This is a genomic window from Bacteroides sp. AM23-12 (assembly GCF_003434395.1).
Lineage (GTDB): Bacteria > Bacteroidota > Bacteroidia > Bacteroidales > Bacteroidaceae > Bacteroides > Bacteroides thetaiotaomicron.
This window is the reverse complement of record NZ_QTLF01000014.1, coordinates 57,672-115,342: the sequence shown is the minus strand read 5'-3', so window position 1 is coordinate 115,342 and position 57,671 is coordinate 57,672. Positions and strand designations below refer to the sequence as shown.

The window sequence follows — 57,671 nt, the reverse complement described above, 5'->3', positions numbered from 1 at the left end:
TACACAACTGGATCCCACAAAAAAAAGGAATCATTGAGACGCTAAAATTCAGGTTTCACACCGGTATTTGGAGCTATACAGCAGGGAATATAAATTATCAATATTAATTGCACTATCACTATTCTGCACTTAAGCATGGGAACCTATCAAGAAATATTAGACGAAGTTCTTCCTCTATACCGGCAGGATCCGGAACGCTTCATGCGTTTCTATCACGCCGTCAATAACATTCTTGCTACAATACCTGAAGGCAAGAGTATTCTTATAGCTGACCATTGTAAGCCTGCATCACGTGATCTATTCATTAAAATAGCCTGTATGTATATTATTGAAGAAACAACAAGGAAAGATGTCTTGGATGACTTTTTAGAGTTTTCTGACGATTATAGCAGCATTCGGCATGTGCCTAAATTAGTGCCGGCACATGTCCGGCCACACTTCTACTCGAATCGAAGATGAGTAGATTATCCCAATTTATTACTCTGTAAAGATACTAATTTTCACTGATATACGCAACATTATGACAATAAAAAAAGAGAATAAAATAATGGTAGTAATAGCCCAATCGAGCGATGACCGGGAACTATTCATTTCCCGCCTGGCCGTTCGGCTGGGTTTTGCCAAAGTCCCTTCGGACGCTAAAAAAATCATCCGCAAGGATATCTATTCCTTTGACCTGCCTACTGCCTACTTCATTCTCTGCAGTAACTACAACTTTCGCGGCTCTGTCATCACGACACAGCGGCTCTACGAGCTTGCCGCAAGGGGTATCTGTGTAGTCGTTGGCGTCAAGTCAGTACCGCGTGAGTACGAATTGATATCGCAAGTGTTTTATCCTGATGATTTGCGCTAACATAAGTCGAATCATTTATTGCCCGGTGATGCTTCTGTATTACCGGGCTTTCTTTTTCCGTTCCCCTCGCCTCCCCTTCATTCATCAAGAACGTTTTGAACAAATGTGCAGGGGGAGAGGCGCCAAGTGCAGACAGGGGGACATATATATTTTTTTTATTTTTCTTTCTTTCTTAAAAATACCCTACCTAAAAATAAGGGAAAATTTTGTGCTTTCGTGCAGACACCCTTTTTTCGGCATTTATTACATTATAAATCAGATATTTAAACACCGCACGATTTTCGTACAAAAACGTACGACTCGTACAAAAACGCACAAAAATGCATTTTGTACGGAGTACGAAGATTTTGTGCTAAAAAGTACACTATTTCGTACGCCCTTAACTATCTGATAAACAACACATAAATAGAAAGCATAGCTCATTTAGCACGATTGCACAAAAAAATAGTACGGTATCAGCAAGGGTTATATGTACAATACCTCGTTTTTTTATTGATAAAGGCAAGGATTACTCAGTTATATTTTGTACATTAGCTCCACACCTAAACCACTATGCTTTATATGATTACTACTAAGATTGAAGTTCCACAGCATCTTAAGGAGTATCTGATCGGAAAGTTCTGCAATTTGCAGGACTCTCCGATTCGCTTCCCGGATAAAACGGATATCTACCATTTTATCTACGATCTGTTAGAACGTCGTCCAGCCAACATCTTTAAGGATCATGGTAATCTCACCATCATCCTTCCTGAACGTACTACCGGGAAGGATCCTAAAACTTACAATTACCTGGGAATACGTTCACAGATAATTCTCATTCGCAAGATCGACCGCATGCTATGGGCAGAGGTGCATGATTACTTGGATGAACAAAAGCACACTTACGGAATCACCTATATCGACGGGATACACAACTTCATGACCTGCTATGGGATTGATTCTATCAGCGAAGATGCATTCAAGAAGAATTATTATCGATGGAGGGCTAATCTTCGACGAAAAGAGAAAAAAAGAGGCTATCACCGCACAAAAACATGACCGAGCAAGTGTAGTTAATTGTCCCTTTTTTGATCAAAAAATGTTCTAAAAATGCGTACTAATTGAAAATCAATAAGTTATGAATAATATCAATAATATGGGAGGCATATTATTTGCCGAAATCCTGAATACAGACGAAATAGCCCTGTTTGCAGTACATCAGAACCAGGCATGCATCAGAAGCAAGGAAGGACACGACTGGTATCCGCTTCCAACGCGAGGAGTCATTGAAGCTCCAACTGTCGCTTCCGATGATACTAAAGACGCAGGAATCACATATAAGCATTCAGCGACCATCCAGTTTCCCCGATCCGCATTAGAGGGGAATACAGCAAACGAGCTGCGCAATAAAGTTCAGACAGGCTGTGTTCTACGCTGTCAGGACACACAGGGACACAAGTATATCTATGGCACGAATGAATACCCACTCCTCGGAACCTTAAACCTGATTATAGGGAAAAAGGTAACCGACTTCACCGGATATGAGCTGAAACTTTCCGGGACTTCATTACATTCGATGCTTTCCTATATCGAAATTTAACCGTCCTTCTGCACCCTCACTAATAGGCGTATCATTGCACCAAAATCAGTGCAATGAGCCAAAAACGTATCATTCTTTCCGATTCATCACTTAATCGTTACGGTTACCGGGTCCTTACTTCCGGGATGCTCCTCGAAGCATTCAAGAAGAACCCGGTGATGCTGTATATGCATTTTCGTGATGAAGGATCTCCCATTTGGGGAGAAACTAAAGCTATCGGGCATTGGGAAGATATACAGCTTGAAGGCGATGTACTTTCTGCCATTCCTGTTTTCGACAAAGTTGATCAACTATCTAAAGACATTGCCGCAAAATACGAAGCAGGGACTTACAACGCCGCAAGTGTCGGTATCCGCATCATTGCTACATCAGCCAACAAAGACCTTCTGGTACCTGGTCAGACTCGTGAAACAGTCACAGAGTCAGAGCTGATGGAAGCATCCATCGTGGACATACCGGCAAATTCCAATGCCGTTCGCCTCTATGATCGTTCCACATCCGTTCTTCTGGCAGCGGGTATGGACACGAATTCCGTGCCAGCATTATCAACAACTTCATTCAAAAACAAAATGACTCTAAAAGAATCATGGTCAGCTTTTTTATCTTTTCTGAATATCAGTCAAGATAAGGCAGTAACGACCGAATTATCAGCAGAGAACCTCGACTCCCTGCATAATGAATTCACCCGTCTGAAATCGGATAACAGTTCTCTCGTACAAGCTAAACAGGAGATCGATCAGAAATTATCTGATGCGACTACTGAAATAGCGACTCTCAAGACAACAGTAAGTGAAAAAGATCAAGAGATCGCTAATCTGAAAACCGAGGCAAGCGGCAAGGATTCAGAGATCACTCAACTCAAAGAACAAGTAGCCAATCTAAAGAAAGCTCCGGCACCGGGTGAACCAGTTCCTGCCCCAAAGGGTGAACCTGCCGCAAACGGAGGAAAAGAGGAACTGGCTGCCTACTGCGAGGAAAATGCCGGCAATTATCAGGGAATCACAGAACGCCTGAAGGCTGACGGACTCCTTTAATTTACTAACCTACCTTAACTATTTAAAGAATATGTCTCAAAAATTAATTGACGTATCGAAACTGAACCAAACCTTAATCACATATGATAAGGCGCTTCGCGCTCTTCCATTTGCTACCCTGCAGGAAGTTGCCGCAAAATTGGGATTGAACGTGATGGATCTGCAAGGCAAACATGCCTTGATCAATGAACGCCGGCGTGCCGGTGGAACTCAGTCTTACAAGATTGGGAAAAATTTCCGCCTGGTTGATAAGCTGCTCGGCTATGAACCTTCCGTTATCGAACCGAAGGATGTTGTATGTATCACAAAGGAAAACTCTCAAAAATACGATGACGGTGAACTGTTGATCGTAGGAGGTCAGCCAGTCAGCAACATCAACAAGAAACATCCTCTTGAAACACGTGTTGCCTTCACATTGGTAAAATCTCATGTTGAAGATGTAGTATATACATTGTTTCATGCAGAACGTGATGAAGACTCAACTTCACCGTCAGGTGCATTTGATGGTCTGTTCACCAAAGCCGACATGCTGATTACAACAGGTGATGTCAATGCTGCTCGCGGCAACTTTGCCCCATCAGGTCTTTTTACTTTGCCTACAAAGGATACAGACTCCGCCGCTTATGAAAATTTGGTTGAATGGATTGGTGGTGCCAACACTTACCTGCGTTCCTCCAAGTCGGGAATTCCACAGTTACTTTGTGCCGAAACGGTCTTGATAGCTGCACGCTCTGCTCTCCGCAACAAACTGAGTATGCAGGAATATCCTTCCATGCAACGCATGATTGAACTTTTGCGTGAAGACGCAATGTGCCCTGCGCTTGAAATCCTCTCTCACGAAGCATTGGGACAGGGATCACGCCTGGTTCTTCAGAAGAAAGGGAATATGGATGTTGCCTTCAATACCCAAGCCGCAACCAAGTTCTGTCAGATCCGTGATATCTACGAAGATCCCAACGAATGGCAGTTCTGGCTGCAAACCGGTTATGACACCCGTATCCGCGACTGGCATGAAAAAGTATACCGCTGTAATGAGCAAAAGAATGAATCTCTTGACCTCGCAGGAGACTATTGCAAGACCGGAGGCGTACAAGTTAATATCACAGGAACGGAGAATGCCGCTTGGGCCATCAAAGGCAAAGTTGCTGAACGTAGCAATGGTCAATGCATCATTGGTCTGACACCCGGTAAGTACACTATTGAGTTTACTGCTGTAGACGGTAAGACTAAACCTGCCGATCAGGAAGTGACTGTAGTGGAAGGCGAGGTAACAACCGCAACTGGTGCTTATACCTAAACTGAGATAAAAAAATGAGCGGCCATTTTTGGTCGCTCTATCCTATTCACTCTTAACAATTACACTAATGAAAAAATATACTTACCTAATTCTCTGTTTGTTATTTGTGGCTTTGGTTATTGCAATCCCGGAGCTGCACCCTCAGACATGTCATCTTGATGGAAATACATTGACCATGTTGGCAGCTGGTCCGGCCTTCGCACCGCTGAAATGGAATGTCGGTCAAAATAATATGGGTGGATATAAAGGACGGTTACTGTTCGTCCCATTTGATGCACCCAATACAGTACCCACTGTTCCGGCTCCCGGCAAAGCAGCAGACAACGAGGCGTTAGTGACGGCAGCCGGTACATTTGCTTTTCCTGCAGAAGGGACGTATAAGCAACCTATTTATCTATATAGTACAGATGCAACAGTCGAATATAAAGCGGAGCAGCAGGGAGAAGCTGACGGGATCAGCTATAAACAGACGCTAAGTTTCTTCTTCCCTGGTAATACCCCTGAAATGCATGCGTTCAATGCATTGGTAAAAAACACAGCAGGCTATTACATCTTTGAGGATTCGGACGGTAAACAAATGATCATGGGACAACCGGGATTATACGCTTCTACCGCTCCTTCCTTCAATGGAGGTAAAGCAAGAGGTGACCGTCGCGGTACCACCTATACGGCTACCGCCGACTCCAATTACTCTGCGATCTTCCTTGAAACTCCCATAGATATGGAAGTGACAGGCGGATTTAAACCAGCTCCCGCGCCAGAATCATGATCAGACAAGAACAACTCAGCCAATGGTTAGGAGACCGTCAGCGCAAATATGCTGACGGCCTGGTTCTTTTCAATGCTCTCGCAAAGGAAGCTATGAAAAAGAAATTTGCTGCTTACCTGGCAGCAGCTCCGGAAGATCCCCACATCTTTGATCCGCATTTCACCCAACTCGTTAATTGCTTGTCCAAACTCGACAAGGAGATTAAATTCTCCCCTTCCTTATATCCTGCCGCAATGGAAGAAATTGTTGTAGTAAAGACCATGAGCGAGAATGATCGAAAAAAAACGATCGAATCCAAGCAAGCGAATATCGCCTCCTTGGAGGAGTTGGTCAATAACCTTCGATCACGAATTGATAGTTTGGAGGACGACAGTGAAAGTCACGCTGATGAACTTGTTTCCCTTCAGGAACAATTTGACGAGAAGATGTCAGAACTATCTACCTTACAGAACGAAGTGAACGCTCTGAACACACCAGGCGTCAAGATCATCACAGAAGAATCACTCAGCCCGTCTATTCGCAAGGCTTATGCCCGTATCAAAGAAATCGCACCTCTATATGCAAGCCTGCATAACGATGTAGCTAATTCGGAGATCCCGGCAGAAGAACGGCAGCCTATAGCCGAAGATCTCTGTAAACTCGATGACGAACGCCGCCGGCTTTGGAAACAGATCGACGCTTGGGCAGAAGGAAAAGGAGAACTGAACCTTAAAGAGAAACGACCGGTATACAGTGATAATGGCGTAGTACGCGGTATTGAGATCGCCCGTCAGATTAAACGTCTGAAACAAAACATTACTAACAGCCAATCTGCTGCTAACCGCGCCGAATCTCAAGGTAAAAAGACTGTTATGCAAAATGCCTTAGATCGTGTTGCCGGCTACCAAGAAGAACTGGCAGCACTGGAAAAGGAAATTGCGGTGCAACAGAGCGCAAGTAAGGAATAACATCAGAGGCATTGCCCCTGGATCTATGAACAGTTCATGCACAAGCGAGGGCCATACATCTAGTGTTGCCCTCGCTTTCGTTTGAATACAACAAACCACTATAGTTATGCCTAAGAAAGATCCTACATACGACCGGATAGAACGTGCCTTGTTCAAGGACAAAGAGGATGCATCAAGCATCCTGTCCCAACGGGAAATGGAAATCAAAAAACGAATGATGCTATGTGTCAGCAAAAAAATGGAAGATCCTCTGATCCAAGACACCGAACTTGTCAACTTCCTGATGAATGGATGCGGAGGTAACACAGATGCCGTATCACAATCACAAGCATACCGGGACATCGGCATGATCAACAGATTAGTTGGTAACATTCAACTGGCCGCAAAAGCCTGGTATCGGTATATGATTGTAGAAGGTGGGAAAAAAGCATTCAATATGGCCATAGACAAAGAAGATGCCAAGGGAGCAGCTGCAGCGTTGGACAAGATAGGTAAATACACTCGCTCGGACAAAGAAGATGAGAAATTCGACTACTCCCAGCTCGTTCCTCCATCATTTGAGCCTTCAGATGATGTTACCCTTCTGGAAGGTCTGGAACCTATTGAAGACCTTGAAGGAACCAGGTCAGAAATGCGAAGCAGATTCAAAGGTATGTTGAGCAAAAAAGCGGTGGACATTCGTCCCATCGAAGAGGAGGAAGAAGAATGAGTACCCACCTCTCTCCTATCTTATCTGCCCGTGAACGTCGCAGAAAGCAATATGAAGTCGTTGACAAATTCTTCAATAAGATGCAGCGCCAGGCGATGGCCATCAACGCACATGACGAGTATATAGTCGCATCACGTGGTACCGGAAAATCCGAAGGTATTGATGCCCGAATTATCCTTCGGAATGTATGGGAAATGCCGGGATCTTTGGGTGGTCTCATCTCTCCGTCATACGCTAAGGCATGGGGAAATACTCTCCCGGCAATCTGCAAGGCTTTGGCTGAATAGGGATACATTCAAGGCATTCACTATGTCGTTGGTCATAAAGCACCGGCAAGCATGGGATTCGCCAAACCTGTCCGTCCTGTCCTGGGTGAAGGCTGGAGCAATGCATTCCACTTTTGGAATGGTACGGTCATGGTGATCCTGTCATTCAACCAGGGAATGTCTGCCAACTCCATGTCGCTGGATTGGGTGATAGGCCCTGAAGCTAAGTTTCTCAACTATGAGAAGATTAAAAGTGAGGTGGATCCTGCCAACCGAGGCAACCGGCAATACTTCGGTGAATGCCCGCACCATCACAGCGTAAGCTATTCCACAGATATGCCGACCGCATCAATGGGAAAATGGATCCTGGACAAGATGGATGAAATGTCCCCACCTCACATCAACCTGATCAGAAACTTATATCTCAAACTGCAGGAGTACAAACGCAAGCCACTCACGGATCATGTGATGCGTCAGATCAAAGAATATCAATTTGACCTGGATCTAGCGAGGAAATATCAGCCTCCAATCAAACCGCAGCCGGGGAAAACTAAAGAATATACCGTTTTCTATGGTGAATACGACGTATTCGACAACCTTGAAGTGCTGGGAGAAGATTTCATCTGGCAGATGTATCGTAACTCACCACCGCTAATTTGGCGTACCGCTTTCATGAACGAACGCCTGTTCCGTGTACCAAACGGCTTCTATTCTGCGTTGGATGATAATATTCACTTCTATATCCCGAAAGACAATGGACGCCTCCGGAATCTTGGGTGCAACTGGGGAAAACTGACCTCCTGCGGCTGTTTGGGAGACGGAGATCTTGACTTCGATCAGGAACTGCACCTGGCATTCGACTCAAATGCATCCATCTCCACTGCTGTCGTAGGCCAACTGAATGAACACACGATGCGCATTCTCAAGTCATTTTATGTCAAAACACCAGGGAAGCTACAAGATCTTGTCAAGATGATAGCCGACTACTACCGTCCGAAACTTAATCACGATATAGTAGTCTACTATGATCATACGTTCACCTGGGAATCAGGATCCACTACAGAAACTTATGCCGACATCATTGAACGGGTATTCAAAGAGAATGGATACAACGTGACGATGGTCTATGTCGGTCAAGCCCCGAAACATGAGTGGAAGCATCTGAATATAGACTTGACTCTGAAAGGAGATCCGCAATTTCTGTGGATCCAAATAAACTTGCATCAAAATGAATTTCTGAAGGTCGCAATGGAACAGACTGGCATCAAGCAAGGAAAGAATGGATTTGAAAAGGATAAAACGCCTGAAGGGAGCGATGACACTCCTGATAATCCGGATGAATATAAGACGCACATAACTGATGCATTTGACACGCTGTGGTTAGGCATGAACTTCTATTTCACGGCACCTGGATCAAACTCTAGTGGCGTATTCTTCCTGAATAATAAATAAAAAAGGTGTGTTTTATTATTACTTTCTTTTGCTTTTCCCAAATATTATTCCAACCTTTGTTGCGCCCTAAATATTATTAACGACTCTTTTGGTTTTAATGTTATTCACAAAGCTGAATACTACAATAAGAAAATCATGGGCCTATTATTACTAAAAGAGTTATGTAAGGAGATCCTATTATGAAACAACATAAATTTGGTGATATAGACTTATCCGACCCCTTTTTTGATTCGCTTAAAGAAGATTATCCTGAATTCACTGAATGGTACACCAAAAAGACTAAAAGTGATACCAAAGCTTTTGTCCAAAAAGATCAAGATGGAAAACTTCAAGGCTTCCTATATATGAAGCATGAAACAGAGGAATTAAATGATATAAATCCTCCAATGCCTGCTGCGAGTAGATTAAAAGTAGGAACATTCAAGATAGATGCACATAATACAAAGTTAGGCGAGCATTTCATAAAAAAGATTGTTGCAGCAGCTCTATATATGGGAGTTACCGAAATATATGTGACTATCTTCGAAAAGCATCAAGGATTAATCAAAATTTTACGAAGATATGGTTTTACTGAATATGGAACAAAAGGAGAAGGGGATACTCCCGAGCTTGTTTTTATTAAATCTATGACAGATTTTACAGGAGATATGTTATTAGACTACCCCTTTATTCACACAAAGGATACACAAAAATTCATATTAGCTGTGAAGCCTGAATTTCATACTCCCCTATTCCCTGACTCTATATTAAATACCGAAGAAAGAAATAAAGAGTTTCTTGTTAGGGATGTTGCACATACAAATAGTATCCACAAAATATATTTATCCAGTATGAATGGACTGGATAAACTTAAAAAAGGAGATATATTAGTAATATACCGCACATCTGATGGCGCAGGTCCAGCAAAATACAGGAGTGTAGCTTCTTCAATATGCGTTGTTGAAGAAGTAAGAAAGGCAAAAGACTTCGCTACTCTTGAGGAATTTCTTCAATATGCTAACTTATATAGTATCTTTGACGAAGATAAGTTAAAGGAGTGGTATACTACATATAATATGGTTGTTATTAAAATGACTTATAATGCTGCATTTGATAGAAGAATTACCAGAAATGAACTGATTGAGCAAGTCGGATTAAGTGCTGACTATTGGGGGTTCTTCCAATTAACAGATGAGCAGTTTAACAATATAATATCAAGAGGTAAAATAAATGAAAGTATTATTATCGATTAAGCCCGAGTTTGTTCGCGAAATATTTGCAGGTAACAAAAAATTTGAATATAGAAAAACTATATTTACAAAGAATGTAGATAAAGTTGTAGTATATTCCACAAAGCCAGAAGGAATGATTGTGGGAGAGTTTACTGTTGAAAAAATCATAGAGCAAGAACCGAAAGAATTATGGGAACAAACCCAAAATGACTCTGGTATTACAAAAAAATTCTTCGATCAATATTTTGAAGGACGCAAAAAAGGATATGCATTGAAGATTTCATCTCCTAAGCTCTATGAAAACCCAATTAATCCTTTTGATTTATTTTCCTCTTTTGTAGCTCCGCAATCATTCAAATATTTAACAGCAGAAGATTTTGAGCCTACATTAAGTATATAATACTTTTAATAGAGTAAGATAAAAACTTCATCAATAGCTTTGCTATTACTTTGATAAGTTAGAAGGCTTCCACAAGTAGGAAGCCTTTTTTATATCCTACATTACACAATAAAAAGCGTAATAAATACAGTGACGCTATACCAGTCATATAGTGTCACTATATTCATAAGATAGAGTAAGTATACCAATAGCATAGTGACACCATTTTTAAAGCTTATTTTCAGACTAAAAACTCCACATTTATTTTGTCTATTCAAAAAGAATCACCATCTTTGCAGTGTCTTCCATTTGGTTCAGGCGAGTAGGCTCGCCATAATTGCTGCGGGCATTTTTTATGTCCATAGTATAAGATATAGTTCCGTCCCGTGTGGAGCGTTAATGCGCCCACTGCCTGAATCAGGTGGAAGACAACGGGGAGCGGAACTTTTTTTATTCCCTCTCTTTTAATTAATTAGCATATTGTTTCATTTTAAATTGTCTTCCAAAATGAAAAAGAAAAACCAAAGCGCCAGCGGACGCTACATATCCGTAGAAAAGCTTCAGAAAGCTCTCTCCAACATCTGCCTAGAAGTAGCAGAAGGTAATGAACAACTCCGAGTGAACAAATCACACAGGGGCATTGTAATCCATACCAATGGTGGCATAATCAATATTACATTCAATGAGAAAGGAGGTAAACCATGATAAAATACATAGAAAAGATCATACCATCTCAATGTCACGTTATTAATGATAAAACAGGTTACATCCACTTAGAAGGCGAAGCAATGATTCTCAAACCAGATGGCAGTTATGCCGGAACCGTAACCACGACTATCGGATCTATCAGAGAGAATCATATTGATACCGTTATTGAGATGCTTAGCAACTACAAAAAGAAGATAGCATCGTCCCAAAGAAGGCAAACTATTGGCAAAATAATCACGTTCGATTTTAGGAATAAGATCAAAAGTCGCTCATGAACTGTCGTCATCGTCGGGCTAAATGAGGTCGCATATAAGCCATATTGAACTTAGTATCTGTATATTAATATTTAGCCAATTCAAAGTCTAAAAGGATGAAAAATAACATGCAGCAACAAATCTTCAAAAACTAACCAATATTCTATTATCAGAATAAACATTAGTTCCATCAATAAAAAGCACAGGTAGCCATATACCTGTGCTTTTTATTATCTCAGTCAATTCTCATAGAAAAAAAGACAAAGAGCTGATAACCAATAAAAGGGGAGGAAAAAGAGGGAATATTTTCTCTTTTTTCTCCCAGCCGACCACGCACCGCCCTGAGAAAAAGTTTAGATCTAAAGTTTTTTTTCACCCCTTATATGCTGGGCTTCGTTGCTTGTAAACAAATTTCATCTTATCGTTTTTGGGCCTCTGCCATGTCCTTTACGACCTACTGCATACCCGATACCTTTGCTGAAAAACAAGACATGGACCCTATCCTTAAACAACAATTACTCGCATTCATACTTGGTGGTAGCTTCCTATCAACCATCACAGGATTCGTCACCCTCAAATACACTAAAAAGCAGGCAGAAGCTAAAGCCCTAAGCTCTGTACAGGACGTATATCAGGAACTCATAGCAGACCTGCGAGCTGATAAGGAAGCAATGAAAAAAGATAAAGTGGAAAGCGAAACGAGATGGACAATCCGCATTGAAAAGCTGGAAAGCAATCAGCAATCGCAGGATAAAAAGATAGCGGATAACGAAAAAGAAATAGCTGATCTCAAACGATTCAAATGTATAAACCTATCGTGTAACAATCGAAAACAATGAAACACTATGCACACATTCTTATTTGTACTGCCAGCCTTGCATGCGCTTGTTCTTTTTGTGGTTGCCGTGCTACTTATCAAAACGATAGTAGCACTCAAGAGCAAACCCGTCTTTCTATCTCAGACTCAGCTCTACGCATCAGAACTGAAGATGCCTGCTCCCGATTCAAACTTAATCAAGAAGAAGCGGGCAAAGGCTGGAAAGTCAAAGTTAACTTCGACACATCCAAGCCGGCAGATCCGGAGACCGGCTTATCCCCGATATCGAATATCGAGATTGAAGGGAACGAAAAGACAGTCAAGACCTTGCTACAGGAAGATGACACTATACACGTATCTGAGAGTCAAGAAACGAAGAATGATCTCACGCTTCAGCAAAGCAAACAGTCAGCCTCCCACAAAGATGCCGGCAGTTCTGTAGCTGCCGGAATAGACAACGGGATCCAGTATGGCCTGATCATCGGAATCCCTATTATTCTTATCATCTTAACATTAATCATCCATGCAAGATTCAAGCAAAAGGATCCATCAAAGTAAAATATGGAAGCTGATGGAACGATATGCGGATGGAAAGCCTATAGAGTTTTCCATCCAGTTCTGCAAGAAGAGTACCGGGGAACTAATCACTTATGAACGTGCTGTACTCACTTCATTTCATAGCAGCGGTAGTACAATCAATGTACTGCAAGCCGGTGAAGCCACACCACGCAAGATCCGACGCTGCCTTATCACCCAGTTTAATCATCTCAAAGTATATTTTTAATATGGAATCAAAGCAACAACCTAACCTAGTTATGAAAGGGTACGAAACCTATGCAGTCCTGAAAGGAGGTGAGAAAGTTATCCAATTCAGCGATAACAGCGACATTGTGACTGACAAGGAGGCATCAGCCGTTGAAGTCGTCCCTAAGGGAAAAAAGGATCCGATCAAGTTCATTCCACGCGGAAGGAATAACGACATGATGTACGACATTATGCGTAAAATCGGCACCAATGTCACCATTGGCAGTAATGTTGAATTTAAGAATAAAGTCGTGTTTGGGGACAGCATCCTCGTCTACAGGAAGAAACGCGACGGAAAAACCCGCAAAATCATCAAAGAGGAAGTGCTTCCGGAAGAAGAACCCGAAATCTTTGAGTTCCTTGAGAACAATAACTTCAACTTCATCCGTGTCGAACTCGCTAATGATCTTGTCATCTTCTACGATGCTTATTTAGAGTACATACTCAGCAATGATCCGAAATCGCCCAAACTCGTACAGATCAAAGCAAAAGAGGCAACCTGCTCACGTATTAGCGAGATTGACGAGAAGACCGGTAAAAGTGAATGGCATGGATATTCAGCGGAATGGAAGAAAGGTACCCCTGAAGATCTTGTCGCCACTCCCCTGCTCGATCGCCAGACTCCTTTGTTGGATCTTAAGAAGAGGATGGGACTTGCTCCTGATGATGAAGGAAACCTCGTCATCGGAAAAGATCGCAGATTCATTCACAATCTGCGTATTTCGACGCCAGGACGCTTTTATTATAGTCGCCCGTACTGGTGGAGCGTATTTGCTTCAGGATGGTATGACTTCTCCTGTGCTATTCCCATCTTCAAGAAATCTCTGATTAAAAATCAGATGGCTCTCAGGTATATCGTATATATCAAGGATACATTTTGGGAGAAGCTATTTGCAGACGAAAAGGTCGTCAAAGATGATGAAAAAACTGCCCGCAGGCAAAAGTTTCTTGATGACATGAACGATTTCCTTGCCGGCGAGGAAAATGCCGGAAAAGGCTTTGTTTCACATTTCAGGTATGACAGAGTAAAAGGCTTCGAGGATAAAGATATCATCATTACTCCTCTTGAATCGTTCTTCAAAGGTGGCGAATATATTGAGGATAGCGAGGAAGTAAGCAACATGATGTGTTATGGAATGGGAGTACATCCTTCCATCATCGGATCCGCACCCGGTAAAGGCAAAAGCATTAATGGAACTGAAGCACGCGAACTGTTCACCATCGAGCAAGCCCTCATGAAGATGTATCAGGACGCAACCCTTGAACCTCTGTACTTTGCCAAGGCAGTCAATCAATGGCCTTCGGACATCTATTTCTCTGTAACCAACTGCCAGCTCACCACCCTTGATCAGGGAACGGGAGCTACAAAAAACACAGGTCTAACTCCAGAAACTGAAGAAAAATGAACGCATTAATTCCCGATATTGAGACCTTAAAGAAGGTAGTCAAGATCAATTCGTCATTGCCTTATGAATCTATTGAACCGTATATTGAGGATGCTCTTGATATCTATGTTAAACCCTATGTAGGGCAATCCGTCATTAAACAAGCTCTGACAGACCAAGGATCTGAGATATATAGCAAATTATTGCGTGCGCTTGGCCCGCTGACCTTAATGCTTGCGACGAATGAACTCGGAGTCATGTTCGGGGATACCGGTATCACGGTCAGTAATGTACAAGGACAACGTTCTCCGGCCAGTGATTCAAAAATAGCGGCGGCAAAGGAGAACCTGTGCTTCCGGGGAATGCAAGCTCTTGACCGGCTTATAACCTACCTGGAAGAAAATAAGGAAGATTTTCCGGAGTACGTAACAGAACATATTTCCCCTTTCTGCTTTATCCGGAATGCACACGATTTTCAGGATCTTGGCATGGTAGACATCGGTTACTCCACCCTGTCTTATCGTATCATGTACCCCACAATCCGCCAGCTTCAGGAACGAAATATCCGTGAAATGATACCGGACAATGTATATGCGGATTTAAAGGAAGCATACTCTAAAGATACGCTGACGCCCAAGCAGCAGATTCTTGTTGATCATATCATTCGTTTCCTGGCAAATAAGACGGCAGAGCTCTATACCTCACAAAAGACAACCGAGCAACGTGTCGCCAGCAAAGCAATAGAATATTCACCTGCCATCCGCCCGATTTATCAGGATCCGGACGCAAACGGTAATTTCTTTGCTAGTCAGGCAACCTACTATGCCGGGAAAATACACACTTATCTGGTCGAAAATGCAGAAGAACTAGGCATTGAAACAAGATCCCAGGCTATTGACTTTAACTCCAAGAAAAAGAAGCTATTCACTTCAATATCATAATACTATGCATACGATACAAATCAATGACGATACATACACACTTCCTGGAAGCTGGGACGAACTCACCCCGAAGCAGCTCCTATACCTGGTTAAACTCACTAAATCGAATATACCGGTAGAACAAGTTAAGATCTACATGATGCTCTATTGCCTGAAAGCTCACGTATGCCGGCACAAGAAAATTTTCAAAGAATATGTCCGTATCAAAATTGGGCAGGAAAGTGAAACAGTCCGCTTCCGGATCCGCAGCCGTCGGTACCTCCTTCATCCCGAAGAAATCAGTCTGCTCTCTGATCTATTTCACTTCCTGATGCGTGAGGAAGAAAACCGTATCACTTCACAGAGGATATATCTCATTAATCCGGAACTGACAGTCAATCCTTACCCGACACTCCGCTTCCAGTGCCGGAAATTCATCGGGCCGGAAGATCAGCTGTTCGATATCACCTTTGAGCAATTCATGTATATGCAAACCTATTTGGATGCGATGCAGCTGGATCCTCAAAAGATCAACCATCTCCTAGCCTGCCTATGGCATCGTGGGAACGAATTTGATATCAATCGTCTGGACAAGGATGCAGCTATTCTGAAACGTCTTCCCGACGACAGGAAGATGATCATGTACTGGTACATTCTTGGAAGCCTCTCCTGCATGAGCGCAGCCTATCCACGAATATTTTCAGGAGAAGGAAAAAATAACGGGCGTATATTCGATGCCCAGCTGCGACTACTTGATTCCCTGGCACAGTCTGACATGACCAAGAAGCCGGAGATTCGGAAAGGTTTGTTGCTCGATGCGCTGTACTCGATGGATGAATCCATCAGGCGCAAGGAAGAAACAGAAGAGAACTTGAGGAATAGATAGAAAAGTTTGTTACTAGCAAACTTTTTATTCGATTTTGTTTGTTACTAACAAACTTTTATCTATCTTTGTAGAGTCATAAGAAACGCGGGTGACGTCCGCATAAGTTCTTTTATATTATGGAACAATTGTTCAAGGCTATCCAAGCGATAGCAGAAGCGAATCCCGATGGATTCACGGTTGACCTCACAACCTTAAAAAAGGTCACAAAAGGCATTTCAGTTGCCTATCTCGAAACCCAAGACAGTTTTGGAGAAGAAGGACTGAAAAGAGTTCTTAACCACGCTTTAATGCACGAAAAGAAAGTCGGTGGATGGTTCAACGAAGAAAACGGAATGTTCTACTTCGATTCCATCCGGATTTTCACTAATCTCGAAGAAGCCAAGCAATTCGGACGTGAAAATGGGCAGATCGCTATTTTCGACATTGGGCAAATGAGACTCATCAAATTGTGATCCGGAGGGGCGAAAGCCCCTCCATTACAAAGTATATTGCATTATTAAATACCCGATTATCAAAACGTAAATTGATGAATTATGAAGAATCTTGAATTACTACCTCTCCCTGCCGAGAGTAAAAAGCGGATCGACGAGTTCGCAAGGCAGTATCAGCGCATGGGGCACATCTCTATTGAGGTTGTATCCTATAATGAAGGTCGCTTAATTGTTCGCGCTGAACAAAAAGACCTAGTAAATGACAAGTTCCTCTCCAAAAAGGAACTGACTGAACGTATCCGTGACATGTTTAAGGGAGAGATCCCGGACGACTGGAAGCTCACTGTGTCAGCTGTGAACTTCGATCGCAAAGATATCGACGGAATCACCATTGACTGGATCAAAAGACGGATGGAACGCTTAGGATTAAAAAGCAAACATCTAAGCAACTATACAGGCATTGACAAATGCACTGTATCCTCACTCCTGTCCGGAGACAAAGAACTAACGAAATGGCACAAGGTAGCACTGTATTACTTCTTTAAATATTACGAAGTAGCCAACTTCTAACTTTCATTTGTAAGCGGAGCAAAAAACTCCGCTTACTTTTTGCCGAATCTGAAAAAGATTGTACTTTAGCACCTGCCCAATATCGTTATTAAAACATGAATCCCTTACCATAGTGTAATCAGACAGCTGATTCCGGCTAATAACACCGGTGGGCGCACTATAGTGAGGGATTCGCCATATTACTATGATATATACCAACTTCAATGTAGATTTGTCTTCAGAAGACAGTTCAAGTGATCCTTACTATGGTAGTGGAAGTAGTTCAGATGAATCCGCACCATTACCGGATATTACGAGTGACACTCCGATAGAAACCAATGGTTTGGATACAAGCGACTTAGTCAATAAATAGCAAATGCTATTAAAAAAGAAACGACAGCCATAAAAGAGCCGAATATCAGAAATGCAAGAGAGCGTTTAGTATGTTTGACTCTTTTTTTATTCATTTCTTCCTGCTTCGTTATTTTCTTTTGAAGTTCAACTAATTCATCGCTGACAACCTGCTTCTTTTGATCAGTATCTTTATCTTTCCCTTTAAAATAAGCTATATATTGCGGTATAGTGAATTTATCAGGTTCTTTCCCAGGCGCGAAAACAGTATGTGGCTTGATGACGTGATAAATGTAACCGATGGAAATAAGTGTAAAAACAACAATAGACAAACATCCGGAAGTCAAAGCAGCATCATCATTTACACTCAAATGCGTGAGAATATATCCTATTGCAGCTGTTAAAATGCCAAAATAGATAGCAAACAAAGTATATCCTCTTTCAGTTATAAGAGATTCTACACGGACAAGATCATTATGGCGAACCATAGCCTGTTCATAATACCATTCTATAAGCGATAAATCGATTACTTTTAATTGTTCTGCAGTGAGTCTTTCCATGATCTATATATTTTTTGAGCTAAAATACATTTTTCTTTTGGAGCAACAAAGAAACTTTTGTACTTTAGCCGTCGCCAAATAATTATATAAAAATATGAATCCCTTTTCATTGTGTAATCCGTAAAATCGGATTAAGGTCCTTATATAACCTTTTGGCGCGCGATGATAAGGGATTCGCCCGTTCAATATGGAACTTAAAGATTTTATCAAATCGACAATTACTCAAATAAAAGAATCGGTAGAAGAGCTGAATGAAGAGTTTGAAGAAGGAAAAGCCGTTGTCAATCCTTTATATGCAAAATCTCCCAATCGTAGTATGATTGGTCAAATCGGTGCCAACGTTACAGATATAGATTTTGATCTAAGTCTATCTGTCACGGAGACAGATGGCAAAGAAGGTAAAATAGGCATCATGTCAAGTATCATAGGGATGGGAGCTTCTTCTAAAAGTGATAATCAGAATATATCCACCAATCGGATACAGTTCACCATTCCCGTAATGCTTCCTCACAAGAGGCCTTATAATTGACTTTATCTGTGGCCATATACTCATAATAGCGCAATGCATATAGATACATGCCTTGGAGTCTCCTATTGTCTCTAAGGCATATTTCAGGCAGCGTTCGCGTGATTTCCGCTCCCTTTTACTTTTGAAGTATCTAAGAATACAGTTCATGGTACAATATTTTGAGCTAAAATACAACATTATTTTAGTACATTCAATTTTATTCCTCTTATCTTTGCACTTGTAACAAATTAAAAACACGTACTATGAACTGTAAACTTGAAAAATTAGAAATCCCGGCTGACCAACCTTTTTGGAATTGTAAATTGGATCGGGAGAAATATGCAGAAATACTTAAAACAATCATCACTACATATCAAAAAGGTTTCGTCTTGGCTATAAATGGTAGATGGGGAACAGGTAAAACTACATTTGTAGAAATGTGGAAAGCATATCTAGAATTAGATAATTTCCACACATTGTATTTTAATGCTTGGGAAAATGATTTCATCTCAGATCCACTCATTGGATTGCTTGGTGAACTTAAAAAAATGAGCAAACAACAAAAATCAAAAGATTTACTATCATCAATTATAAAGGCAGGAGGAAAAATTGTATTATACGGAGGACCAGCAATGGTCAAAGGAGTAATAAAGCACTATACTGGTGAAGATGTAACTAATGTTGTTGCAGACTTTGCGAAAGAGGGTTCTTCGATGTTAAAAAAAGCAATAGAGAACTACGAGAGTCAAAAATATAGCCTAAAGGAATTTCGTGAACTACTTGAAAAGTTTGTTGATGAAATCAGTGAAAAGAAACCATTGATATTCATTATAGATGAACTTGATCGATGTAATCCATATTATGCAGTAAAAGTCCTAGAAAGGATTAAGCATCTTTTCAACATACCTAATATCGTATTTGTCTTATCCATAGATAAAGAACAATTAAGTAATTCTATACGTGGATATTATGGAAGTGATTTAATAAAAGCCGATGAATATTTGAAAAGATTTATAGATATAGAATATACCTTACCCGACCCCGATGTGGATGTTTTTTGCAAATATTTATTTGATTATTACGATTTTAGACCTATTTTTTCTCATACACAAAACGAAACGTATTATCAAGATTCAAGTGCTATTGGTGATTTATTAATAACAGCTGCAACCATTTTCAAATATAAGAGATTAACCCTAAGACAAATTGAAAAGATTTTCACCAATCTCCGCTTATCCATAAATATGTTTAGTGACATACATAATATACATGCTGATTTATTATGCTTACTAACCTATCTCCGGATCTGTGAATCCGATTGCTATGAAAAGATTGCCCACAAAGAATATACAATACAGGAACTTATAAATCAAATTGAAATAATTTTCCCCCAACAAATATTCGACCTTAACACTATAGACCACATAACAAATGGGTCTTTTTATTTTACAACAGCACTACTATTAAGTGGTTATGCAAATAATTTAAGAAAAAAAGATGAAGAGCCTCTATTATCCAAGGATAATGAAAATACAAGACTCGTTTTCAAAGTTAATTTTATCAATGAGGAGAAATTAGTCGAAGTTATAAAATGGGCTGAATCAAAACAAATGACTCCTCCCTTAGAAGCCATGATCGCTAAGATTAATCTATTAGAAAATCTTCAAGTTTAAAGGTCATTCTCAAAACTAAAAGTTTATTTATCGGAGCTGGAGTTAGTTTTGCAACAGACCTCTGCCTTGAATTTGTAGCTCCCGACTACAAACTTAAAGCCGTAAAATCACTTAGGACATTCCTAAACGGACCGGAAGAAGATTAGCATATACCTTTTAATATAAATAAGCAGAGCAAAAAACTCTACTTTTGTTTGTAGATTCCCAAAAAGAATGTACTTTAGCAACTGCCAAAACAAACTAACTCGCGAATTCCTTATGTCGTGCACCCGTAAAATCGGGTGGCTGGGTGGTTCCAGTTGGCACACGACATAAGGAATTCGTTTTTATATATTTATGGAACCATTAGAAACCCATTTTAAAGGTATTATATTAAGTAACCTGTATCGTGATCCTCGCAAAAAACGCATCCAACATGACATCATGGATGAACTACAAACTAAATTATTTCCTGAGCAACTTATTAGCTACCGGAAACAATTAGTCATGGAAGGATTAATCACTGAAGAAGAACCGGACGAAGTACATTCATTAGTTGAAATCACCCCGAAAGGATATGAAGCCATCCAAACTTTTGGAAGTTATCAAGCATATATTGCAAACCAACAAAAAGCTATAAAGTTACAGCGCGAAAGTGAAATCATGAAATCCAGATATTTAAGGCTAAAGACGATCAGCATTGTAATAACAACACTATTAAGTATCTTATCTTTTATAACAGGAATCCTACTATCAGACCTAGTAAAAGGAATAATAAAATAAAGATTACTTTATAATAAAGAGACACGCGAAACTTATAATAGTCATACGAAAGATCTAATAGTTTACGCTTAAGATTATTTATTTCTTGCTCCTGATCCATATCTAACTCTATTTTTGAGCTAAAATACAACATTATTTTAGTACATTCAATTTTATTACCCTTATCTTTGTCCCCTGTAACAAATTAAAACCACACAAATGAAAAAACTTTTTTTATTATCAATGATGCTTTTGTCATTAGCAGCCTGTAAGAAATCTTCGACCGAAATTGCAAGTCTGAAAGACCAAGTATCTTCATTACAACATCAAAATGAACTTTTATCTTCCGAAAATGCAAATCTTAAAAAACAATTGAAGATACTTAAGTCGCCGAAAAACAATAGCGATATACAACAGATAGGAAGATGGTTAGATAATCGTCCTGGAAGTGATAAGCATATTATAACTATATTTAAAAACCTAAAAACCAAAAAGTATTTCATCAAAGATTCATTCGGGGATGGTTCTTCTGATATAGAAGAAGCTCGCCTATTAAACCATAAAGGGCTCAAAAGATATGAAGCTATTAATAACGAACATAATGAATATTGTATAGTGGAAAAAAATGGGGATTTGTCCATGTGGAGTCAAAATGGGAAATTTGCTACATTCTCCAATTACTAATCTTTAATATTAAAACCAATATTATACAATCATGGGAAATCTTATCTTTATTTACGCACTAGTGAACCTCATTTCACTGATTCCAGTAGCTCATGCAGCTGATAAACGAGTAGTAAGCACTGGATGGGCATCCTTAGTTGCTTTAATCTTTAGTCCTCTAATTGGCTTCTTATTTATTTTATGCCACCCAACAAAGACAGAAAAGGAATATCAAGATAGAATGATAAGGATGATGAATGACCTACCGGACAACATCAAGAAAAAACTAAACCCGGAGGAATGATTATTTTTTGAATTTCTTTTTGCACTCTCAAATATAATCCTCATATTTGCAGAGTCAAAACCCATCGTGAGGTATCACGAACGAAGAGCAACGGATAATGCTCAATATGAAATTGGGCTATTTTTATGCCCATAAGTTTGCTATTGGCACTATGCTATTAGTAAACTCACATACAAAATAGTCGAAGTTTATTTATAAACAAATACGGCTGCCTTTCCTATTACTTTAGTCTCAGTCTCTTCGGAGTGAACTACGGTGGGTTTTTGACGAAACGGGAAAGTGCAGCCGTTCTTGTACTTCCGCTAGTCGAGCGGATTCTCGACTAAAACGTCAAAAACCCATCGTATGAAACACAAAAAACAAAGCGACAACGGACGCTACATATCCGTAGAGAAGCTTCAAAGAGCTCTTTCCAATATCTGCTTAGAAGTAGCAGAAGGCAATGAACAACTCCGAGTGAACAAATCACACAGAGGTATTGTAATCTACGCCAATGGAGGTACAGTTAATATCACTTTTAACGGAAAAGGAGATCAGCCATGATAAAATACATAGAAAAAATCATACCATCTCAATGTCGTGTTATTAATAATGAGACAGGCTACATCCACTTAGAAGGCGAATCAATGATTCTCAGACCGGATGGCAGCTATGCCGGAACCGTAACCACGACTATCGGATCTATCAGAGAGAATCATATCGATACCGTTATTGAGATGCTTACCAACTACAAAAAGAAAATAGCATCACCTCAAAGAGAACAAACTATTGGCAAAATAATCACGTTCGATTTTAGGAATAAGTTCAAAAAAGGAGGTCGTCTATGAGCCGTCGCCATCGCCGAGCTAAGCGTGCCCGTATGCAAGCCATATTGAACTTAGTATCCGTATATTATGTTTTCAACCAATTCAAATTCCAGGTGTTATGAATAGACATGAAGCCTTGCAATTATCCGGATTAATCCGTACCTTGTTACCCAATAATAATAAAGACTTAGATCCATGATAGCATTTATCATCATAGTAACCGGAATAATAGCCTTGACTCTAGCATTCACTGCAGGACGCAAGAAAAATATTACGGTATATAATCGGGACTATAATGGTCATAAAAGTGCCTCAGATGAATTACCTGAACGATATCGAATGAGTAAAGGGCTTTTCATAGCCCTGTTATTACTACTTCTAGTCTATTTACTAGCAAAGTAACTGTCCTTTATAGCCCGCCCACAGCGGGCTATTTTTGTCTCCATAACCAAAACATTGCAAAGTTATGGAACAATATTCTCATTATGAATATGGCGAGCTTCTAGCCAATAAGCTCAAACCGATTTCCCACACCCCGGAACATCCTCACTTCTTCACCGCCTTTGGGTTTGAAGATTTATTCGGATTTGAGGATAAGCTCTCAAATGTGACAGGAATGGTCCTTATCGCTGTTGATGGTATGGAATCCGAATCATCCGACAACAATGGAGATGGATTGACTGACCGTAATGAATATTCATTCATCGTCGCACGCAACACAAATTCGTCACGTCCGGAAACAATCAATCAAGCCGCATTAGACTGTAAAGTCATTGCCAAGCAAATCCGTAACCGCCTCTTTCACGATCCAACTCTGAAATACTCCATTAGCCGAACGACACGTATCAACGGAATAGGACCTATAGGTGACAACTTCTATGGAGTGGTACTTACCTTCTCCCTGCGGGAACCTGAAGATTTTTTTATCAACTCTGATTTTTGGGAGGACTAATCTATGGGATTCTATAAAAATTATCGGGATATGCGTTCCGATGTCAGACGTTATAATGCCGCTGTTCGCCGCGCCAACAATCTGGCAGGCAAAGGCTCGTCACAGCTCATACACATAGAAACCGTATCCGAAATAGAACGATATACGATGGCTAAAGACGCTGACCGGCTAGTCGCATTCAATAAAGACGTACAGAAATGGATGAACTCTGTCGCTGCCCAACTACGTGCATCAATTTCATCTCACAGCATGCGTGTGGCCACCGATTTGAGACCTAGAATGTATACTGACAAATATGGACTCATCAACAAACTCGGTTTTTCTTTTCCCCGTCATGGCATCTACATCCACAAAGGAGCCGGAAAAGGGTATGGAGGAACAACTGGATCCAAGTGGACGAAACTGAAACGAATCGGCGGGATCGAGGTAAGTACCGGGATTGTCCGGCATACCAATCCTGAATCATTGAATGGCAGCCAGGGTACAGGAAACCGCAAAGCATACGAATGGTTCGATCCCATTGTCCGTAATCGAATCCCCGAACTAGAAACAATCATTACCAACTATTTCGATTCAATGATCATTGATGCCACACGCATCTATATCAACAAATAATCTATGAGCAACGATCTTAACCGTAGTATTAAAATCTACATTGATGGCACGGAAGCCGCATTAGGAGTCAAGCAAGTCGAAACTGCTATCCAAAAATTGGAAAACAAGTTAGCCTCTCTCAATAAATCCGAAGCTAACTACAACACCCAATCAAGAAAACTTCAGCAGGAAATTAATAAGAAAACGACGACTCTTGAAAAGTACAAACAAAGTATCAGAGAAACAGAACGTATTCTGAGCAATCTTTCCGGAGCAACCTATAACGAACTGATCTCTGTACAGTCCAAGGTTCGTAAGCAGCTCCGGGATGCAATACCTGGTACACAACAGCACTCAGTAGCCTTAGAACAGAATCGACGGGTAACCGAAGCTCTCACTCGTGCTCAAGCAGCAATGCGCGTTGAAGTGGGATGCCAGGGAACCGTTTGGGGGCAGGCCGCTAACTTCGTCAATAAATATATGGCCCTTATCGGTGGAGTTGTCGCCTCTGTTACAGGATTATCTATGACTATACGACGTTCCGTTGATGACTATGCGCAAATCTCCGAGGCTATGGCTGGAGTAAAAAAATACACTGGGATGACAGATGAAGCGGTGAAGGATCTGAATGAAGATCTCAAAAAGATAGATACCCGGACTCCACGCGAACGATTGAACGAGCTGGCACAAGATGCAGGTCGCCTCGGTATACAAGGAAAGCAGGATATTCTTGACTTCGTAGATGCTGCCGATAAAATCAATGTTGCATTGGGTGAGGATCTAGGAGAAGATGCAGTTAAGAATATTGGTAAACTAGCACAAATGTTTGGTGAAGATAAAACACTAGGATTACGCGGTGCTATGCTCGCCACAGGGAGTGCCATCAATGAAGTAGCTCAGAATAGCAGTGCCGCAGAATCATATCTTGTAGACTTTACTGCACGTGTATCCGGAACTGGAAAACAAGCCGGAATTTCACAAACACAAATCATGGGATTCGCCTCTGTGCTTGATCAAGATATGCAGCAAGTAGAAATGGCTTCCACTGCTCTGCAGACTGTCATCATGAAAGTATACCAGGAACCAGCCAAATTCGCTAAAATGGCAGGGAAAGATGTTAAGGATTTTACAAAATTACTTAAGGAAGATGCCAATGAAGCCCTCCTACAGCTATTAGAAAACTTAGGAAGTAAAGGCGGTCTACAGCAACTAGCACCTTTATTTAAAGACATGAAACTTGATGGTGTACGCGCTGCCGGAGTCTTAAATACTTTAGCTGCCAATACCGCTAGCATCCGAGAAGAGCAAGAACGGGCTACTACCGCATATAAAGAAGGTACATCGGTTATCAACGAATTTAATGTGCAGAACAATACAGTACAAGCGCGTCTCGACAAAGCTAAAAATGGTTTTAAAGAAGTGTCTTATCAATTAGGAGAGAAGATGCTTCCCCTCATGTCTAATGCCATTACCGCTACCAGTTTTTTCGTACGGGCACTCAATTCTTTAATTGAATTCATTGCACGATATTCACATATATTGATACCATTAACAGCTACAATAGCAACCTATGTTCTCATCTGTAAAGCTCAGATCATAGAAGAAAAGCTCAAAGTGTTTTGGAATCAGAAAGTAATAGCTACACTCAAAGAAATGTATGCTGTCATGTTGCGCAACCCATACCTGGCAGTCGCGGCTGTCATTGTTACTCTTATTTCTGCATTAAGCAATATGAATAAGGAAATGACAGAATCGGAACGTATTGAGAAAAGCCTAACAGAGATTCGAAATAATTCAAAAAGCAACATACAGGACGAACGTAATGAGGTTGAGCATCTCTTATCTGTTGCACGTAACGAGAACTTGAGCAAAGCTGAACGAGAAGCAGCTATCCGCAGGCTAAACGAGATTTCTCCCGAATACCTTGGCAATTTATCTTTGGAAACTATAAATACGGAGCAGGCTACTGCTGCTGTAAATTCATACGTTGACAGTCTTCTTGTTCTAGAGGAAATAAAACAAACTCAAAAGAAAATTAGTGAACTGAGAGATAGAAAGGATGATCTCGGTAAAAACGGACCTGACAACGGCTTTTGGTCTGATGTAGAAGCAGGAGCTGCCAATATGCTAAATGGTTTCAAAACATCATTGGGACTTACCACTGACGCTTGGGCTGATAATGTACTCAATGAATATATAAACAAAGGAACAAATAAACTGCGTTCATTAGATCGAGAAATCCAAACATTAAACCAACATATAGAGGAATCCAGAGAAAAACTCATCAAGATCGAATCAGAGAAACCTCAGCCTGTAAAAAACAATTCTACCACAAAAGAGGACGATGATGATGAAAAAGCGCTTAAAAAACGACTCGAACGAGAAAAAATACTATATACCCAAAAACAAGCCTTCTTAAAAGCAATGTACCTAGAAGGAGGAGATGAAACCCTTCAGACAGAAAAGCAACTTAACAAAGAATTAGAATGTCTTCAAATGGAACACTTAGAGAATTCTTTGAAAATAGCCGGTACAAAATCTAAAGAAGGCATTGAGATCCAAAATCAGATCAATGATCTGAAGCTGAAGATGCAAAAAGAACATACCCAAGAGCTGATTGATCAAGAAAAAATAGACTATGAACGTCAGCAACAGGAATTAAAGGAGTTATATGCTTCCGGGAAGGATGAGAATCTTAATTCCGAGGCTGCATACAATGATGCGATGGAACAGCTCACCATCATGCATCTGGAACGTATGCTTTCTCTTGCAGGACTAAATGCAGAACAACGGAAGCAAGTAGAGAAGCAGCTGCTGGATTATAAGGTAAAATGCATACAAAAAGATCAAAAGGCCAATGAGCAAAATTCAAAAAACAAACTTAAAACAGACAAGCAGGAATTTGAAGAAAGACTCCGTATCTATCAACAATATGGAGAAGAATTTGGTAATGCTCTAGGGAACATCATTTCCGGGCAGGAAAATGCTATGCAAGGATTCGCAGATACGATGATTGACATTATGTTTGATGTTATAGCCCAAATCATTAATGCCGAACTTGTAAACCTAGGTATAATAGGAACTGCAGAAGCAGCAAAAGCAACAGCTAAAGAGATTGGTTCCAAGGGCTTTTGGGGAATAGCGAGTGGAGCTATACTTGCGGGTCTTATTACGGCAGGTATCGCCACAGCCAAATCTACACTGAAAGGCTTTATCGGAAAAAGAAGAGATAGTGGAAGTTCCTCCACAGAAAGTACTCCCCAGGCTGAATATAAAATAAACCAAAGAGCAGCCGGGAAGTATGACGTAATCGGAGCTGAAGACGGACGCAGCTATCACGATATCCCCTATATAGGGGAAGCCCCTACAGGCATCGTCAAACGTACTTCACTTATATCAGAAAACGGATCAGAGTTAATTATCAATTCTGAAGATCTGTCCCGGCTCCAAAAACATATCAACTATCCTGTAGTACTTCAAGCAATCAATGATGCAAGATCCGGAAGGGTGCCACAATATGCAGAAGGAAATTACGACTCCATCAGCCACTCTACAGACTCACCCACTCCGCCAAGTCCCAATAACAACCTTGAGGCCAAACTAGAGAAAGTAATGGATAAGATGGATCAAGTGATGGACAAACTAGGCAAGCCTTCGAAAAACTACGTTCTCTTATCCGATATCAATGATGCGGAAGAGATCAAACTAAAATCGGAAAAACCTTTCACAAGAGGAGATCAATAATATGGCACTAATCATCAAAACACCTAAAGGGATATACGATACTCCTACAGACTTCGAAATGGAAGTTGAAATCACCTCCCCTATTTATACAGATAAAGGGAGTCAGACCATAGCTGCTACGTTACCGGGAACGAAGCATAACCTTTCCATAGTTGATCATATCAATCGCTTAGATATAGCTAATGCACCGGCTAAAGACGTCCAGGCTGTTATTGCAGATGGAATATACCGTCGCATAGGCAAGCAGAATATAACATCAGCATCGGTAGAATCAGGGATTGTCAGCAACATCGGATTTGACGAAAGCCTAATGTATGAAGCCTGGAACAATATATCATTAAAAAAGTTACCCGGATTACCCATATATAAACCATCAGGTGGCATTACTGCTTTAACAGAACATCTTAATAATGTTATGAAATATAATCTTCCAGCCGACTATTATGTTTTCCCCATACAAGTAAAGAATGACTCAGCAGACGATGTCGCTTACCCGGAATTCATAAATCCGATTCAAAAAATAGGTAATGCGTATGAGCTGAAGAAAAATGCACGTACAGAGAAAATGGTTATATCAGGCAGTGTCGCAGATGTCAAGTTACCCGCAGGATATGGTATTTCTCCTTTTATCCGTGTTTCAAAAATCCTACAATTAATATTTTCAGCATATGGTTTTGAACTCATAGAGAATCCATTCGAGAGAGACTACCAGCTCAAAAAAATGGTAGTACTTAATAATGTAGCAGATGCCACAGTCGCAGGTCAAATAAACTATAAAGACCTAATGCCGGACTGCACGATTAACGATTTTCTAGAAGCAATATTCTGTCGAACTGGTGCCAGGATCTTCGTGAATGGGGATAATAGAACAGCAAGAATCAAATTACTGAAAGACACGTTCTCCAGCTCCCCATTTGCAGACTGGTCACAACTGAAAGCTGCAGATCCTGTACCCAATTACGAACAGCCCAAGCAAATAAGATTATCTGCCAGCACTTCATTTGACGAAGCTTATACGGATGCGGAATCTTTCGAAGAATTCCTTGATAAATATAAAGGAATCATCACAGAAGTAGAGAACACACCTCCTGAGTATGTTCCCGATAACACATATATTTGTTATCAGGCATCTACCGGACGATTCTACAAGCGTAACATAGCTTCCCAAAACGTTTCTCTCTTATCCAGTGACTTCTTTGCTTGGGATAAGAAAACGGCCAACGTTGAATACGAAGAAATATCCAGTTCAGATGAATGCCTACCAATGACGTTCTGTAACAATTTACTAGTTCCGCAATACATGGCCGGAACAGTGAATCTCAATACAACACTCCGGGGAGCTAAAGTCAATGAACAAAAAACAGATACTCCGCTTTGCTTCTGTTTTGCGATGGGAATGGCTACTGATGAAAAGAATGTTCCTTTAGGATATTACTATGGTAGTTCACTCTGCCGCACCCCTGCAGGTAATTATTTCCGTGATAACGACGGGAACACTTTCAAATATTCACTGGTCTTTCGTGGAGAGGACGGAGCTTTCAATCAATTCTTTAAAGAATGGGATGCCATCTTAAGACATGCAAACCATACTCTAAAAAGTAAAATCAATCTTGATCGGATAGCACTAACTCAGATAGATACCAGCCGGCCAATCTTATTGTCTGGTCAGAAACTGATGATTGAGAGTGCCAAGCACACAGTACCCTATCAAGTGAACAAACCTGCAGAAGTGAACCTTCGTACCACAAAACTTTTAAAACCATTTGATCTTGAGCAAGAACAAGGTATTGTAAAAATGATACCCCAAACGACTAAATGGGTAATTGTCTCCTACGCAGATAATGCCTTCGCCGCAACTGCAGCACAAGTAAAGAGTCAACTTGAAAAAAGATATGATCTCAGAGGATTTAATGTCTTAGACAGAAAGATACTAACCCAACCTTCCGGAGATGATTTCAGTTCGTATCTGCCTCCAACTAAAGAAGAAGTACTAGGAAAAAAGGAAATACTGGATACTTATGACGCTGAATTACAGTACTGGTTCTCGTTTTATGTGGATAATCCTGAAGGTGCAAATACTGATTCGATAGATTCAATCAGACTTCAATATGAAGCCGGGATCAAAGCAGTCACTATGTAATCTTGTCCTTTATACAGCAATTAAAAACAAACACATTTGCATATGGAAAAAAAGGAAACAATACAATCAGCTCCTGAAATAAAGAATGTCTCCGGAGTATTTCTGAAGTTTCAGTCTCTACCAGGCAATGGAGACAAAACAATGGAAGACTTTTATTCATTGATGTCATCTCCCTGCATTGAACGAACTTCTCTCCTGGCCGACCTGAATTTTGTAGTAGTGACCTCAGAGAACATTGTAAGAACACAGTTTGAATTATGAGTTTAACAGCAGCAATTTCACCCCGCACGATGGCTTTATCAGGGAATCCGGTAAAGTTGGAAATCACTTCTTCATCCCCTGTCAATTACGTTATCCGAAATCAAAGTAATGTCATTTTCGAAGGATCCGGAGAAACTGGAAATTTCTTTGTTTTTATCGATGAGATCTTATCAGCTATTTTATCTCCAACCCACTATACGGGTGAAGAAACCGATATCATCCTATCAACATCGAGCAATCTCAAAGAATACACAATCGAAGTCAATAATCAGACAGGTGACCGACAAACCTTGCAACATAAAGTATTACTCGGTGGGATCAGCAAAAGAGCTATGAGGCATCTGAATCAGACAGGCAGCAACATTTTTACTATGAAGCTATTGAATGCTGCCGGTAACTTCTTTATGTCTACACGGACAGAACAAAGGGTCCTGTCTATCCGCGAAACAGAAATACGGCCATTATTATTCATTGCTCCAGTAACGACTTTTACGGTTAAAGTAGCAGAAGGTATTTCTACTGTTATTTCGGGTCTGACAGTCGGGGCCTGTTATGCTCTTAACCTTGAAGCCTTAAGAAAATATTTTTTCAGCAAGAATAATATGCTTGCCAGTCAATTTGAAATCATCACAGTAGAAGGCAAGGCAGTCACCATCGTCATTTCTCCTGCTAACATAGAGAAGGAACGATACTATATCGAATTTTTAAACAGTTATGGAGCGTATGAATGCATAGAAGTTACCGGGAAGCCCACTCTAGATCAAGACAAAGGAGAAGATGAAGTGTATGGGAAATATGATGAAGAAGTAAATGACTATACTGAAAGCAGGGAGAGAGTAAACACTGTAGACAATCTGCATGTACAGACTGGTTTCAAGACAGAAAAGGAACTGATGTTTATTCTTGATATGCTCTCTAGTGATGAGATCTATCTTATAGGATACGGAAACAGAGGAATCAAAGTCAATGCTTCTGCTGATAGTTTAGCAATAGCAAAGAATATGAATACGCCTCAAAGTCTACCCATTACACTTAGATTCTGCGATTCGGAGAAACATTTTACTCAGGAATTAAATAGCAATGATTTCAATAATCCGAGAATTCATACAGATGTTTTCAGTAAACAATTCAATTAAGGATGAGTACAACACAAGATATTGTAGACTCTCTGATTGATCACATAGACAAGGCCATCACCAAAGGCAGTGTAACCAACCAGCAACTAGCCGGTGTCTTGGACTTTTTGAACGAAAGGTACAAGACACTGGCTAAAGCCGGTGGAAGCTTGTCCAAAGATATTCGCGTCACCTCGCCCAAGACAGGGAATATAAACCCTGGGGACATACTCAAGGAAGGAACAACATACGAAAGTATCTTCAGGACGATGCTCACCAGTGTAGAGTCTGCATCTTTAACAGGTAAACTTTCAACGTCCAACGACGTTGAGTTTGGGACAGCCAAAGGACAGCTAACCTACACAGCCAACAGACACGGTAACGGCCCCATGAGTAAAGCCTTTTATGATTATATCGAAGAGAATAAACTAGAGTTTTCTGCAGAAGTTAATGGGGAACAGAAGGCAATAAGGCAATTGACAGGCTACTATACAATGGAGGAGACTTACGCTGCAACCGTCGTCTACGACGCTAGCCCTGATGGAGTATTACCGCAAATTACATTAAATAATAAGATCAGTGTGAACGTTCGACGTAAATGGTTTGCCGGTGTATGCAATACTGTGCCTCAAACATCAGATGCAGTACGGGCACTCAGTTCAAACGGACTGTATACCGGTCCCGGTACCTATAAATTTCCGATTGGTACATGGTCTATGTTTGCAGTATGTATCCCTGCAGACATGCTCACCGAGCTTACCCTAACCAGTTATCCTGGCAACTTCATCGAAAATGGAACTGAAGGTCCGATTAAAATTATGGTAGAAGGGGCCAACGGTAGTAAAGCTATTGAATATAAAATGTGGATTGCAGAAGCTACAATGCCTAACGATCCGGATACATTCACTTTTAAAACAGTCTGAGTATGGAAGACCAAGTTGAAATTGTAGAATATCTATCTGAAATAAAAAACGTATCACCACGTTCTAGCCTTGTCATCGCAGGAGCTAGTTTCTATCTTCAATACAAGCGCACCAGGAGTCTCCCTATCGACTCTACATCGACCTGGAACTCTTTAGAAAAAGCAACTCGATATGCGCAAAATATCGACACTGTAGCTTATGCCCCTTATGACGGACAAATGATTACTGTAAAAGAGAATGGGAAAACAAATGTTTATATCCTTGTTCTTGACGAATCACTTCCATTGGCAGACAAGCGCGTACACTGCAAACTTGAGCCTGTCGCATCTCAATCATTCGGTGATGATCGTTATGCACGTAAAGACATCAAAGATACTTTCAAGAAAGGCTTTACTTCCAAAGAGGGCTGCGACATCGAAGGTGGGCTAAATGTCGGTAAAATGACCCGGCTGTCCGGTGGTGTCGTCGTGATGGCCGACACCGATTATGGAGTTACTGAATCAGAAAAAGAAAATCCCGAAAATAGTAATGTTATGGCAATAGGATTAACAGAAGTTCCTAAAAACAGCGGATTCGGTTCTACCTCACTAGGTGAGATGGACAACACAGATGAATCATTCGATCTAGTTCCGGACGGCAACTACATGATGCAGAAACGAGCAGGTGTATTCTATCCCGTGAAAGCAGCCGCAGGTGGCGGAGGAACAAAGCTCACGCTTGCCTTTGTCACTCCGTCAAATGCAACGGCCGTTCATGGTAAGGAGACACTGATAAAATACACATACTCATCTACCTTGTCCGGAGAGGAAACGGGCGAAGGTATCGCAACCTATACTTTGAACAATAAGCAGGTAGCCTCCGAAACAATCAATCAAGGCGAAGTCTCATTCAATATAGGCAAATACCTGATACTCGGTGATAACGTCCTCGTTGTACAAGTTACCGACAGTTACGGAGCTACCCGCAAGCTGACATTCAAGATCAACGCGGTAAGCATTGCCGTAACGTCTACATTCGATGATTCAAAAGCCTATGTGGGAGCGATCTCATTCCCATATACCCCGCTTGGTGCCGTAGAGAAAACCATTCACTTTGTCGTTGATGGTAAAGAAACGGGTACCTACACCACATCTGTATCTAATCGTCAGCAGACATATTCAATCCCGGCACAGGCGCATGGTGCACATACGCTCGACGTTTATGCGACGGCAACGATCAACGATACCGAAGTAGAAAGCGATCGTCTACGCTATGATATTATCAGCATTGTATCCGGAAACAACACACCGGTTATTGCGTCATCCTTCAGGACTGCCGAAGTCGAACAATTCAGCACACTCCTGATTCCCTACATCGTTTATAATCCTGCTACAACGACAAGTGATATCACCCTGTCAGCTAATGGAATCGAAATTAGTGATCAAACGATCGACCGCACGCGACAAACATGGAGTTACCGGGCAGAAACTCCCGGAGAACTGGAACTGAAAATAGCATGCGGATCTGTGACCAAAACATTCAACCTGACGGTTACGGAATCAGAGATCGATGTTCGTCCGGAGGAAGCGGATCTCGTTCTCTTCCTCACTTCCGTAAACCGCAGCAACAACGAAGAAGGGAAAAACATCTGGAACTACGGAGAGATCTTCGCTGTACTTACCGCATTCAACTACGCAACGAACGGATGGATCAAGACAGTTGACGGATTCGTAGCTCTTCGCGTTAATGGCGATGCACGTGTAACCATCCCCTACAACTCCTTTGCCAACGACTTCCGTTCTACCGGCAAAACAATCGAATTCGAATTTGAAACCAGAGACGTTACCGACTATGATTCAGTCATCCTCAGCTGCATGAATGCCGGCATCGGACTTGAAGTGACTGCACAGAAAGCTATATTCAGATCAGAACAGACCTCTATCGAAACACAATTCAAAGAGGATGAACGTGTCCGGATTTCCTTCGTGATCGAAAAGAAAGCGGAGAACCGGCTGATCTTCGTCTACATCAACGGTGAGATCTGCGGACTGATCCAGTATCCGGAACAAGACAACTTTACTCAGCCCAATCCGGCCGGGATCTCGATCGGCAGCAGTGACTGTACCGCAGATATCTTTAATATCCGTGTCTATGACAATGCCTTAAACCGCTATCAGCTTCTCGACAATTACATTGCCGATATGGACAATCTTGAACTGAAGCGCAAGCTATATGCCCGGAACAGCATTTATGACGACTATGGGAATCTCAGCTATGAGAAGCTGGCGAATCAGAATATCTCATTCACCATCGTCGGTGAGCTTCCGACTTTCAAAGGAGACAAGAAGACTGTCACCCTTGTCTATGAGGACAGGGAATATCCTGAACGCAGCTGGGTAGCAACCGGAGTAGAGATCGACGTACAGGGAACTTCATCACAGTGGTATCCTCGAAAGAACTTCAAGACAAAATGCAAGCAGGGATTCACCATGACCGCTACCGGTGAACATGCCGATAAAGTTGCCATCTTCGAAGAAGAAATACCTGTAAACGTATTCTGCTTCAAAGCGGACTTCGCCGAATCTAGCGGTGTACACAATACCGGTATGGCCCGTTTGATCGACTATATTCTTCGTGGCATGGGATTCCTTACTGAAGCACAGAAGGCAGATCCCCGCGTCCGGACGACAGTCAACGGTCGCCCGTCGGTGATGTGGCATCAAACATCAGAAGATGATGAGAGAACATCATTGGGCAAATACAACTTCAATAACGATAAGTCAACGAATGAAACATTCGGATTCAAGGCCGGCTGTGAAAGTTGGGAGATCCTGAACAATACTTCCGACCGTGTACTCTTCAAACGTTCGGACTATATCACCGTCGACTCGGAAGGTAATATAGAATGGCTGAAAGACTTCGAAGCTCGTTATCCGGACGAAAACGAAGACTACACGAATCTAAAGCGCCTGACTGACTGGCTTGTCTCCGTAAAGGATAACCCGACGAAGTTCCGGGCCGAAGCTGATCAGTACCTGGACATGAATTTCATGTTATCGTACTACACGATAACGGAACTCTTTGCGATGGTCGACCAGCGTGCTAAGAATATGTTCCTGACTACCTTCGACGGAATTCACTGGATCTGCATCTTCTATGATAATGATACTGTGTGCGGACTGAACAACGAGGGCGTAGCAGCATTTGACTATACGGTTGAGTACCACGATCAGATCGGTAACAAGGATGTATGGAACGGTGCAGAGTCAACTCTCTGGAACAACATCGAGCAGGCATATTCTAAAGAGATCGCAGCCATGTACGCTGAAATGCGGTCAAAGAAGCTGCTCACTTATGAAGAATGTATCCGCTTCTTCGATACCGAACAGGGAGATGCCTGGTGTGAAGCAGTATACAATGAGGACAGCTGGTACAAGTATGTCCGTCCATTACTCGATGAAGGGAATGGATCATACCTGTATGCTGCCCAGGGAAGCCGCAAGATGCACCGTCGCTGGTGGCTGTACAACCGATTCAAATACATGGACTCTAAATACATTGCCGGAGACTATAAGAATGACTTCGCAACTCTGCGTCTGTACACCCCTTCAGAGTGGGAAGGAGTAGAACCTAATGCGGATATGACCATCACGTCGTATGCCGGGCAGTATGTCAACGTCCAGTACGGATCATATACAGCCGGCATTCGGTCACAGAAAAATGTACCGGTACATATTAAAGCTCCTGCCATTCAGTTCAACGATACTGAAACGATCATTTTTGGCGCCGGTCAGATCAGCAGCCTGGGGGATATATCCTCTTTGTATCCCGGTTCGGTTGACGTATCGAAGATGACCAAACTGGTGGAGCTGATTATCGGATCCGGAGCGGAAGGCTATCGAAACACGAATATGGAAGTGCTCTCAGTTGGTGCAAACAACCTGCTCCGCAAGTTGGATATCCGTAACTGTCCGAACCTGAAACAAGCAATAGACCTTGCATTATGTTCCAACATTCGCGAGATATGGGCGGAAGGAACCGGAACATCCGCTGTAGTATTGCCTGAAGGCGGTAACTTGACGTTGCTTCACCTGCCGGATACCATTACAAATTTAACGGTCCGAAATCAAACGGAACTGACTGATGCGGGATTAATCCTTGATGGGGTACGGAATCTTTCGACAATCAGATGGGAGAACACCAACAAGGCTAATGTCTTATCCATAATTGACAGATGTTTTGCGCTTGATACTATGAAGTTAGAGCGTGTACGCTTGATCGGTGTAGACTGGACATTATCTACCCTTGATCCTATCATAAAACTAATCAGTTTGAAAGGACTGGACGAAAACGGCAACAATGTAGACAAGGCGATCATCACCGGTAAATGTTATGTCTCTGTAGCTACCGATTCTCAAATCAACAAACTGAAGGCAGCATTTCCCGAATTAGCTATCACATATGGTCAATTGAAACCTGCTCCTGTGACGACTTTCACCTTCAGTTCTTCTCAGCGTAAGTCTCTTGCTAATTCAGCCTTCGAATGCGCCTACGAAGTTGAGAAAGTAAACGAATATACCTACAAGGTAACTTCTGAAGACAACATAACGATTGATTTTACGTTCAAATGTGAAAATCACGAAGATTTTAAGGGTTCATACCTTGTAGCAGGTACACGTTCTCAGAGTTATACTGTGACATATATTCCATTACGAAAGATTCGTGTAGGAGTTTATAACCAATCGGTATATGTCCAAGGTGCTACTGTCACAATTGGAGACCGATCATACATTTCTGATGCTGACGGATATGTTACTTTACCGCGTGGAGGTGCGGCTATATCCGGAACCGTGTCTGCATACGGATATGCAAGCAATACCTTCTCATATGGTTCCATAACATCTGATACTACAAACACTGTGTATGTATATGGCGTCGTGGATGTTAAGTTTATCGTAGAATACAATTCATCGCTCATTGAAGGTGCTACCGTAAAATGTAATGGAGTGACAGGAACGACTAACCAGTACGGTGAATGCACTTTATCATTGGGAAAAGGAACCTATGAATATTCTGTTACCCATGACACATATTATGAAAAGACAGGTAATATAACTGTTGGGACGTCTGCAACATCCTTAACTGTATATGTAGAACCAAACACGGTCGAAGTAAAGTTCATAGTAAAAGACGGCACTGTACTTCTATCCGGAGCTACTATTCAATGTGATGGGAAAACAGGGATTACTGATGCCTCCGGAGAAACGACATTGGTAATAGGTAGCAAAAAAACTCATGAATACACCGTATCTAAAAATGGATATTTCAGCGTAACAGATAACGTTACTGTTAGTTTAACCGCCATTACAGTCAACGCTGCCATGAGGCTTGATATTGAATCTTTCAAACCGATAGAGAATGGAAATATTCAGATGCTTGTTACTGGAGAGAACATTTCTCTCTATGTCACCTCAGACGCCACTGATTATATCATATCATGGGGAGACGGAACAGAAGATCATGCAGTCGGGCCAGGGAAGCTGACTTATGATCACACGTATGATAACTCAGATTTCCATCAGGTAGAAATCAAAAACTGTAGTGATGTGACCTATGCGATTACAAAAAGAAGTTTATCTCTTGTTGCATATTGGGATCTCGGAAATAGTAATGTAAATAACTTGAATTTCTCAGGTTTCTCAATGTTGAAGTATGTAGGACTTGTGTTGAAAAACGATACAGAGAGACAGTCTTTTTCCTATTGTTTCAATAATACAAGTTTAACATCTATTCCGCAAGGGTTGCTTGACAATTGCGTAGCTGCGACAAGTCTTTCAGGTATATTTAGGAATACCCTAATCTCATCAATTCCTGTAGGCTTATTTGACCATTGCACGAATGCCAGCACATTCAAATCAGCTTTTGAGGGAACATTAATATCTTCAATTCCTGATGATTTATTTAGATACAATGTAGGCGCCTCTGATTTCAACTTATGTTTCGCTAATACAAAAATCACTTCCGTTCCCGAACGATTATTCTACTATTGTACGAATGCATATTATTTTGGAGGAGCCGATAGTTGGAGTAATCCAGAAGGTTGTTTCTCACGTTCTTTATTGGAATCGGTCCCAGCAAATCTATTTATTAATAATAAGAAAGCGTTTGACTTTAGAGGATGTTTTCAATATTCAAAAATAAAGGTTTTACCTGCCGGTTTGCTTGATAATTGCCCTGTAACAAAGATGGAGCATTTCTGTTACACCTGTGATGAATTGAAACATGTGATACTTCCAGCTACAGTTCCGAATTTAGGAAATTATTCATTTGCCTATTGTCGTCAAATGAAATATTTCATTTCGACAGTAGAGACTCCCCCAATTATTGGCGCAAGAACATTCGCTTCGTCTTATATCTCTGTAAGGTTCCAAATATACGTTCCCAATGATTCTGTAGAAGCATATAAAACAGCAACTAATTGGACTGAATTAGCCGACAGCATCAAGCCTATGAGTCAATTTGCAATCGATTTCCCTAATGAAGAGGTATAATATGAAAATAGACGAATTAAATAATAACCATATCACTGCGGAAGAAGGCAAAGTATTCCGCAGAATTTCCGACAGCCAGCTGTTCGGGAATGAAATCTATCTCGGATACACCTACTACTTGTCAGGTGAGAAACTAGAAGAACCGCTTTTGGAACTCCCTGAACACTATGAAGAGATAGATGATCCTGCTGACCAAGAGACCGTTCTTATCGACGAAGATACACCGCTAGAGGATGAGGTAACTGATATTGAAGAAACAGAAACCATAGAGGATGAACCAAAAACTGATGTCGAACAAAAAAAGAGAATCACCGTAGCTGACTACCATAAACTAGAAAAGCAGGTGGCAATGCTTATACGAATAATGGGAGGAATAGAATAATGGCAGGACTAATCAATACCGGTATTTGGGGATTTATCTCCTCCGCTAAAGCAACAGGTAAGAAGATACTGAACGCTGCCGGTGAAGAAGTAGATGAATGGGTAAGTACATTCGTATCAGGCGTATCAGGCTGGTTGATTGACAAGCTCGGCAATGCTGAGTTTAAATCTGTCTTTGTACGTGAGAAGTTTATCACAAATGAATTTGTATACAACCGCATCCGGGTAACAGAGGATGAAGAAATAGTCACAAGCAGTATCAAGATCGCATCTTACTTCGATAACGGAGACGGGACATTCACTGTCTATCCGGATTTGAGAGAAGCGGACAATAACCCGCTTGCCGACAGTGACCTGTTGATAGGGTATTATCATAATCCCGGCAACACCGGCACAATTTACTCCGTTCAACAGTTTACCGCCATCTCTGATCCGGGCAGCGATCAGTCTATTCTCCTTGAAGCTGAAGGTGACAGTATCCCTTACCAGCACATGATCATTGCAAGAGTAGGAAACATAGTTGATGCAGAACGTCAATCATTCATCCGTATTTCATCAAGGACAAACTGCCAGTATTTTTATGACGGTATCGACAGCTGGGCGGCTTATTCCGATCCGGAACATGTAAGATGTACGCTTGGCCATGCAGATATCGGTCTGATTCCTGCCTGGGCAAAGGAAGCTGTAGGAAGCGTTAAGAGATGGTTTGGTTTGATCGCCGATGGAGTGATCATTCGTGGTACATTCATCCTGCACAATGACAAGACAATCGAAGACGAGTTGAACGGTCGTGAGATTCAGATACGCGGCGACTTCGAAATCAGGGAGGATGGGATCACCGGCAAATGGCAAGAAGTCATCAAGTACGCGAAGGAAGCTTCTGATTCTGCTAGCTCTGCTGCCGGATCAGCTACCACCGCAGGTGAACATGTGACCAAAATCGAAGAACTTTCTTCTGAATTTAATGTCAATTACGAAAAGTTGTCTGCTGACTTTACCCATAAAGTCGAGACTGAAACGACGAATGCTCTGGGTGCTATCACTACAGCAACAGAAGAAGCAACCGGTACACTTCAGCTCACTGCAAGGGACTTTGTACTTGCATTCACTAATCTCGTAAATACTAAAACAGAAGAGGCAACCGGAGCGATATCCGAAGCGAAGAAATCCGCAGAATCATCCCTAAAAATGACTGCCGAACAGCTTGATCTTCAATTCAAGAAAACAGTAGAAGAAAAAACAGAAGAAGCGACCGGAGCGATCACTGATAAAAAAGAATCTGCTGAATCAGACATTCAGGCTTCAGCGGAAGAACTAACAGCTACTTTCAATAAGAATGCAGAGGAAAAGGTAAAGGAAGCCGACGGAGCTATCACGACATCTAAGAATGCCGCTAAATCAGAAGTAGAACTCACCGCTAAGAACTTGACCGCAACCTTCGAAGAGAATGTTCAGAAGAAAACGATATCAGCAAAAGGTGAGATTGACGTGACAACAGAAAGCTGCAAATCTGAGCTTAACTTGACTGCTGAAAGGTTGACTACCAAGTTCGAGGAAGCCGTTGCTGATGCCGAGGGAGATATCATTAAAGAAATCGGTACCCAGGTCACCCAAAACGCAAAAGAGTGGAAGGTTGAGGTTATGGGTACCGACAAGGACGGTAATCCCAACACGATACTTGCTGCTATCAATGCCGATGAATCAGGAATCAAGATCGAAGGAGAACGAGTCCAGATTAGCGGCCAACTTTTAGTTGAAGCCATTATGACCACCGGTATAAACATAGACAACAAATTCATTGTATCGGTAGAGAATGGGAAAGCAAAAGTTACAGTAAACGGTGAAATTAATGCCACAAGCGGAACATTCTCCGGATTCTTGAAAATACCATTTAAAACTTTTAAAGAAGGAGCTATCCCAAATGCTGCTACCGGAGAATATACCGTATCTGACTATTTCAATCTCGAAGCAAAAGGGGAAGATACAGCTACTCGTCTAACTCTCAATTTACCTACTGATGAAAAGTATATTGGTACGGTCCTTACCGTCTATGATAATCCTGTAAAAACAAGAATAGCCCCTATCGTCGAGATTATAGGAAGGATGTATCACCCTTTAAATGTCGATGTTTACGGACTAAAATTAGTAACAAAAATAGAAACAGGTAAAGGAGGAGTAATACAGTTTATCGGAGTTAGTCGCTACGATGGATGCGTATGGTATGTTATTACTGACAGTCTGGGAGAAAGTACCAGGACATAAATAATACATTATTAATCACTAAAAACAAAACTTATGAAAAAGGTATTTTATGAATCATGGATCGCAAAGTATCTGCTTGGATGCACTTCTATTAAAAGAAAAACCGCCTGCTCATCACGAGTTAGCGGCTGACAAACACAAACAAAACAAACATTAAGGGAAATATTCCCTTACAGAATTGGTGCAAAGGTAATATTAATAATTAAAAGAAAAAATCAAATGAACAACATCGACTCAATTATCATTCATTGTTCTGCCACTAAAGCTGGGCAAGATTTTAAAGCAAAAGACATCGATCGTATGCATCGTGCACGTGGATTCAGCCAAATCGGATATCATTTTGTGGTAGATTTAGACGGTACCATTGAAGAAGGTAGATCTCTCCAAATCGAGGGAGCACACTGCAACACAAAAGGATCATCCGGTTTATCATACAATAAACACAGCATTGGAATTTGTTATATCGGAGGTCTTGATATGACTGGGCAAGCAGCCGATACTCGTACCGATGCTCAAAAACAATCCATGCGTGATCTCGTAATGAGACTCAAACAGGAATATCCCATTGTTGAAGTTCTCGGCCATCGAGACACATCTCCGGATCTGAATGATAACGGGATTGTAGAGTCGAGCGAATGGATCAAAATGTGTCCCTGTTTTGATGCAGCTCAGGAATTTGGATATTGTCCGACAGTATTGATTCGCCCATAAATGGTGCAGACGCACTATTTTCGTACCAAATTGTACAAAAATAGTGCGCCTGCTATTATCTAGAGATCAATGAAATAACTCCATTCCGTACGAAAGTACAATTTAAAAGGCAAAACTGTTGAAGCACTGTACTCCTTCTTGTTTACTCTCATTCAACACATGAGCATATACTAATGTCTCCTTCAGATCCGAATGCCCAAGGATCTCCTTCAGAGAAGCGATATCCTTTGTCTTACGCAAAAAGATGGTTGCAAAGGTATGCCTGCCGACTTTATGTGTTATATGCTTTTCTATCCCGGCAATAGCAGCTATCTCTTTCAAATACCTGTTCATCGTCTGATCAGCACACAGCTTCTCAAAAACAGGTCCCTTCTTCCTAGTACCAACAATGTTTCTTAATAACTGCCGAAGCGGATCTGAGATTGGTACCTGGATTGGCATTGGCTTCCTCTTCTTCAGTTTCATACGAAAATAAGTGAAAGTTGTCTCTGAGAACTGTTCTAAAGCCAACCCTTTTGCATCCCCTATATGCAATGAGCTGAAGCATAAGAATAAAAATAACTCAAGAGTTTTGTGATATCTGTATTCCAGCTCTCCGGAAGTATACAGTTCCATCAACTTCTGCAGTTCATATTCATACAAGTACTCTCCTGAAGGAAGCCCCTTCTTGATTGACCATTTTTTGAAAGGATTTTCATCCATGTAGCCTGCGTTGAAAGCAGCCAAGACATATTTCTTGATTGTGGCCATATTCTTGTTAGCTGTATTTTGGTTATTCTCCAGCTTATGCATTAAATGGAAGAAATACTCGTCAAGCCACTCACTTGTTATATCATCAAAATAAAGGTTAGGATTATACTCCTTCAATTTCTTTATTACTGATAAATTAGTCTTGTAGGTAGAATCTTCAAGTTTTAGAGACTCCTTCTTCTGATAGTCCGTCACAAAGTCAAAGAAAGTGTTATAATCAGTCGGGCGATGATATGCTTTAAGAAAAGAGTCCCTGGTAAGTTTCCTGTCACGGAGGCGATACTTTACAAAAACATTGTTTACTCTGGCTAGAATAGTTTCTATAATCAAGTTCTTATCTTTTGCCAACTTGTCTCCTGCCCCAACACATTTCTTCTTATCGTTCCAGTCTTTGATGTCAACTGAAACTTTCGTAGAAAAGTTCACCTTTTCACGATTAACATAAAAGGATAACCACACGACTCCATTATCCGGGTCGCTCCCATAGGTTCTTAGATATATTTTAATGGTTACCATGATCTACAATGGTTCCGTTTGCAGGTGAGAATTGATCTCCGGTCTACACCTGCACAGTTTGTCACACAAATGAAGAGGTAGCTAATTAACTGAATATCAATAAATAGCAAATGCCGGACACATTGCTGTATCCGGCATTTTGACCACTTCGAGGTTCCTGGCGGATTCGAACCGCCGTACACGGTTTTGCAGACCGCTGACTAAGCCACTCATCCAAGGAACCATTTTTTCTCGTTTGCGGTTGCAAAGGTAGTACAAATTTTGAAACTACCAACTATCCGCAGCAATTTTTCTTTGTACTTTTTTTCTTTACACCGCACTCTTGACGTTTCTTCTCCATCATATCCTTTAAATCACAGCCACTTACGCAGCTATCACAAGGATTCTCACTTTCTCGCGTACGACGAAAAAAAAGATAAATTCCATATATTACACGGGCAATGCAGAGTACAATCAGTACTCCGACTACCCATTCCTGCCAATTATTCATACAAACATTCCTCCAATCTGATAAACTGAAAATGCCACCAGCCAGGCCAGCCCTGTGGTATAGCAAGCTGCAAAGAGCGCCCACTTCCAACTGCCGGACTCTTGCTTAATAGCCGCCAATGCCGCAATACAAGGGAAGTAAATCAGCACAAACAGCATATAACAGAACGCCACTAAAGGAGTTATCGGAATCCGTTCCGCCAGGCTAGCCTCATCGGCCTCCGGATCATCCACATACAAAACACCCAGCGTACTAACGACCAGCTCTTTTGCCCCTACTCCGGAAATCAAACCGATACCCAACTTCCAGTCAAAGCCCATCGGCTTTATCACCGGCTCTATAGCCCGTCCTAACTGACCGATATAAGAATTTTCCTGTTGTTCAGCTACTGTCTCATACGCCTCATGGTTCGGATAATATCCGAGGAACCAGATGATAATAGAAGCAATCATAATAATCCCTCCCATTTTTTTCAGATACTGCGCTCCCTTCTCCCATGTATGACGGAATATGGATTTTGCCGTCGGCATTCGATAAGGAGGAAGCTCCATCACAAAAGGAGTATCATCACCCTTTACCAAAAACTTGCTGAACAGACGCGCCAACAGCACAGCCAGAAAAATTCCGATCGCATAAATACTTAACAACACCAAACTCGCATTGTTCGGGAAAAAAGCCCCTACCAACAAAAGATAAATGGGCAGACGCGCGCTACAAGACATCAACGGGTTAATCAACATCGTAATCAAACGGCTTTTCCGGTTCTCAATAGTACGGGAAGCCATGATAGCAGGCACATTACAACCGAATCCCATAATCAACGGAATAAACGATTTTCCATGCAAGCCCATCTTATGCATAATTTTATCCATTATAAACGCTGCACGGGCCATATAACCGGAGTCTTCCATCAGCGAAATACAGAAATACAGAATCAGAATATTGGGCAGAAAGACGATAACACCACCTACACCGCCTACGATACCGTCAACCAGCATATCCTTCAACGGCCCCTCCGACATGTTATTGCGAATCAAGTCACCGATTTGCCCCACCAGCCATTCAATTCCCATCATCGGATATTCTCCGAGAACAAACGTTCCCTCAAACATCAAGTACATGAAAAGGAAAAAGATAGGATACCCCCAGATACGATGAGTAACGATAGCATCCAGCACCTTCGTCGTCTGCGCCTGCTCCAGATGATTGTCAGTAAATGTCTCTTTCAGCGCACCACTGATAAAACCGTATTTGGCATCCGTTATGGCGGATTCGCAATCCTCGTTCATCGTTTCCTGAACGCGCTTGGCCATCTTGTCGCGAATACGGAAAATCTCTCCCGCATTGGGCAGCGTCCGTACAAAGCTCTCTATATCGGGATCGTTTTCCAGCAACTTGATAGACAGAAAGCGGGTAGAATATTTATGGCGGATAAATTCATTCTTGGATACTTCCTCTTTTACAGCGTCAATCGCTTTTTCCAGATCGGGACCATGATTGATATGGATATGACGGAATACACGCCCTTTCCTTTTATGTTCGCGCACGTAATCCTCCAGATGTTCTTCCTCATGGTTCTTCCGGTCTTCCAGAGAATCATGCCATTCGGTCAAGTCTTTCAGAACTTCCGGATTCATATTTCCCTGCTTGTCAAAGAAATCGACCCCTTCATAAAGGTTGATTACTACATGAAACAAGGTATCCAGTCCACGATTCTTCTTGCTGACAGTAGGCACCATCGGCACCCCGAACAATTTACTCAACAAATGATAATCCAATGTATTACCGCTGGATTCCAGCTCATCGTAAATATTCAAAGCCACTACCATGCGGACATTCATGTCAATCAGTTGGGTAGTCAGATACAGATTTCGTTCCAGATTTGAAGAATCGACTACATTGATGATTACGTCCGGTGTTTCATCAACAATGTGACGGCGGACATAAATTTCTTCCGGTGTATAAGCTGACAGTGAATACGTTCCCGGCAAATCGACAATACGGAAATGATAACCTTCGAAATCGAAATACCCTTCTTTGGCATCTACGGTCACACCGCTATAGTTTCCTACATGCTCATGAGCACCGGAAGCCAGATTGAAAAGAGAAGTCTTGCCTGAGTTCGGATTCCCGACCAGAGCAACGTTGATAGTACGGCGCTTACCTAACGCCAACCGTTTCATATCTTCTTCTTTTACAGAAACATCTTCGGGCAAACCTTCGTGATATACAGCTTTTTCGGCTTGTTTTTTTGCTTCTTCCTCGCTGACTACTTCAATCATTTCCGCTTCCTGACGACGAAGAGATATTTCATAACCTAAGACTTTATATTTAATCGGGTCTTTCAGTGGAGCATTCAACAACACTTCAACAGTTTTACCTTTGATAAAACCCATCTCCACAATACGTTTACGAAAGCCTCCGTGTCCCAAGACCTTAACGATGACACCTTTTTCACCTGTTCCTAATTCGGATAAACGCATAACTATCTAAATTTTCGGCAAAGATAATTCATAACTTCCGAGCACGCAAATTATTTAGAATGTTTTTAAATAGCAGGATTTTCGTATACTGACGGTATCTAAATAACCCCATCAAAAGTCCAAGCCACAACAGGTAACTAATTCCCTGCCTACATCTATTGAATTTACATGCAACAATTAGTTCGTGCCACTATAGTGGTACGCAAGAAGTACTATAGTTCCCCTTACGTCCTACTATAGTGGCACGAAAGAGGAACTATAGTAGGACGAATTAGAAATCGCTAAAGAAAAAAATAATTTATGGGAGTTTTTTCCTTAGTCAGTCCGATAAAAACAATTAGCATTCACTTGAGATACCTCAATAAACTATTATCTTTGCAGATATGATACAACAACGGGTTATACGATATATAGAGAAAGAGCATTTATTCTCGCCGAACGATAAACTTCTGATTGCCCTGAGTGGCGGAGCCGACTCGGTGGCCTTGCTACGTGTACTCCACACAGCAGGTTATCAATGCGAAGCTGCCCACTGCAATTTCCATTTACGCGGTGAAGAATCAAACCGTGACGAACGGTTTGTCCGGCAACTTTGCCAAAAATACGGCATCCGCCTGCATACCATCGACTTCAACACGACTCAGTACGCAACAGAAAAACGGATCTCGATAGAAATGGCAGCCAGGGAACTCCGCTATAACTGGTTCGAAAAGATAAAAGAAGAGTGCGGAGCCCATGTAATCGCCGTAGCTCACCACCAGGACGACAGTGTAGAAACGATGCTGCTCAACCTCATTCGGGGTACAGGCATTACCGGTTTATTAGGAATCCGCCCCCGAAACGGAGCAATCGTACGTCCGTTGCTCTGCATCAACCGGGAAGAAATCATCCGCTACCTGCAACAGATCGGACAAGACTTCGTAACAGACAGCACCAATCTGGAAGACGAATATACCCGCAATAAAATCCGCCTCAACCTGCTCCCACTGATGCAGGAAATAAATCCGTCGGTCAAAAACAGTCTGATAGAAACAAGCAATCACCTGAATGATGTAGCTACTATATATAATAAGGTAATAGACGAAGCCAAAACACGGATTATCACTCCGGAAGGTATCCGAATCGATGCTCTACTGGACGAACCCGCTCCCGATGCTTTCTTGTTTGAAACATTGCATCCACTGGGATTCAATTCGGCACAAATCAAAGATATAGCCAATTCGCTTCACGGACAATCAGGGAAACAATTCGTCAGCAAAGAATGGCGAGTCATTAAAGACCGGAATTTGCTGCTACTGGAAACCATCCAGCCGGAAGACGGCCCTGCCCTTCCCTATCAATTAATAAAAGAGGAAAGAGAATTCACACCCGATTTCCGGATTCCACGGGAAAAAGAAACCGCCTGTTTCGATGCAGACAAATTAAATGAGGAAATTCACTGCCGCAAATGGCAAGCGGGAGATACATTCATCCCCTTCGGCATGACGGGCAAGAAAAAAATAAGCGATTATCTGACCGACCGCAAATTCTCCATCAGCCAAAAAGAACGCCAATGGGTTCTCTGCTGCGGTGAACGCATTGCATGGCTGATAGGCGAACGGACAGATAACCGCTTCCGGATAGACGAAACGACTAAACGAGTGATTATCTACAAGATAGTCTGAGGCAATTTCTGTTTCTTGAAACACTCGGACAGCAAAGAAGCGAAAGGAGTATCATATTTCCTTGCCTTGTTTGCACATGCTTTCACACAGGCGCAGCATTTGATGCATTTTTCAGCATTCGTGTTCAGTTCATCCCCTTTGGTGATCGCTCCTGCCGGACAACGAGCCGCACAGATACCACAATGAGTACACAAGCTCTCATCTTCTATCCAAGGGGTACGGGGAAGCGGAGTACCACTTTTGCGCAGCTTGATTACCTTCCTCAAAAAGCGGAATAAGGGGAAAAACGGCTGACTGGGGCGTTTAATGGCACGCACATCCACCTGGTAAAGAGTATCGGGTCCATCAGCTGCCTGAATTTTCTCCATTATCTTCTTTCCGAAATCTTCCGCATAATCCAAATCAGATTCATTCGGACGACCGTCTGCGATGGGACATTTATCGGTGCTATATGAATGTTCACCTATGAAGGTTGCTCCGGCAATCACCTTCAATCCGTGAGGGATGGCAAAAGCGTCCAGTTCCATCAACGCCTTCTCGTAGGCACGGTTTCCGTAAACCACGACCAATACGGCAGGAGTATCCAGACCGCGAATACTTTCCAGACGTTCCATAGCCAAAGGAGCCACATGACCTCCATATACAGGCACTACGATAACAGCTAATGCAGACGTAGGAATAACAGTTTCCTCGACAGTCTGCAATGTGAGATTCATCGAAACGACATTTTTTATACCGGTTCCGTGAACAATTGCTTCGGCTACTTGTTTTGATGTGTGTGTAGGCGAAAAATAAATTAAACGAGCTTCATTTACTGTCATACTATTTTCTTTTATACAGCAAAGATACGTTTTTACGCTGAAAAAAGTGTTTGATTGTTCATGAAACCAAAAATATTTATTATCTTTGCCCCGTTGAAACATTCTACGATTCAACACATACATCCCTAATTCATAATTAAAAACAAAACATATGCTCGCATATCTGCGGTTATTACGCTGTAGTAATGCTGTCCATATTTCATCAAGACAGAAATTTTAATAACTTACCATACTATATGTATAACATTATCCAATTGAACGACAAAAATCTGTCGGAACTTCAAGTTATTGCCAAAGAGCTAGGCATCAAAAAAGCAGACTCATTTAAGAAAGAAGAACTTGTATACAAGATTCTTGATGAGCAAGCCATAGCCGGAGCCACTAAGAAAGTTGCCGCAGAGAAATTAAAAGAAGAACGCAAAGGAGATAAAAACAAGCGTTCGCGCACAGCCGCACCTAAAAAAGAAGAGAAAGTAGCACCTGCAGCCAAAAATGTGGAAGTTACTAAAAATAAAGAAAATGCTCCTGCAGCCAAACCTCAGCAACGGCCTAAAGAAGAGGCTGCCAACAAAGCCAAAGAAGCTCCCGTTGCTGAACCGAAGGCAGAGAAAGCTGCTCCTAAGCGCAAAGTAGGCCGTCCCCGCAAAGACGCCAATATCGCTGAAAAAGCAGAAAACAAGGAGGTGGAAAACGCAAAACCGATAGTGAAACCAACAGAAGAAAAAGCTGTTGCGGAAAAAACGGTAGTTGCACCGGCGGCTGAAAAAGCAACTCCGACACAGGAGACAGAAAAGAAAGTAAAAGAAAACAAACCTGCCGTTGCAGAAAAACCGGTAATAGCCAAACCGCAAAAGAAATCGGCACCGGTGATCGACGAAGAAAGTACCATCTTATCCAGCGAAGACGATGATGACTTTATCCCAATCGAAGACCTGCCTTCTGAAAAAATAGAGCTTCCGACCGAACTCTTCGGCAAATTCGAAGCGACCAAGGCAGAAACAGCACAAGCCGCCCCCGAGCAAGCTCCACAACCACAGCAACAACAGCATTCACAACCGCAACAACGCCAGCGCATTGTCCGCCCGCGCGACAACAACAATAACAACGCCGGCAATAACAATGCAAATGCTAACAACAATAATAATTTCCAGCGTAATAATAACAACAACCAGCGTCCTCCGATGCAACAACGTCCTGCACAACAGCAGAACAACGCTGCCGAGAACCTTCCGCCTGTACAACAACAGCCGGAACGCAAAGTGATCGAGCGTGAAAAGCCTTATGAATTCGATGATATCCTCAGCGGAGTAGGCGTACTGGAAATCATGCAGGACGGATACGGATTCCTCCGTTCTTCCGATTACAATTATCTTTCTTCTCCGGACGATATTTATGTATCACAGTCACAAATTAAGTTATTTGGTCTTAAGACCGGTGACGTGGTAGAAGGCATCATCCGTCCGCCAAAGGAAGGAGAAAAATATTTCCCGTTAGTAAAGGTGTCAAAGATCAACGGACGTGACGCAGCTTTCGTTCGCGACCGTGTTCCTTTCGAACACTTGACTCCGCTCTTCCCGGACGAGAAATTCAGACTCTGCAAAGGCGGTTATTCAGACTCCATGTCTGCCCGGGTTGTAGACCTTTTCGCTCCTATCGGTAAGGGACAGCGTGCACTGATCGTAGCACAGCCGAAGACAGGTAAGACCATCTTGATGAAAGATATCGCCAACGCCATCGCAGCCAATCATCCGGAAGTATATATGATTATGCTGCTGATCGACGAACGTCCGGAGGAAGTAACCGACATGGCACGCAGCGTCAACGCAGAAGTAATCGCTTCTACTTTTGACGAACCGGCAGAACGCCACGTAAAAATCGCAGGTATCGTACTCGAGAAAGCAAAAAGACTGGTAGAATGCGGACACGACGTAGTGATCTTCCTTGACTCTATCACTCGTCTGGCACGTGCTTACAATACTGTATCTCCCGCATCCGGTAAAGTACTTTCCGGTGGTGTGGACGCCAATGCACTTCACAAGCCCAAACGCTTCTTCGGTGCTGCCCGTAACATCGAAAACGGCGGTTCGCTGACTATCATCGCTACCGCACTGATCGACACCGGTTCCAAAATGGACGAAGTTATCTTCGAAGAATTCAAAGGTACAGGTAACATGGAGTTGCAGCTTGACCGCAACCTGTCCAACAAGCGTATCTTCCCTGCTGTCAACATCACCGCATCCAGTACTCGTCGCGACGATCTGCTGCTTGACAAGACAACACTCGACCGCATGTGGATATTACGCAAATACCTTGCAGATATGAATCCTATCGAAGCAATGGATTTCGTAAAAGACCGTCTGGAAAAAACAAGAGACAACGACGAATTCCTGATGAGCATGAATAGCTGATCAAGAATAAACGATCATAAATAAGGAACGGTGAATATACTGGACGATGAATAATCGCAGTTTATTCACCGTTCTTTTTATGATTTCCATTAATTCTTTTCATTTATTATTCATCGCGGTCTTCGCTGTTCCTCATGAATCGTTCATCGCATATTTCATTTTTGTACAAATTACTTTCATTTACGTCCAAAACCACTCCCCCGCCCTTTTTTGCTTTTTGTTTTTTCCTACTTTTGCTACCCAATCAATTACTTAATTCTAGCCAAGAATGAAAACAATTTATCCATTCATGGGATTAGCCCTTTGTGGCGCAGCAGCCCAGGCACAAGAAAAGCCGAACTTCCTGATTATCCAGTGCGACCATCTCACACAACGTGTCGTAGGCGCTTACGGACATACACAAGGCTGCACACTTCCCATTGACGAAGTAGCATCAAGAGGAGTAATCTTCTCTAACGCTTATGTAGGCTGCCCCCTCAGCCAACCTTCACGCGCAGCATTATGGAGCGGCATGATGCCTCACCAGACCAATGTACGTTCAAATTCCAGCGAACCCGTCAACACCCGCCTGCCGGAAAACGTACCTACACTGGGTAGTCTCTTCTCCGAAAACGGTTATGAGGCCGTACACTTCGGCAAGACTCACGACATGGGCTCACTGAGAGGCTTCAAACATAAAGAGCCGGTAGCCAAGCCATTCACCGATCCCGAATTTCCGGTCAACAATGACAGTTTCCTGGATGTAGGAACCTGCGAGGATGCCGTTGCCTACCTCAGCAATCCTCCGAAAGAACCTTTTATCTGCATTGCAGATTTTCAGAACCCGCATAATATCTGCGGATTCATCGGCGAAAACGCAGGGGTACACACCGACCGGCCGATCAGCGGACCGCTGCCCGAATTGCCGGACAACTTTGATGTGGAAGACTGGAGCAATATTCCGACTCCCGTACAATATATCTGTTGCAGTCACCGCCGCATGACACAGGCTGCCCATTGGAACGAAGAAAACTATCGTCACTACATCGCCGCCTTCCAGCATTACACCAAGATGGTGTCCAAGCAAGTAGACAGCGTACTGAAAGCCCTCTACTCCACCCCTGCCGGAAGAAACACGATTGTCGTAATTATGGCGGACCACGGCGACGGCATGGCATCCCACCGCATGGTGACCAAGCATATCAGCTTCTATGATGAAATGACCAACGTTCCGTTTATCTTTGCCGGTCCCGGCATCAAGCAGCAGAAGAAACCTATAGACCATCTGCTGACACAGCCGACGTTAGATCTCCTGCCCACCCTTTGCGACCTGGCAGGCATCGCCGTTCCGGCAGAAAAAGCCGGCATCAGCCTTGCACCGACTCTAAGGGGAGAGAAACAAAAGAAAAGCCACCCTTATGTTGTCTCCGAATGGCACAGCGAATATGAGTACGTTACCACTCCCGGACGCATGGTGCGCGGACCGAGATATAAATACACCCATTATCTGGAAGGCAACGGAGAAGAACTGTACGATATGAAAAAAGATCCGGGTGAAAGAAAAAATCTTGCCAAAGACCCTAAATACTCCAAAATACTCGCCGAGCATCGTGCTTTGCTGGACGATTACATCACACGTTCCAAAGATGATTACCGCAGTTTGAAGGTAGATGCCGATCCCCGGTGCAGAAATCATACTCCCGGCTACCCCAGCCACGAAGGTCCTGGGGCACGGGAGATCCTCAAAAGAAAATAATTCTATAAAAAAGAGTGAAGATTGCTTGCCAGTCTTCGCTCTTTTTATTTCTTTTGCACATCACCATACGAGCAAACAAAATAGTGAATAGTAATTTACAGCATATAATAGCACTCATTGCAGCCATATTCATATCGGCGGCTCTCCATGCAACAAACCTGAACAAAGAACGACTTACCTTACTCCAGCCACTTGTCGAGCATGATCTTTCTTTCAATACAAATATCGATATTACAACGGACAGCATCATCTTATGGGAAAAACTCTTAAGCCCCGAACTTGAAAAGCAGCAAGAATATCATATTCTGTTTCCATTGAAAATGATGGCAGTTCAGGCATTAATTACGGAAGGAAATATCAGTCTGGCAGTCAACAACGCCAACTCAATGTATCAGCAAGCCAAAGCTATAGATTATCCTTTCGGAACGGCACTGGCATTGCGTGCCCTTGCAGACACCTACCAAAGTTCGGGAAATCCCCAGTCTGCTATAGAGTCTTATGAGGAATCCTTGAAAATAATGCAAAAAATTCCGGCAAGTATTCCATATCTTAAGACAAGCATGTTTCATTTGATCCTGAGCAAACTCAAATACAGGCAAATGACAGATATCGAAAAAGATTTTGCCTATCTGGAGTCTCTTTACCATAAAGAATCAGGTTTGCCCGATGACTTCTATCTGCCTTGCAGCTATGCCTATTATTATATACAGACAAACAACCTTCCAAAAGCACTGGAGTATCTGAAACAGCTGGACTCCATCTACGAAAAATATCCGTATCCCTACTATTCTTCAATCAGCAACTATATGTATGCCGGCTATCATATTGAGTCAAAAGAATATGATAAAGCGCTGAAAGAATATGAAGAATTACTCACCATAACAAAGAAAACGGCTTTATTCAGACATGTTCAGTTATTACAGGAACGCGCCAAAGTCCTGGTACTTATGAATCAGAAACAAGAGGCGTGCAAGATTTATGAGGAGATTAATCATCTCAAAGATTCATTGGACGCCCAAAGTTATCTCAGCCAGATAAACGAACTGCATACCCTGTATCAGATAGATAAAAGCGAACTTAATTATATCAACATACAAAAAAATCTCTATTATTGGAGTCTGTCTGTGATCTTAGTGATCGTAGTACTGATCATCATTGCCATTTTCCGCATCAAGCGCACCAACAATCGTCTTCTGCAATCACAACAGGAACAGGAAAAAGCCAAGAAACAAGCAGAAAAGTCTATCCACACCAAAAGCCTTTTTCTCTCCAATATGAGCCATGAGATTCGTACTCCGCTCAATGCTTTATCCGGTTTTTCAGCTATTCTGACAGAAGAATCCATCGACAACGAAACGAAACAACAGTGCAACGATATCATCCAGCAGAACTCAGAACTGCTGCTCAAACTGATTAATGATGTAATTGACTTATCCAGCCTTGAAATTGGAAAAATGCAATTCAAATTCAACGAGTGTGATATTGTAGCGCTATGCAGAAATGTCATCGACATGGTAGAGAAAATAAAGCAGACTCAAGCGGAAGTACGGTTTTCCACCTCTCTCAGTTCACTGAAGCTGACCACGGACAGTGCCCGCCTGCAACAAGTACTGATCAATCTGCTTATCAACGCCACAAAGTTTACTGCACAAGGCACTATCACCCTGGAACTGGTGAAACAAACGGAAGATACGGCCCTTTTCTCCGTTAGTGATACCGGTTGCGGAATCTCCAAGGAGAACCAGAACAAGATATTCAACCGCTTCGAAAAGCTCGATGAAAACGCACAAGGCACAGGACTCGGATTATCTATCTGCCAGCTTATCATCGAGCAACTGGGAGGCAAAATATGGATCGACCCGGACTATGACAAAGGAGCACGTTTTCTGTTCACACACCCGATTTGCCATGCGCAGATAAAGAAGGAGGAAACACGATGAAACGACTGATATTACTGATCATCACCTGCTATGGCCTACTGTCGGGCTATGCAAACACCGATACAGCCTCAGACAGTCTGCTGCAAGTGTTGCAAACGCTGCCGCATGACACCACACGCCTCTCTACCCTGAACGACATTATCAAGATAGAGCAGAACAACTACAAATGTATCCAGTATTCGGATTCGCTGATGCAGGAAGCGTTAAAACTGAAAAATGACAAGTATGCCAGTTTAGCCGCTTATTATCATTTGTTGTATTATTACAACCGTTGCGAACAGGATAGTGTAGCCAAATGGATAGTCAAGATGGAACCGTTGGTACAAAAATCCGGTTTATGGGATTATTTCTTCGACGCCCGACGCTTTCAGATTGACCTATACACCTTTACCGAACAATATGAGCTTGCCATCAGCGAAGCAAACAAGATGAAACAGAAAGCCCTTGATATTGACAATAACCGTGGAACGGTAGCTGCTTATCAGTGCCTGTCCAACGCATATATCGGCAGCCAGCGCTGGGACGAGGGGCTCAAAGCATTGGAAGAAGCCTACAGGCTACTTCCAAAGAATGGCAATGCGGTAGTCCATATCTCCGTCCTGTCACAGCTCATATCCGTAACCAAAGAAATGAAGGACAATTACAGGCAACTAAAATACCTGCAAGAGTTGGAAAATGTACTCCGTAAATTCATCATTGACAATCCATCTCTAAAAGACGGATTTGCAGACGTATTCATTTTCAATGAGATTTTCTATGCGCATTATTACCTGAATACCAATCAGCCCCAAATTGCTTATTCACATATAGAAAAGTCTAAAAAGTATCTGACTGAAAATACCTATTTCATGTATAAGGTGCTCTACTACGACATCTATGCGAAATACTATCAGAGTATCAAACAATATCAGCAGGCATCAGCCTACATCGACACGACATTAACTATGCTCAAGAAAGATTTCACCAGCGACTATGCCGAACAACTGCTGAAACAGGCTAAAATATGGGTGGAAGCCGGAGATAATAACAGAGCGACAACTCTCTACCAACAGGCACTGGCCATCAAGGACTCGGCTGCCATGGCACTCTCCAACACCCAAATGGAGCAAATCAAAAAAAGCTATAATCTGGACAAGATAGAACTGGAACAACAAAAGCAGACCAACCAAATACGTCTGATCAGCCTGATCGTAATCAGTGCCATTCTGATCGTATTATTTATTTCCCTATTCCGGCTCTCCAAAATCCGCAAAGCCCTGAAATATTCCGAGAGCGAAATACGCAAAGCAGCGGAAACGGTACGGGTAACCAACGAAATAAAAAATCGCTTCCTGTCAAACATGAGTTATAACATCCGGACCCCGCTCAACAACGTGGTAGGTTTCTCGCAACTCATAGCCAGCGAACCGAATATAGATGAAAAAACAAGAGAAGAATACTCGGCGATCATCCACCAAAGCTCAGAAAGATTAATGAGACTGGTCAATGATGTACTCGACCTGTCTCGTCTGGAAGCCAAAATGATGAAGTTCCAGATACAAGACTATGATGCCGTCGCACTTTGTAACGAAGTATGCTACATGGCACGCATGAATAATGAAAAGACAGGCATTCAAGTCCGCTTCACTCCGGAAGTCGAGTCACTGTCCCTTCGCACAGATACCACCCGATTGGGATACGCTCTGCTCAGTACCCTGACCTATCCGCATGAACATGAAACAGAGGGACAACAGGAGGAACGGATTATCCGCTTTACATTAAGCCGGAAAGGCGAAATGCTTTATTTCCGCATTCTCAACTCTCCATTGGCGGACGAGGCTTTCACCTCACAGGAGACCGGCATCAGGCATGAGATCAACCAGTTATTGCTGGCTTACTTCGGAGGAAGCTATCAGGTAAACGCCCGGGGAACAGAAGGCCCGGAAATTGTTTTCACCTATCCCATTGCTTCAGAATCGGAATAAAGCGCTATCTTTGCAAACTGTAAACTTAAACGCTTAATTATGTATACCAACAAACAGATTTGGAGTGTCAGTTACCCGATACTACTCAGCTTGCTGGCGCAAAATGTCATCAATGTCACCGATACCGCATTCTTAGGGCACGTTAGTGAAGTGGCCCTGGGAGCTTCGGCTATGGGTGGACTATTTTATATATGTATATTCACCATCGCTTTCGGATTCAGCACAGGATCACAAATTGTCATTGCACGACGCAATGGAGAAGGACGCTACAGTGATGTAGGTCCCGTAATGATTCAGGGGATTATGTTCCTCCTGTTGATAGCTATATTGATGTTCGGCTTCACCAAAGCGTTCGGAGGAAATATCATGCGGTTGCTGGTTTCTTCCGAATCCATCTACGAAGGCACTATGGAGTTTCTGGACTGGCGTAT

General features: G+C 42.0%; 52 protein-coding genes and 1 tRNA gene (2 of these 53 cut by a window edge). 47 read left to right on the top strand and 6 right to left on the bottom strand.

The annotated features are described in order from the left end of the window. From DW640_RS23760 to DW640_RS23575, 23 genes are all read left to right on the top strand, one after another. Positions 1 to 107 carry the 3' portion of a hypothetical protein gene (locus DW640_RS23760; RefSeq protein WP_117578434.1) on the top strand. The gene continues 82 nt to the left of window position 1, outside the view, so the window shows 107 of its 189 coding nt (coding positions 83–189); its start codon lies off the left edge, out of view; its stop codon occupies positions 105 to 107. Positions 108 to 520: 413 nt separating this feature from the next. Next, a complete protein-coding gene (locus tag DW640_RS13390) occupies positions 521 to 853 on the top strand; it encodes a hypothetical protein (RefSeq protein WP_117578430.1) in 333 nt (110 codons plus the stop codon). Between the two features lie 561 nt (positions 854 to 1,414). Then, on the top strand, positions 1,415 to 1,891 hold the full coding sequence (locus DW640_RS13385; RefSeq protein ID WP_117578463.1) for a hypothetical protein: 477 nt from the start codon (positions 1,415 to 1,417) through the stop codon (positions 1,889 to 1,891). Positions 1,892 to 1,970: 79 nt separating this feature from the next. Further along, positions 1,971 to 2,432: a hypothetical protein gene (locus DW640_RS13380; protein ID WP_117578428.1), complete on the top strand. Its 462-nt coding sequence runs from the start codon at positions 1,971 to 1,973 to the stop codon at positions 2,430 to 2,432. Between the two features lie 53 nt (positions 2,433 to 2,485). Then, positions 2,486 to 3,466 carry a hypothetical protein gene (locus tag DW640_RS13375; RefSeq protein ID WP_117578426.1) on the top strand — a complete coding sequence of 327 codons (981 nt, stop codon included), beginning with the start codon at positions 2,486 to 2,488 and terminating at the stop codon, positions 3,464 to 3,466. A gap of 31 nt (positions 3,467 to 3,497) precedes the next feature. Further along, entirely contained in the window at positions 3,498 to 4,763 is a 1,266-nt protein-coding gene (locus DW640_RS13370; protein ID WP_117578424.1) for a carboxypeptidase regulatory-like domain-containing protein, read from the top strand. Positions 4,764 to 4,830: 67 nt separating this feature from the next. After that, positions 4,831 to 5,532 carry a hypothetical protein gene (locus DW640_RS13365; RefSeq protein WP_117578422.1) on the top strand — a complete coding sequence of 234 codons (702 nt, stop codon included), beginning with the start codon at positions 4,831 to 4,833 and terminating at the stop codon, positions 5,530 to 5,532. Then, a complete protein-coding gene (locus tag DW640_RS13360) occupies positions 5,529 to 6,479 on the top strand; it encodes a hypothetical protein (protein ID WP_117578420.1) in 951 nt (316 codons plus the stop codon). Before DW640_RS13365 ends, DW640_RS13360 begins: the two co-directional genes overlap by 4 nt. A 106-nt stretch (positions 6,480 to 6,585) precedes the next feature. Beyond that, positions 6,586 to 7,188, top strand: coding sequence for a hypothetical protein (locus DW640_RS13355; RefSeq protein ID WP_117578418.1), 603 nt, complete (start codon positions 6,586 to 6,588; stop codon positions 7,186 to 7,188). After that, positions 7,185 to 7,475: a hypothetical protein gene (locus DW640_RS23985; RefSeq protein ID WP_233525442.1), complete on the top strand. Its 291-nt coding sequence runs from the start codon at positions 7,185 to 7,187 to the stop codon at positions 7,473 to 7,475. The genes DW640_RS13355 and DW640_RS23985 overlap by 4 nt, the downstream gene beginning before the upstream one ends. 51 nt (positions 7,476 to 7,526) lie before the next feature. Then, positions 7,527 to 8,906: a hypothetical protein gene (locus DW640_RS13350; RefSeq protein ID WP_233525441.1), complete on the top strand. Its 1,380-nt coding sequence runs from the start codon at positions 7,527 to 7,529 to the stop codon at positions 8,904 to 8,906. 179 nt (positions 8,907 to 9,085) lie between these two features. Further along, the gene (locus DW640_RS13345; RefSeq protein ID WP_117578416.1) at positions 9,086 to 10,138 is read left to right on the top strand and encodes an N-acetyltransferase; all 1,053 of its coding nucleotides are present in this window, start codon (positions 9,086 to 9,088) and stop codon (positions 10,136 to 10,138) included. Further along, positions 10,116 to 10,517 (top strand): ASCH domain-containing protein, encoded by a 402-nt coding sequence (locus DW640_RS13340; RefSeq protein ID WP_117578414.1) that lies wholly within the window; start codon positions 10,116 to 10,118, stop codon positions 10,515 to 10,517. The genes DW640_RS13345 and DW640_RS13340 overlap by 23 nt, the downstream gene beginning before the upstream one ends. A 486-nt stretch (positions 10,518 to 11,003) precedes the next feature. Continuing rightward, positions 11,004 to 11,201: a hypothetical protein gene (locus tag DW640_RS13335; protein ID WP_117578412.1), complete on the top strand. Its 198-nt coding sequence runs from the start codon at positions 11,004 to 11,006 to the stop codon at positions 11,199 to 11,201. A gap of 748 nt (positions 11,202 to 11,949) precedes the next feature. Continuing rightward, entirely contained in the window at positions 11,950 to 12,297 is a 348-nt protein-coding gene (locus DW640_RS13325; protein WP_147326385.1) for a hypothetical protein, read from the top strand. Then, the gene (locus DW640_RS13320) at positions 12,294 to 12,833 is read left to right on the top strand and encodes a hypothetical protein (protein ID WP_117578406.1); all 540 of its coding nucleotides are present in this window, start codon (positions 12,294 to 12,296) and stop codon (positions 12,831 to 12,833) included. The genes DW640_RS13325 and DW640_RS13320 overlap by 4 nt, the downstream gene beginning before the upstream one ends. Positions 12,834 to 12,846: 13 nt before the next feature. Further along, a complete protein-coding gene (locus tag DW640_RS13315) occupies positions 12,847 to 13,059 on the top strand; it encodes a hypothetical protein (protein ID WP_117578404.1) in 213 nt (70 codons plus the stop codon). Between the two features lie 31 nt (positions 13,060 to 13,090). Continuing rightward, positions 13,091 to 14,485 (top strand): hypothetical protein, encoded by a 1,395-nt coding sequence (locus tag DW640_RS13310; RefSeq protein WP_225700475.1) that lies wholly within the window; start codon positions 13,091 to 13,093, stop codon positions 14,483 to 14,485. Further along, positions 14,482 to 15,405: a DUF6712 family protein gene (locus DW640_RS13305; RefSeq protein ID WP_117578400.1), complete on the top strand. Its 924-nt coding sequence runs from the start codon at positions 14,482 to 14,484 to the stop codon at positions 15,403 to 15,405. The genes DW640_RS13310 and DW640_RS13305 overlap by 4 nt, the downstream gene beginning before the upstream one ends. Before the next feature lie 4 nt (positions 15,406 to 15,409). Continuing rightward, positions 15,410 to 16,270, top strand: coding sequence for a hypothetical protein (locus DW640_RS13300; protein WP_117578398.1), 861 nt, complete (start codon positions 15,410 to 15,412; stop codon positions 16,268 to 16,270). Positions 16,271 to 16,386: 116 nt separating this feature from the next. Further along, positions 16,387 to 16,722, top strand: coding sequence for a hypothetical protein (locus DW640_RS13295; protein ID WP_117578396.1), 336 nt, complete (start codon positions 16,387 to 16,389; stop codon positions 16,720 to 16,722). 81 nt (positions 16,723 to 16,803) lie between these two features. Next, a complete protein-coding gene (locus DW640_RS13290) occupies positions 16,804 to 17,271 on the top strand; it encodes a hypothetical protein (RefSeq protein ID WP_117578394.1) in 468 nt (155 codons plus the stop codon). Positions 17,272 to 17,455: 184 nt separating this feature from the next. Further along, the gene (locus DW640_RS23575; RefSeq protein ID WP_158562597.1) at positions 17,456 to 17,623 is read left to right on the top strand and encodes a hypothetical protein; all 168 of its coding nucleotides are present in this window, start codon (positions 17,456 to 17,458) and stop codon (positions 17,621 to 17,623) included. Here the strand turns inward: DW640_RS23575 and DW640_RS13285 are convergent. Then, positions 17,613 to 18,161, bottom strand: coding sequence for a hypothetical protein (locus DW640_RS13285; RefSeq protein WP_117578392.1), 549 nt, complete (start codon positions 18,159 to 18,161; stop codon positions 17,613 to 17,615). The two genes, DW640_RS23575 and DW640_RS13285, sit on opposite strands and share 11 nt — an antisense overlap. A 187-nt stretch (positions 18,162 to 18,348) precedes the next feature. On the opposite strand from DW640_RS13285, the gene DW640_RS13280 reads away from it, so the two are divergent. The 18 genes from DW640_RS13280 (at position 18,349) to DW640_RS13190 (ending at position 42,469) form a co-directional block, all read left to right on the top strand. Continuing rightward, positions 18,349 to 18,690 (top strand): hypothetical protein, encoded by a 342-nt coding sequence (locus tag DW640_RS13280; protein WP_117578390.1) that lies wholly within the window; start codon positions 18,349 to 18,351, stop codon positions 18,688 to 18,690. Between the two features lie 242 nt (positions 18,691 to 18,932). Further along, positions 18,933 to 20,342, top strand: coding sequence for a P-loop NTPase fold protein (locus DW640_RS13275; protein WP_117578388.1), 1,410 nt, complete (start codon positions 18,933 to 18,935; stop codon positions 20,340 to 20,342). Between the two features lie 336 nt (positions 20,343 to 20,678). Continuing rightward, positions 20,679 to 21,104: a hypothetical protein gene (locus DW640_RS13270; RefSeq protein ID WP_147326384.1), complete on the top strand. Its 426-nt coding sequence runs from the start codon at positions 20,679 to 20,681 to the stop codon at positions 21,102 to 21,104. A 198-nt stretch (positions 21,105 to 21,302) separates the two neighbouring features. Continuing rightward, on the top strand, positions 21,303 to 21,767 hold the full coding sequence (locus DW640_RS13265) for a DNA recombination protein RmuC (RefSeq protein WP_147326383.1): 465 nt from the start codon (positions 21,303 to 21,305) through the stop codon (positions 21,765 to 21,767). Between the two features lie 31 nt (positions 21,768 to 21,798). Continuing rightward, on the top strand, positions 21,799 to 22,050 hold the full coding sequence (locus DW640_RS13260) for a hypothetical protein (protein ID WP_117578382.1): 252 nt from the start codon (positions 21,799 to 21,801) through the stop codon (positions 22,048 to 22,050). 345 nt (positions 22,051 to 22,395) lie between these two features. Beyond that, positions 22,396 to 22,593, top strand: a complete 198-nt coding sequence (locus DW640_RS13255) for a hypothetical protein (RefSeq protein ID WP_117578380.1) — start codon at positions 22,396 to 22,398, stop codon at positions 22,591 to 22,593. Positions 22,594 to 22,676: 83 nt separating this feature from the next. Then, the gene (locus tag DW640_RS13250) at positions 22,677 to 22,877 is read left to right on the top strand and encodes a hypothetical protein (RefSeq protein WP_147326382.1); all 201 of its coding nucleotides are present in this window, start codon (positions 22,677 to 22,679) and stop codon (positions 22,875 to 22,877) included. A 445-nt stretch (positions 22,878 to 23,322) separates the two neighbouring features. Further along, complete coding sequence (locus DW640_RS13240) at positions 23,323 to 23,808, top strand: hypothetical protein (protein ID WP_117578374.1); 486 nt, start codon at positions 23,323 to 23,325, stop codon at positions 23,806 to 23,808. 3 nt (positions 23,809 to 23,811) lie between these two features. Further along, the gene (locus DW640_RS13235; RefSeq protein WP_117578372.1) at positions 23,812 to 24,423 is read left to right on the top strand and encodes a hypothetical protein; all 612 of its coding nucleotides are present in this window, start codon (positions 23,812 to 23,814) and stop codon (positions 24,421 to 24,423) included. A gap of 3 nt (positions 24,424 to 24,426) precedes the next feature. After that, on the top strand, positions 24,427 to 28,146 hold the full coding sequence (locus DW640_RS13230; RefSeq protein ID WP_117578370.1) for a phage tail tape measure protein: 3,720 nt from the start codon (positions 24,427 to 24,429) through the stop codon (positions 28,144 to 28,146). 1 nt (position 28,147) lies between these two features. Beyond that, positions 28,148 to 30,286, top strand: coding sequence for a hypothetical protein (locus tag DW640_RS13225; protein ID WP_117578368.1), 2,139 nt, complete (start codon positions 28,148 to 28,150; stop codon positions 30,284 to 30,286). A 42-nt stretch (positions 30,287 to 30,328) separates the two neighbouring features. Further along, the gene (locus DW640_RS13220; protein WP_117578366.1) at positions 30,329 to 30,547 is read left to right on the top strand and encodes a hypothetical protein; all 219 of its coding nucleotides are present in this window, start codon (positions 30,329 to 30,331) and stop codon (positions 30,545 to 30,547) included. Beyond that, positions 30,544 to 31,683 carry a hypothetical protein gene (locus DW640_RS13215; protein ID WP_117578364.1) on the top strand — a complete coding sequence of 380 codons (1,140 nt, stop codon included), beginning with the start codon at positions 30,544 to 30,546 and terminating at the stop codon, positions 31,681 to 31,683. The genes DW640_RS13220 and DW640_RS13215 overlap by 4 nt, the downstream gene beginning before the upstream one ends. 2 nt (positions 31,684 to 31,685) lie before the next feature. Further along, the gene (locus DW640_RS13210) at positions 31,686 to 32,585 is read left to right on the top strand and encodes a hypothetical protein (RefSeq protein WP_117578362.1); all 900 of its coding nucleotides are present in this window, start codon (positions 31,686 to 31,688) and stop codon (positions 32,583 to 32,585) included. A gap of 2 nt (positions 32,586 to 32,587) precedes the next feature. After that, positions 32,588 to 39,115: a CotH kinase family protein gene (locus tag DW640_RS13205; protein WP_117578360.1), complete on the top strand. Its 6,528-nt coding sequence runs from the start codon at positions 32,588 to 32,590 to the stop codon at positions 39,113 to 39,115. Position 39,116: 1 nt separating this feature from the next. Then, complete coding sequence (locus DW640_RS13200; RefSeq protein ID WP_117578358.1) at positions 39,117 to 39,497, top strand: hypothetical protein; 381 nt, start codon at positions 39,117 to 39,119, stop codon at positions 39,495 to 39,497. Beyond that, positions 39,497 to 41,758 (top strand): hypothetical protein, encoded by a 2,262-nt coding sequence (locus DW640_RS13195; RefSeq protein WP_117578356.1) that lies wholly within the window; start codon positions 39,497 to 39,499, stop codon positions 41,756 to 41,758. The genes DW640_RS13200 and DW640_RS13195 overlap by 1 nt, the downstream gene beginning before the upstream one ends. A gap of 219 nt (positions 41,759 to 41,977) precedes the next feature. Beyond that, positions 41,978 to 42,469 (top strand): N-acetylmuramoyl-L-alanine amidase, encoded by a 492-nt coding sequence (locus DW640_RS13190; protein WP_117578354.1) that lies wholly within the window; start codon positions 41,978 to 41,980, stop codon positions 42,467 to 42,469. 102 nt (positions 42,470 to 42,571) lie between these two features. Here the strand turns inward: DW640_RS13190 and DW640_RS13185 are convergent, their stop codons facing one another. The 4 genes from DW640_RS13185 to feoB form a co-directional block, all read right to left on the bottom strand. After that, on the bottom strand, positions 42,572 to 43,735 hold the full coding sequence (locus DW640_RS13185) for a site-specific integrase (RefSeq protein ID WP_117578352.1): 1,164 nt from the start codon (positions 43,733 to 43,735) through the stop codon (positions 42,572 to 42,574). 151 nt (positions 43,736 to 43,886) lie between these two features. After that, a tRNA-Cys gene (locus DW640_RS13180) sits at positions 43,887 to 43,958 on the bottom strand. A 51-nt stretch (positions 43,959 to 44,009) separates the two neighbouring features. After that, entirely contained in the window at positions 44,010 to 44,225 is a 216-nt protein-coding gene (locus DW640_RS13175) for a hypothetical protein (protein WP_008762135.1), read from the bottom strand. Next, on the bottom strand, positions 44,222 to 46,708 hold the full coding sequence (gene feoB / locus DW640_RS13170) for a ferrous iron transport protein B (protein ID WP_008767925.1): 2,487 nt from the start codon (positions 46,706 to 46,708) through the stop codon (positions 44,222 to 44,224). The genes DW640_RS13175 and feoB overlap by 4 nt, the downstream gene beginning before the upstream one ends. A 383-nt stretch (positions 46,709 to 47,091) precedes the next feature. Between feoB and tilS the strand changes: the two genes are divergently transcribed. Then, positions 47,092 to 48,372 (top strand): tRNA lysidine(34) synthetase TilS, encoded by a 1,281-nt coding sequence (gene tilS / locus DW640_RS13165; RefSeq protein ID WP_022470848.1) that lies wholly within the window; start codon positions 47,092 to 47,094, stop codon positions 48,370 to 48,372. Here tilS and DW640_RS13160 read toward each other — a convergent pair. Then, positions 48,357 to 49,193, bottom strand: a complete 837-nt coding sequence (locus tag DW640_RS13160) for a 4Fe-4S binding protein (protein WP_032841465.1) — start codon at positions 49,191 to 49,193, stop codon at positions 48,357 to 48,359. The two genes, tilS and DW640_RS13160, sit on opposite strands and share 16 nt — an antisense overlap. Positions 49,194 to 49,429: 236 nt before the next feature. On the opposite strand from DW640_RS13160, the gene rho reads away from it, so the two are divergent. From rho to DW640_RS13135, 5 genes are all read left to right on the top strand, one after another. After that, a complete protein-coding gene (gene rho / locus DW640_RS13155; RefSeq protein ID WP_074856730.1) occupies positions 49,430 to 51,601 on the top strand; it encodes a transcription termination factor Rho in 2,172 nt (723 codons plus the stop codon). 268 nt (positions 51,602 to 51,869) lie between these two features. After that, on the top strand, positions 51,870 to 53,336 hold the full coding sequence (locus DW640_RS13150) for a sulfatase (RefSeq protein WP_016267060.1): 1,467 nt from the start codon (positions 51,870 to 51,872) through the stop codon (positions 53,334 to 53,336). An 83-nt stretch (positions 53,337 to 53,419) separates the two neighbouring features. Beyond that, positions 53,420 to 55,276 (top strand): HAMP domain-containing sensor histidine kinase, encoded by a 1,857-nt coding sequence (locus DW640_RS13145; protein ID WP_032813270.1) that lies wholly within the window; start codon positions 53,420 to 53,422, stop codon positions 55,274 to 55,276. Further along, a complete protein-coding gene (locus tag DW640_RS13140; protein WP_061473371.1) occupies positions 55,273 to 57,240 on the top strand; it encodes a HAMP domain-containing sensor histidine kinase in 1,968 nt (655 codons plus the stop codon). The genes DW640_RS13145 and DW640_RS13140 overlap by 4 nt, the downstream gene beginning before the upstream one ends. Positions 57,241 to 57,279: 39 nt before the next feature. After that, positions 57,280 to 57,671, top strand: the 5' portion of a protein-coding gene (locus tag DW640_RS13135; RefSeq protein ID WP_117578350.1) for an MATE family efflux transporter. 931 nt of this gene lie beyond the right edge of the window; the window shows 392 of its 1,323 coding nt (coding positions 1–392); it begins with the start codon at positions 57,280 to 57,282; its stop codon lies beyond the right edge, outside the window.

Coding starts and splice junctions, on each gene's coding strand:
- DW640_RS13345 (WP_117578416.1), top strand. CDS start 9,086: ATGAAACAACATAAATTTGGTGATATAGACTTATCCGACCCCTTTTTT.
- DW640_RS13175 (WP_008762135.1), bottom strand. CDS start 44,225: ATGAATAATTGGCAGGAATGGGTAGTCGGAGTACTGATTGTACTCTGC.
- DW640_RS13285 (WP_117578392.1), bottom strand. CDS start 18,161: ATGGAAAGACTCACTGCAGAACAATTAAAAGTAATCGATTTATCGCTT.
- DW640_RS13320 (WP_117578406.1), top strand. CDS start 12,294: ATGAAACACTATGCACACATTCTTATTTGTACTGCCAGCCTTGCATGC.
- DW640_RS13325 (WP_147326385.1), top strand. CDS start 11,950: ATGGACCCTATCCTTAAACAACAATTACTCGCATTCATACTTGGTGGT.
- DW640_RS13355 (WP_117578418.1), top strand. CDS start 6,586: ATGCCTAAGAAAGATCCTACATACGACCGGATAGAACGTGCCTTGTTC.
- rho (WP_074856730.1), top strand. CDS start 49,430: ATGTATAACATTATCCAATTGAACGACAAAAATCTGTCGGAACTTCAA.
- DW640_RS13335 (WP_117578412.1), top strand. CDS start 11,004: ATGAAAAAGAAAAACCAAAGCGCCAGCGGACGCTACATATCCGTAGAA.
- DW640_RS13380 (WP_117578428.1), top strand. CDS start 1,971: ATGAATAATATCAATAATATGGGAGGCATATTATTTGCCGAAATCCTG.
- DW640_RS13185 (WP_117578352.1), bottom strand. CDS start 43,735: ATGGTAACCATTAAAATATATCTAAGAACCTATGGGAGCGACCCGGAT.
- DW640_RS13290 (WP_117578394.1), top strand. CDS start 16,804: ATGAAGAATCTTGAATTACTACCTCTCCCTGCCGAGAGTAAAAAGCGG.
- DW640_RS13220 (WP_117578366.1), top strand. CDS start 30,329: ATGGAAAAAAAGGAAACAATACAATCAGCTCCTGAAATAAAGAATGTC.
- DW640_RS13270 (WP_147326384.1), top strand. CDS start 20,679: ATGGAACCATTAGAAACCCATTTTAAAGGTATTATATTAAGTAACCTG.
- DW640_RS13205 (WP_117578360.1), top strand. CDS start 32,588: ATGGAAGACCAAGTTGAAATTGTAGAATATCTATCTGAAATAAAAAAC.
- DW640_RS13365 (WP_117578422.1), top strand. CDS start 4,831: ATGAAAAAATATACTTACCTAATTCTCTGTTTGTTATTTGTGGCTTTG.
- DW640_RS13340 (WP_117578414.1), top strand. CDS start 10,116: ATGAAAGTATTATTATCGATTAAGCCCGAGTTTGTTCGCGAAATATTT.
- DW640_RS13195 (WP_117578356.1), top strand. CDS start 39,497: ATGGCAGGACTAATCAATACCGGTATTTGGGGATTTATCTCCTCCGCT.
- DW640_RS13215 (WP_117578364.1), top strand. CDS start 30,544: ATGAGTTTAACAGCAGCAATTTCACCCCGCACGATGGCTTTATCAGGG.
- DW640_RS13315 (WP_117578404.1), top strand. CDS start 12,847: ATGGAACGATATGCGGATGGAAAGCCTATAGAGTTTTCCATCCAGTTC.
- DW640_RS13265 (WP_147326383.1), top strand. CDS start 21,303: ATGAAAAAACTTTTTTTATTATCAATGATGCTTTTGTCATTAGCAGCC.
- DW640_RS13370 (WP_117578424.1), top strand. CDS start 3,498: ATGTCTCAAAAATTAATTGACGTATCGAAACTGAACCAAACCTTAATC.
- feoB (WP_008767925.1), bottom strand. CDS start 46,708: ATGCGTTTATCCGAATTAGGAACAGGTGAAAAAGGTGTCATCGTTAAG.
- DW640_RS13305 (WP_117578400.1), top strand. CDS start 14,482: ATGAACGCATTAATTCCCGATATTGAGACCTTAAAGAAGGTAGTCAAG.
- DW640_RS13250 (WP_147326382.1), top strand. CDS start 22,677: ATGATTCTCAGACCGGATGGCAGCTATGCCGGAACCGTAACCACGACT.
- DW640_RS13390 (WP_117578430.1), top strand. CDS start 521: ATGACAATAAAAAAAGAGAATAAAATAATGGTAGTAATAGCCCAATCG.
- DW640_RS23985 (WP_233525442.1), top strand. CDS start 7,185: ATGAGTACCCACCTCTCTCCTATCTTATCTGCCCGTGAACGTCGCAGA.
- DW640_RS13160 (WP_032841465.1), bottom strand. CDS start 49,193: ATGACAGTAAATGAAGCTCGTTTAATTTATTTTTCGCCTACACACACA.
- DW640_RS13140 (WP_061473371.1), top strand. CDS start 55,273: ATGAAACGACTGATATTACTGATCATCACCTGCTATGGCCTACTGTCG.
- DW640_RS13235 (WP_117578372.1), top strand. CDS start 23,812: ATGGGATTCTATAAAAATTATCGGGATATGCGTTCCGATGTCAGACGT.
- DW640_RS13385 (WP_117578463.1), top strand. CDS start 1,415: ATGATTACTACTAAGATTGAAGTTCCACAGCATCTTAAGGAGTATCTG.
- DW640_RS13150 (WP_016267060.1), top strand. CDS start 51,870: ATGAAAACAATTTATCCATTCATGGGATTAGCCCTTTGTGGCGCAGCA.
- DW640_RS13310 (WP_225700475.1), top strand. CDS start 13,091: ATGAAAGGGTACGAAACCTATGCAGTCCTGAAAGGAGGTGAGAAAGTT.
- DW640_RS13275 (WP_117578388.1), top strand. CDS start 18,933: ATGAACTGTAAACTTGAAAAATTAGAAATCCCGGCTGACCAACCTTTT.
- DW640_RS23575 (WP_158562597.1), top strand. CDS start 17,456: ATGATATATACCAACTTCAATGTAGATTTGTCTTCAGAAGACAGTTCA.
- DW640_RS13260 (WP_117578382.1), top strand. CDS start 21,799: ATGGGAAATCTTATCTTTATTTACGCACTAGTGAACCTCATTTCACTG.
- DW640_RS13255 (WP_117578380.1), top strand. CDS start 22,396: ATGAAACACAAAAAACAAAGCGACAACGGACGCTACATATCCGTAGAG.
- DW640_RS13360 (WP_117578420.1), top strand. CDS start 5,529: ATGATCAGACAAGAACAACTCAGCCAATGGTTAGGAGACCGTCAGCGC.
- tilS (WP_022470848.1), top strand. CDS start 47,092: ATGATACAACAACGGGTTATACGATATATAGAGAAAGAGCATTTATTC.
- DW640_RS13295 (WP_117578396.1), top strand. CDS start 16,387: ATGGAACAATTGTTCAAGGCTATCCAAGCGATAGCAGAAGCGAATCCC.
- DW640_RS13210 (WP_117578362.1), top strand. CDS start 31,686: ATGAGTACAACACAAGATATTGTAGACTCTCTGATTGATCACATAGAC.
- DW640_RS13280 (WP_117578390.1), top strand. CDS start 18,349: ATGGAACTTAAAGATTTTATCAAATCGACAATTACTCAAATAAAAGAA.
- DW640_RS13230 (WP_117578370.1), top strand. CDS start 24,427: ATGAGCAACGATCTTAACCGTAGTATTAAAATCTACATTGATGGCACG.
- DW640_RS13350 (WP_233525441.1), top strand. CDS start 7,527: ATGGGATTCGCCAAACCTGTCCGTCCTGTCCTGGGTGAAGGCTGGAGC.
- DW640_RS13300 (WP_117578398.1), top strand. CDS start 15,410: ATGCATACGATACAAATCAATGACGATACATACACACTTCCTGGAAGC.
- DW640_RS13240 (WP_117578374.1), top strand. CDS start 23,323: ATGGAACAATATTCTCATTATGAATATGGCGAGCTTCTAGCCAATAAG.
- DW640_RS13225 (WP_117578368.1), top strand. CDS start 28,148: ATGGCACTAATCATCAAAACACCTAAAGGGATATACGATACTCCTACA.
- DW640_RS13200 (WP_117578358.1), top strand. CDS start 39,117: ATGAAAATAGACGAATTAAATAATAACCATATCACTGCGGAAGAAGGC.
- DW640_RS13375 (WP_117578426.1), top strand. CDS start 2,486: ATGAGCCAAAAACGTATCATTCTTTCCGATTCATCACTTAATCGTTAC.
- DW640_RS13190 (WP_117578354.1), top strand. CDS start 41,978: ATGAACAACATCGACTCAATTATCATTCATTGTTCTGCCACTAAAGCT.